Origin of the sequence: Methylobacterium sp. E-005 (assembly GCF_022829725.1) — a bacterium.
GTDB lineage: Bacteria > Pseudomonadota > Alphaproteobacteria > Rhizobiales > Beijerinckiaceae > Methylobacterium.
Window position 1 is genome coordinate 55772 of the sequence record NZ_JAKSYG010000153.1, and the last position, 54911, is coordinate 110682.

General features: G+C 70.7%; 54 protein-coding genes (2 of these 54 running past the window's edge). 29 read left to right on the forward strand and 25 right to left on the reverse strand.

The window, feature by feature from the left end; translation table 11 throughout:
• The 8 genes from MKK88_RS16430 to MKK88_RS16465 all read left to right on the forward strand — a co-directional run.
• Nucleotides 1–538 carry the 3' portion of an amino acid ABC transporter permease gene (locus MKK88_RS16430; protein ID WP_244001491.1) on the forward strand. It extends 212 nt beyond the left edge of the window, so the window shows 538 of its 750 coding nt (coding positions 213–750); its start codon lies beyond the left edge, outside the window; it ends in the stop codon at nt 536–538.
• Complete coding sequence (locus MKK88_RS16435) at nt 535–1380, forward strand: amino acid ABC transporter permease (RefSeq protein WP_244001493.1); 846 nt, start codon at nt 535–537, stop codon at nt 1378–1380. The genes MKK88_RS16430 and MKK88_RS16435 overlap by 4 nt, the downstream gene beginning before the upstream one ends.
• 4 nt (nt 1381–1384) lie before the next feature.
• The gene (locus MKK88_RS16440; protein ID WP_279602339.1) at nt 1385–2164 is read left to right on the forward strand and encodes an amino acid ABC transporter ATP-binding protein; all 780 of its coding nucleotides are present in this window, start codon (nt 1385–1387) and stop codon (nt 2162–2164) included.
• Nucleotides 2165–2397: 233 nt separating this feature from the next.
• Nucleotides 2398–2646: a hypothetical protein gene (locus MKK88_RS16445; protein ID WP_244001495.1), complete on the forward strand. Its 249-nt coding sequence runs from the start codon at nt 2398–2400 to the stop codon at nt 2644–2646.
• Nucleotides 2643–3197 carry a PAS domain-containing protein gene (locus tag MKK88_RS16450; RefSeq protein WP_244001497.1) on the forward strand — a complete coding sequence of 185 codons (555 nt, stop codon included), beginning with the start codon at nt 2643–2645 and terminating at the stop codon, nt 3195–3197. The genes MKK88_RS16445 and MKK88_RS16450 overlap by 4 nt, the downstream gene beginning before the upstream one ends.
• A 528-nt stretch (nt 3198–3725) precedes the next feature.
• On the forward strand, nt 3726–3887 hold the full coding sequence (locus MKK88_RS16455; protein ID WP_244001499.1) for a YqaE/Pmp3 family membrane protein: 162 nt from the start codon (nt 3726–3728) through the stop codon (nt 3885–3887).
• 327 nt (nt 3888–4214) lie between these two features.
• The gene (locus MKK88_RS16460) at nt 4215–4379 is read left to right on the forward strand and encodes a Flp family type IVb pilin (protein WP_244001501.1); all 165 of its coding nucleotides are present in this window, start codon (nt 4215–4217) and stop codon (nt 4377–4379) included.
• 848 nt (nt 4380–5227) lie between these two features.
• A complete protein-coding gene (locus MKK88_RS16465) occupies nt 5228–5386 on the forward strand; it encodes a hypothetical protein (protein WP_244001503.1) in 159 nt (52 codons plus the stop codon).
• A gap of 41 nt (nt 5387–5427) precedes the next feature.
• Here MKK88_RS16465 and MKK88_RS16470 read toward each other — a convergent pair whose 3' ends face one another.
• Complete coding sequence (locus tag MKK88_RS16470) at nt 5428–5745, reverse strand: hypothetical protein (protein WP_244001505.1); 318 nt, start codon at nt 5743–5745, stop codon at nt 5428–5430.
• A 118-nt stretch (nt 5746–5863) separates the two neighbouring features.
• Nucleotides 5864–6223 carry a hypothetical protein gene (locus tag MKK88_RS16475; protein ID WP_244001506.1) on the reverse strand — a complete coding sequence of 120 codons (360 nt, stop codon included), beginning with the start codon at nt 6221–6223 and terminating at the stop codon, nt 5864–5866.
• Between the two features lie 433 nt (nt 6224–6656).
• Between MKK88_RS16475 and gpmI the strand changes: the two genes are divergently transcribed.
• The 3 genes from gpmI to MKK88_RS16490 all read left to right on the forward strand — a co-directional run bounded on the left by gpmI (nt 6657) and on the right by MKK88_RS16490 (nt 11222).
• On the forward strand, nt 6657–8162 hold the full coding sequence (gene gpmI / locus MKK88_RS16480) for a 2,3-bisphosphoglycerate-independent phosphoglycerate mutase (RefSeq protein WP_244001659.1): 1506 nt from the start codon (nt 6657–6659) through the stop codon (nt 8160–8162).
• A 427-nt stretch (nt 8163–8589) separates the two neighbouring features.
• A complete protein-coding gene (locus tag MKK88_RS16485) occupies nt 8590–10005 on the forward strand; it encodes a lipopolysaccharide biosynthesis protein (RefSeq protein WP_244001508.1) in 1416 nt (471 codons plus the stop codon).
• Between the two features lie 8 nt (nt 10006–10013).
• Nucleotides 10014–11222, forward strand: coding sequence for a GNAT family N-acetyltransferase (locus MKK88_RS16490; RefSeq protein ID WP_244001510.1), 1209 nt, complete (start codon nt 10014–10016; stop codon nt 11220–11222).
• On the opposite strand, the gene MKK88_RS16495 is transcribed toward MKK88_RS16490, so the two are convergent.
• The 6 genes from MKK88_RS16495 to MKK88_RS16520 form a co-directional block, all read right to left on the reverse strand.
• A complete protein-coding gene (locus tag MKK88_RS16495) occupies nt 11158–11532 on the reverse strand; it encodes a hypothetical protein (protein ID WP_244001512.1) in 375 nt (124 codons plus the stop codon). The genes MKK88_RS16490 and MKK88_RS16495 overlap by 65 nt on opposite strands.
• Nucleotides 11533–11537: 5 nt before the next feature.
• Complete coding sequence (locus tag MKK88_RS16500) at nt 11538–11765, reverse strand: hypothetical protein (RefSeq protein WP_091718180.1); 228 nt, start codon at nt 11763–11765, stop codon at nt 11538–11540.
• A 162-nt stretch (nt 11766–11927) separates the two neighbouring features.
• Nucleotides 11928–12929 (reverse strand): helix-turn-helix domain-containing protein, encoded by a 1002-nt coding sequence (locus MKK88_RS16505; protein ID WP_244001514.1) that lies wholly within the window; start codon nt 12927–12929, stop codon nt 11928–11930.
• Between the two features lie 712 nt (nt 12930–13641).
• A complete protein-coding gene (locus MKK88_RS16510) occupies nt 13642–15075 on the reverse strand; it encodes a protein adenylyltransferase SelO (RefSeq protein ID WP_244001516.1) in 1434 nt (477 codons plus the stop codon).
• Nucleotides 15076–15216: 141 nt separating this feature from the next.
• Nucleotides 15217–16896, reverse strand: a complete 1680-nt coding sequence (locus tag MKK88_RS16515) for a methyl-accepting chemotaxis protein (protein ID WP_244001518.1) — start codon at nt 16894–16896, stop codon at nt 15217–15219.
• Nucleotides 16897–17171: 275 nt separating this feature from the next.
• Nucleotides 17172–17642, reverse strand: coding sequence for a tRNA (cytidine(34)-2'-O)-methyltransferase (locus MKK88_RS16520; RefSeq protein ID WP_244001520.1), 471 nt, complete (start codon nt 17640–17642; stop codon nt 17172–17174).
• Nucleotides 17643–17820: 178 nt separating this feature from the next.
• Here MKK88_RS16520 and MKK88_RS16525 point away from each other — a divergent pair, with 178 nt between their 5' ends.
• Both MKK88_RS16525 and MKK88_RS16530 read left to right on the forward strand, forming a co-directional pair.
• The gene (locus MKK88_RS16525; RefSeq protein ID WP_244001522.1) at nt 17821–18324 is read left to right on the forward strand and encodes a PRC-barrel domain-containing protein; all 504 of its coding nucleotides are present in this window, start codon (nt 17821–17823) and stop codon (nt 18322–18324) included.
• A gap of 96 nt (nt 18325–18420) precedes the next feature.
• A complete protein-coding gene (locus MKK88_RS16530; protein WP_244001524.1) occupies nt 18421–19002 on the forward strand; it encodes an SCO family protein in 582 nt (193 codons plus the stop codon).
• A gap of 132 nt (nt 19003–19134) precedes the next feature.
• Here MKK88_RS16530 and MKK88_RS16535 read toward each other — a convergent pair whose 3' ends face one another.
• A complete protein-coding gene (locus MKK88_RS16535) occupies nt 19135–19773 on the reverse strand; it encodes a PilZ domain-containing protein (protein ID WP_244001525.1) in 639 nt (212 codons plus the stop codon).
• A 142-nt stretch (nt 19774–19915) separates the two neighbouring features.
• Nucleotides 19916–20515, reverse strand: a complete 600-nt coding sequence (locus tag MKK88_RS16540; protein ID WP_244001527.1) for a PAS domain-containing protein — start codon at nt 20513–20515, stop codon at nt 19916–19918.
• A 395-nt stretch (nt 20516–20910) separates the two neighbouring features.
• On the opposite strand from MKK88_RS16540, the gene MKK88_RS16545 reads away from it, so the two are divergent.
• Both MKK88_RS16545 and MKK88_RS16550 read left to right on the forward strand, forming a co-directional pair.
• Nucleotides 20911–21732, forward strand: coding sequence for a rhomboid family intramembrane serine protease (locus MKK88_RS16545; RefSeq protein WP_244001529.1), 822 nt, complete (start codon nt 20911–20913; stop codon nt 21730–21732).
• A 131-nt stretch (nt 21733–21863) separates the two neighbouring features.
• Nucleotides 21864–22295: a CBS domain-containing protein gene (locus tag MKK88_RS16550; protein WP_244001530.1), complete on the forward strand. Its 432-nt coding sequence runs from the start codon at nt 21864–21866 to the stop codon at nt 22293–22295.
• 211 nt (nt 22296–22506) lie between these two features.
• On the opposite strand, the gene MKK88_RS16555 is transcribed toward MKK88_RS16550, so the two are convergent.
• The 4 genes from MKK88_RS16555 to folE form a co-directional block, all read right to left on the reverse strand.
• The gene (locus MKK88_RS16555) at nt 22507–24075 is read right to left on the reverse strand and encodes an alkaline phosphatase D family protein (protein ID WP_244001532.1); all 1569 of its coding nucleotides are present in this window, start codon (nt 24073–24075) and stop codon (nt 22507–22509) included.
• Nucleotides 24076–24329: 254 nt separating this feature from the next.
• Nucleotides 24330–25316: a patatin-like phospholipase family protein gene (locus MKK88_RS16560; RefSeq protein ID WP_244001534.1), complete on the reverse strand. Its 987-nt coding sequence runs from the start codon at nt 25314–25316 to the stop codon at nt 24330–24332.
• Nucleotides 25313–25735 (reverse strand): phosphoribosyl-AMP cyclohydrolase, encoded by a 423-nt coding sequence (gene hisI / locus MKK88_RS16565; RefSeq protein WP_244001536.1) that lies wholly within the window; start codon nt 25733–25735, stop codon nt 25313–25315. The genes MKK88_RS16560 and hisI overlap by 4 nt, the downstream gene beginning before the upstream one ends.
• 40 nt (nt 25736–25775) lie before the next feature.
• The gene (folE, locus tag MKK88_RS16570; protein WP_244001538.1) at nt 25776–26594 is read right to left on the reverse strand and encodes a GTP cyclohydrolase I FolE; all 819 of its coding nucleotides are present in this window, start codon (nt 26592–26594) and stop codon (nt 25776–25778) included.
• Between the two features lie 238 nt (nt 26595–26832).
• Here folE and MKK88_RS16575 point away from each other — a divergent pair, with 238 nt between their 5' ends.
• Nucleotides 26833–27276 (forward strand): iron-sulfur cluster assembly scaffold protein, encoded by a 444-nt coding sequence (locus tag MKK88_RS16575; RefSeq protein ID WP_244001540.1) that lies wholly within the window; start codon nt 26833–26835, stop codon nt 27274–27276.
• 4 nt (nt 27277–27280) lie between these two features.
• Complete coding sequence (gene yidD / locus MKK88_RS16580; protein ID WP_244001542.1) at nt 27281–27619, forward strand: membrane protein insertion efficiency factor YidD; 339 nt, start codon at nt 27281–27283, stop codon at nt 27617–27619.
• 124 nt (nt 27620–27743) lie between these two features.
• Here yidD and pdxA read toward each other — a convergent pair whose 3' ends face one another.
• Both pdxA and MKK88_RS16590 read right to left on the reverse strand, forming a co-directional pair.
• Nucleotides 27744–28772: a 4-hydroxythreonine-4-phosphate dehydrogenase PdxA gene (pdxA, locus tag MKK88_RS16585; RefSeq protein ID WP_244001545.1), complete on the reverse strand. Its 1029-nt coding sequence runs from the start codon at nt 28770–28772 to the stop codon at nt 27744–27746.
• The gene (locus tag MKK88_RS16590) at nt 28769–29872 is read right to left on the reverse strand and encodes a four-carbon acid sugar kinase family protein (RefSeq protein ID WP_244001661.1); all 1104 of its coding nucleotides are present in this window, start codon (nt 29870–29872) and stop codon (nt 28769–28771) included. The genes pdxA and MKK88_RS16590 overlap by 4 nt, the downstream gene beginning before the upstream one ends.
• Before the next feature lie 203 nt (nt 29873–30075).
• Between MKK88_RS16590 and MKK88_RS16595 the strand changes: the two genes are divergently transcribed.
• The 6 genes from MKK88_RS16595 to uraD all read left to right on the forward strand — a co-directional run bounded on the left by MKK88_RS16595 (nt 30076) and on the right by uraD (nt 33213).
• Nucleotides 30076–31086: a 2-keto-3-deoxygluconate permease gene (locus tag MKK88_RS16595; RefSeq protein ID WP_279602340.1), complete on the forward strand. Its 1011-nt coding sequence runs from the start codon at nt 30076–30078 to the stop codon at nt 31084–31086.
• A gap of 110 nt (nt 31087–31196) precedes the next feature.
• Nucleotides 31197–31367: a DUF3606 domain-containing protein gene (locus MKK88_RS16600; protein WP_244001547.1), complete on the forward strand. Its 171-nt coding sequence runs from the start codon at nt 31197–31199 to the stop codon at nt 31365–31367.
• An 89-nt stretch (nt 31368–31456) separates the two neighbouring features.
• A complete protein-coding gene (locus tag MKK88_RS16605) occupies nt 31457–31681 on the forward strand; it encodes a DUF2934 domain-containing protein (protein ID WP_244001549.1) in 225 nt (74 codons plus the stop codon).
• Nucleotides 31682–31776: 95 nt separating this feature from the next.
• Nucleotides 31777–32295, forward strand: a complete 519-nt coding sequence (uraH, locus tag MKK88_RS16610; protein WP_244001551.1) for a hydroxyisourate hydrolase — start codon at nt 31777–31779, stop codon at nt 32293–32295.
• Nucleotides 32296–32315: 20 nt separating this feature from the next.
• Nucleotides 32316–32699, forward strand: a complete 384-nt coding sequence (uraH, locus tag MKK88_RS16615) for a hydroxyisourate hydrolase (RefSeq protein WP_244001553.1) — start codon at nt 32316–32318, stop codon at nt 32697–32699.
• Between the two features lie 4 nt (nt 32700–32703).
• The gene (gene uraD, locus MKK88_RS16620) at nt 32704–33213 is read left to right on the forward strand and encodes a 2-oxo-4-hydroxy-4-carboxy-5-ureidoimidazoline decarboxylase (protein ID WP_244001555.1); all 510 of its coding nucleotides are present in this window, start codon (nt 32704–32706) and stop codon (nt 33211–33213) included.
• Between the two features lie 16 nt (nt 33214–33229).
• Here the strand turns inward: uraD and MKK88_RS16625 are convergent, their stop codons facing one another.
• The 5 genes from MKK88_RS16625 to MKK88_RS16645 all read right to left on the reverse strand — a co-directional run bounded on the left by MKK88_RS16625 (nt 33230) and on the right by MKK88_RS16645 (nt 42709).
• Complete coding sequence (locus MKK88_RS16625) at nt 33230–34474, reverse strand: methyl-accepting chemotaxis protein (protein WP_244001557.1); 1245 nt, start codon at nt 34472–34474, stop codon at nt 33230–33232.
• A 173-nt stretch (nt 34475–34647) separates the two neighbouring features.
• Nucleotides 34648–37737 (reverse strand): ribonuclease E/G, encoded by a 3090-nt coding sequence (locus MKK88_RS16630; protein ID WP_244001559.1) that lies wholly within the window; start codon nt 37735–37737, stop codon nt 34648–34650.
• Between the two features lie 720 nt (nt 37738–38457).
• The gene (gene glcF, locus MKK88_RS16635; protein WP_244001561.1) at nt 38458–39786 is read right to left on the reverse strand and encodes a glycolate oxidase subunit GlcF; all 1329 of its coding nucleotides are present in this window, start codon (nt 39784–39786) and stop codon (nt 38458–38460) included.
• A 151-nt stretch (nt 39787–39937) separates the two neighbouring features.
• Nucleotides 39938–41125, reverse strand: a complete 1188-nt coding sequence (glcE, locus tag MKK88_RS16640) for a glycolate oxidase subunit GlcE (protein WP_244001563.1) — start codon at nt 41123–41125, stop codon at nt 39938–39940.
• Between the two features lie 141 nt (nt 41126–41266).
• On the reverse strand, nt 41267–42709 hold the full coding sequence (locus MKK88_RS16645; RefSeq protein WP_244001665.1) for a lipopolysaccharide biosynthesis protein: 1443 nt from the start codon (nt 42707–42709) through the stop codon (nt 41267–41269).
• A gap of 422 nt (nt 42710–43131) precedes the next feature.
• On the opposite strand from MKK88_RS16645, the gene MKK88_RS16650 reads away from it, so the two are divergent.
• Nucleotides 43132–44901: a methyl-accepting chemotaxis protein gene (locus MKK88_RS16650; protein WP_244001565.1), complete on the forward strand. Its 1770-nt coding sequence runs from the start codon at nt 43132–43134 to the stop codon at nt 44899–44901.
• Nucleotides 44902–44916: 15 nt separating this feature from the next.
• Here MKK88_RS16650 and MKK88_RS16655 read toward each other — a convergent pair whose 3' ends face one another.
• Nucleotides 44917–45423, reverse strand: coding sequence for a GNAT family N-acetyltransferase (locus MKK88_RS16655; protein WP_244001567.1), 507 nt, complete (start codon nt 45421–45423; stop codon nt 44917–44919).
• Nucleotides 45424–46171: 748 nt separating this feature from the next.
• On the opposite strand from MKK88_RS16655, the gene MKK88_RS16660 reads away from it, so the two are divergent.
• The 5 genes from MKK88_RS16660 to MKK88_RS16680 all read left to right on the forward strand — a co-directional run bounded on the left by MKK88_RS16660 (nt 46172) and on the right by MKK88_RS16680 (nt 51664).
• Nucleotides 46172–47338 (forward strand): type III PLP-dependent enzyme, encoded by a 1167-nt coding sequence (locus MKK88_RS16660; RefSeq protein WP_244001569.1) that lies wholly within the window; start codon nt 46172–46174, stop codon nt 47336–47338.
• A gap of 227 nt (nt 47339–47565) precedes the next feature.
• A complete protein-coding gene (locus tag MKK88_RS16665) occupies nt 47566–48117 on the forward strand; it encodes a GNAT family N-acetyltransferase (RefSeq protein ID WP_244001572.1) in 552 nt (183 codons plus the stop codon).
• Nucleotides 48118–48433: 316 nt separating this feature from the next.
• On the forward strand, nt 48434–49447 hold the full coding sequence (gene dgcN, locus MKK88_RS16670) for an N-acetyltransferase DgcN (RefSeq protein ID WP_244001574.1): 1014 nt from the start codon (nt 48434–48436) through the stop codon (nt 49445–49447).
• Nucleotide 49448: 1 nt separating this feature from the next.
• Nucleotides 49449–50432, forward strand: coding sequence for an N-acetyl-D-Glu racemase DgcA (dgcA, locus tag MKK88_RS16675; RefSeq protein WP_244001575.1), 984 nt, complete (start codon nt 49449–49451; stop codon nt 50430–50432).
• A 182-nt stretch (nt 50433–50614) separates the two neighbouring features.
• Nucleotides 50615–51664 (forward strand): ketopantoate reductase family protein, encoded by a 1050-nt coding sequence (locus tag MKK88_RS16680; protein WP_244001577.1) that lies wholly within the window; start codon nt 50615–50617, stop codon nt 51662–51664.
• A gap of 164 nt (nt 51665–51828) precedes the next feature.
• On the opposite strand, the gene MKK88_RS16685 is transcribed toward MKK88_RS16680, so the two are convergent.
• The 3 genes from MKK88_RS16685 to MKK88_RS16695 form a co-directional block, all read right to left on the reverse strand.
• The gene (locus MKK88_RS16685) at nt 51829–52167 is read right to left on the reverse strand and encodes a DUF1491 family protein (RefSeq protein WP_244001579.1); all 339 of its coding nucleotides are present in this window, start codon (nt 52165–52167) and stop codon (nt 51829–51831) included.
• Between the two features lie 192 nt (nt 52168–52359).
• A complete protein-coding gene (locus MKK88_RS16690; RefSeq protein WP_244001581.1) occupies nt 52360–53100 on the reverse strand; it encodes a peptidoglycan-binding domain-containing protein in 741 nt (246 codons plus the stop codon).
• Nucleotides 53101–53142: 42 nt separating this feature from the next.
• On the reverse strand, nt 53143–54911 hold the 3' portion of the coding sequence (locus MKK88_RS16695) for a PAS domain-containing sensor histidine kinase (RefSeq protein ID WP_244001584.1). The gene runs 121 nt beyond the window's last position; 1769 of the gene's 1890 nt are visible here — the last part of the coding sequence; the start codon falls outside the window, past its right edge — the gene reads right to left on this strand; the stop codon is at nt 53143–53145.

Below are 54911 nucleotides of genomic sequence, written 5' to 3' on the forward strand. Positions count from 1 at the left end.
GGTCAACGGCTTCGTGGTGGTGTTCCGCAACACGCCGCCGCTCGTGCAGATCTTCTTCTTCTATTTCGGCCTCGGGACGCTGCTCCCGGATATCCGCTCGGCGGACGGCCTGCGCGTGCCGATCCTCACCAACGTCCAGTGGGCGATCATCGCGCTGTCGCTGTTCGCGGGCGCGTTCAACGTCGAGATCTTCCGCTCCGGCATCGAGGCGGTGCCTAGGACCACGGTCGAGGCCGCCGAGGCCCTGGGCTACACCCGCTTCAAGGCCTACCGCCACATCGTTCTGCCGCTGGCCCTGCGGGTCTGCCTGCCGGCCCTGAACAACAACCTGATCAACCTCCTGAAGACCACGACGCTGGCCTACGCCATCGCGGTTCCGGAGACCCTGTACGCGGTCAAGCAGATCTGGTCCGAGTCGCAGAACGTCCTGGAGATGATGCTGGTGCTGCTCGCGACCTATGCGGTCCTGGTCGGCCTGCTCGTCTGGATCATGCACCGCTGGGAACGCGCCCTGCGCATCCCGGGATACGGCCGATGAGTGCCCTGGATCCGAACCGCCCGAGCGATCTCCCGGTCCTCCTGCCCTTCACGCTCCCGAAGGACCGCCCGGCGGCGCGCCTGCGCCCGGCCCATCTCTGGATGCTCACCGCGTTCGCCCTCGTCGCCCTCCCGGCCTGGGCGCAGGGCGGGGCCGCGGCGCTGTCGCCGCTGGAGGTCGTGATCAAGTGGGCGCCCCTCCTGCTGACAGGCTTCGCCTTCAACGTCGCGATCTCGTTGATGGCGATGGCGATCGGCACCGTGGCGGGCATCGGGCTCGGGCTGGCCATGCTGGCGGAGGGGCGGATCCTGCCCCGCCTCGCGTGGTGCGTCACGCAGGTCTTCCGCAACGTGCCCTGGCTGGTGCTGCTGTTCTTCGTGATGTTCCTGGTACCGTTCCAGGTCACCGTGTTCGGCCTCCGCGTGCCGCTGCCCGACTGGGTGAAGGCGACCTTCGGCTTCAGCCTGCCGGTCATGGCCAACGTCGCCGAGATCGTCCGGGGCGCGGTGCGCTCGGTGCCCAACACCCAGTGGGAGGCCGCCGAGTCGCTGGCCTTCACCCGGCGGCAGACGCTCTGGCGCATCATCCTGCCCCAATGTGCGAAGCGCATGCTGCCGCCCTGGATGAACGTCTACGCGCTCATCGCGATGGCGACCGTGCAGGCCTCCATCGTCGGCGTCACCGAGATGCTGACGCTGACCGCGCAGGTCCACGCCGCCGAGGGCGGCCGCCCCGAGCTGTTCGCACCGCTCTACGGCTTCGCGCTGCTGTGCTTCTTCCTCTACTGCTACCCGATCGACCGGTTCACCGCCGCCCTGGAACGCCGCTTCGAGACCCGCTGAGCCCATGACGCGCGCGACCCCGGCCGCCACCCCGTCCCCGAGCTGGACCCCCGATCAGCCGATCGTCCGCGTCGTCGACGTGCACAAGTCCTTCGGGACGTTCGAGGTTCTGAACGGGATCAGCTTCGACGTCCGCAAGGGCGAGGTGGTCTGCATCATCGGACCCTCGGGCTCGGGCAAGTCGACCCTGATCCGCTGCATCAACGCGCTGGTGCCGGTGAGTGCCGGCTCGATCGCGGTCGAGGGGATCGCGGTGACCGATCCCCGCCTCGACAAGCTGGCACTGCGCCGCAAGGTCGGCATGGTGTTCCAGCAGTACAATCTGTTCCCGCACAAGACCGCGCTGCAGAACGTGATGATGGCCCCCATCCACGTCCTCGGGCAGGAGAAGCGCGAGGTCGAGGCCCGGGCGCGGGCGCTCCTCGCCAAGGTCCGGCTCGCCGGCAAGGAGAACGCCTATCCGGGCGAGTTGTCCGGCGGCCAGCAGCAGCGCGTGGCCATCGCCCGCTCCCTGGCGATGCGGCCGGACGTGATGCTGTTCGACGAGGTCACCGCCGCCCTCGATCCGGAGACGGTCAAGGAGGTGCTGGTGACGATCCGGGAACTCGCCGAGGAGGGCATGACCTGTATGCTCGTCACGCACGAGATGAATTTCGCCCGCGACGTCGCCGACCACATCTACTTCACCGACCGCGGCGTGATCGTCGAGCACGGGCCGCCCGCGACCTTCTTCGCCTCCGCCGAGGACGAGCGCACGCGCCGGTTTCTGTCGCAGGTGCTTTGACGCTCCTGTCGTGGCGAGCCCGGCGGCGCGGTCTCGATGCCGAACGTCCGCCTGAGCGGAGCGTTCGTGCCTCATCTGCCAATTTCCTGCACGGCGGAGAGACCGCCGGTCGCGTATGACTCAGAGGTATGTGATATAGTTCATGATATTTCGGATCGCGTGTTTGGTATAATATATTTCCTGCACGCGTCCCCGCCGGGGCGTCGAAACCGCGGGACGCGAGGAGGCGCCCCATGCCGGAGAAGTCCACCGAACGGTCCGCTTCGTCTCCCACCCGAGAGCGCATGATCAGACGCATCGCCGACGCCCTCGGTCGGCCGGAGGCGGTGTTCCGCGATCAGGGCGGTCCGGCATGCGGTTCCGCCGATCAGGGGGAGCTGTTGTGGATCTGGAACAGCCTGACGGACCATGCCGATCGTCAAAGAATCTTGATCTATGCGCGCGCCGTTGCCGCGGAACGTTCCGGCATGGTCCGGCCATGATCTTCGTCACGAACGCGCAGGGGCGGGCGACCTTCGTCAGTCCGGAATGGACCGATTACACCGGTCAGTCCCTGGAAGAGGCCGTGGGTTTCGGCTGGGCCCGGGTCGTGCATCCGGACGACCGTGACGTGGCCCGCAGGACCGTCGAGGCCGCCATCCAGGCGCAGAGCGCCTTCAACCTGCGCTATCGGATGCTCGCACCCGATGGCCGCGCCATGTGGGTCGCCGCCGGTGCGGTTCCGTCGTTCGGTCCACCGGAACAGACCTTTCTGGGCTTTCTCGGGTCGATCACGCAGGTCATCGACGATCCGGCCGCGGGCCTGCAGGCCTACGGTTCGCTGGGAAGCTTCGTGCCGCCCCCGCCGCATTCGGCGACGCCACCGAGTTCCATGCTGGAGGCGATGGCGGATCATCTGCTCATGGCCCACGCCCTCATCGAGCCCGCGGCCGCGGCGCGTTTGCGTCCGCTCGTCGAACGCGTGTTGCACGAGGTCGGAATCGAACTCGCGCGCGCCGAGCAGTCCGGCGAGGCGCGGGCCGCCATGCACTGACGCGGTGGACCGCGTCGACACGACGGCCTCGACCGGCGACGATTGCGCCGAACCGGCGTCCGCTCCGACGGAGGGTGCGCGAGCGCCGTTCGATCGGGGAGCCGGGCGAGCGCGCCGGTTCCCTGCCCGTCACCGGGTTTCGATACAGAGGCGGAGACGTGCCGGATCCGGCCGTGGCCGGACCGCAACCAGCGGCGCATGGCGCACCGCACGTGCACGCCCCGGAGCGGGCCCGGGACGAGCGGGCCCGCGCTTCGGCAATGGAGCGGTGTAGACCCCCGCCCGAAACGCCACGCCGGCGAAGACTGCGCCGGCAAGGACGGCGTGGTTGGTCATCGCGGCCAGAAACGGCCGGGGCGGGACCGGGCACCGGTCAAGGGGACGCTCCGCGGCGTGCTCAGCGGATATGGTGGAGTTCGGCCTCAAGGTGCCGAGAGCCCGACACGGTCGGCGCCGCACCTCTCGCCGTCGAGGGCTACCGGATGTGAGCCCGGCACCTATGTCGCTGACAAAGGAGCCGTCCAAACCATGATCATGATCATCATCTGCTTCCTGGCGCCGTGGCTTGCCATGTTCCTGCGCGGCAAGGTGCTTCAGGGCATTCTCTGCATCCTCCTCCACCTGACGATCATCGGCTGGATTCCGGCGACGATCTGGGCGCTCGTCGTCACGCGGCGCGAGACGGCCTAAAGCGTCTCCGCCGACGCCGGCACCGGTTCGGCGGCCCAGGGCGCGTCAAAGCGATCGAGGACGGAGAGCCGGGCGCGATGTGATCGCGTCCGGCTCTCCGCGTCGGGCGCGGCGGGGGAGACGGCGCCTCTTCAAGGCCGACGGGTCCTATGACAGTTCAGGCCCGTCCGGCATGGCCGATCTTCAATTGGTCAATTGGATCGTGAGCGATGTTTTCTCTATTATTGCATTAGCACTTCATTGATAAACCGAGATGAGTATTGCTTAGTGTAAGGGTATCTTAAGATCCGCTCACGTATTTAAAATTCGAATGCGTGGAAAGCGGCGATGAAAAAAGAAATCTTCCGTCTGATCGCAGAAGAAAATGGCGCGACGGCTATTGAGTATGGGATGATCGCTGCCTTGATAGCGGTCGCCATCATAGGGTCGTTGCAACTCGTCGGCACCTCGCTGAGCGCGAAGTTTACTGCGATCGCCGGCAATCTGAATTGATCGCTCTCTGTTGAGCCGTCGGTGCCGCGCGGTCCTGGATTGGGAGCCGTGGTCCATAACCTCGTTTGGACGTCGGCGAGATGCGGCGGCGATCAGCAGCCTGACGCGGTTCCACGCAGGCTCTCCGCCTGGGGCGCGGGTCGGGCAGGGACCGCCCGGCGATTCATCGCCTCGAACCTCTCCCCGCGATCCGGCGTCTTTTTGAGCGGTCGCGAAGCGATCCGGTCGGCGTCCCATCGACCGCCGTCGCACTGGCCCTGGGTCGCTTCGCTGCGCGCGATGACGGAGCGCGCTTCGGCCAGGGTCCCGTCCAAGATCCTTAAAACGCTGAGTCTCGGACCTCAGGAAACCCGGATCCGAGAATGCGGCTCGCTGTCGGACAGGGTCTCAGCGGGGGCTGACCGGCGCCGGCCCCCGGGAAAGGGCCGCGACCGAGATCATGAAGGGGCAATCCGGCTCCATCGTTACGACGCTGGACACGGATCGCGTCGGGATGTTGGAGCCTCGGCCGCGGGACCGGCGGCCAAGGCGCTGGACTGCAACCCGAAGCGTCTCCTCGTATGAGGCTTCGCCCGTATCGCCCGCGGGCATGTCGGCACATAATTTGGCGAAGGCGGCGCGCAGATCGGGTTCAGGCATGAGGCATCCCCTAGGGCTTGGGGCCAGGGGACAGCGGCAAGGTTAACGGAGCGTTAAGGCGCCTCTGATCGTGCGCCGGCGCGCCTTCCGGGTGCGGACGCCCAATCTGCGATCGGTCCCGAAGGGGTTTTTCTTAACGGTGCGTCCGCATCCTCCGCGGCACATTCCCGTCGTCGTGGGCGTCCACCGGGCGCCGGAGCACCCGCCGCATGACCTTGCTCAGCGTCATCTGCTTGTTCTCGGGGGCGACGCTGGCCGGCATGGCCCCGCGGCGCGCGATGCAGCAGGCGACGCTCGAAGGCGCCGGGGGAGGCCTGATCGTGCTCGGCCTCGTCATCCTCGGCGCCGGCCTGCCCCTGTTCCGATAGCGACCTCGATCCGGACCTGCGCGTCCCGCCCGGATGCCGGCTCAGCTGAAACGCTCGTCCGTGCCGATCCGGATGGTCGCCACATCCGCGTGAACATCGTCCAGCGCGCAACGGATGCGCTCCAGGGCGGCGGACACCAGCGCGGCGGCTTGCGGATCGGCGGCTTGCGGATCGGCAGGGACGCGCGTCGAGAGGTCGAAGCCGTCGCGCAGATAGGGCATCATCTGTCCGTGCAGCGCCGTGTAGGCGCCGGGATTGGACAGTTCGTAGATGACCGCGAGAGCGTGATAGGCCCCAATCAGGATTTCCAGCGCGACATCTGCACTGCGTGCGGCCCGCTCACATTCGTCGCTGCCCATATCGCGCTTGTTGTTTTATCGCTGTCCAGTCTTCCGGTAACATGCTCGGTTAAGACTGTCGACATTTTAGGCTATTGTATTCGCTGCGCTTTACAGGACGGGAAATTTTAGAGTCGGATTATGGCTCGACTGCAACACCTGCCGAATTTGGTGTCTGGCATCGCGTCGTCATCTGGCTGCGGGCATGTCGACTCGGCCGAATCATCGTGGCGATCCGGGTTTCCGCCTCGGCCAGGACGCTGTTGACAAGGTGAGTTGCCCCTTCGACCGTTCCCTCCACCAGAGCTCCGCTCCGGCTCGTCTCCTCGACGATGCGGAAATTGTCCTCGACGAATGCGCGGATCTTGCGCTGAGCATCGTCGAACTCGCCCGGATGGGCGGTTTCATACAGAAGTGCCAGGGCCAAGTAAGCGCGGCCGACCATATCGAGTGCCAGATCCGCGCTCGTCTCGGAACGCACGGTGTCGATCGGGGTCACGGCGGGTGAATCCCTGTCAAGTACATCTGCGCAGGCTAGCATAACTTACACCGGTTGCAATCGATCAAGTTGTTCCGCGACCGGTTTTCCTGAGACATCTTGAGCCAGGCGGGCGGGCTCTGATTCCGCCAAGTTGTTCCCCGCCGCAGCACCTGGGCGGATGATGAGCCGGCTGCGGGCCCGTCGTAGCGGGGGCCGTGCCCGGGTGCGATAGTGGCTTTCGGGGCGTAGCGTCCGAGACGTTGTCGCCCCGGTCAGAATCCGTACGCTTTCGCCTCGCCGTGACTGGATCCGGCCCCGTGGCGGTGGTCTCGCGCGGCCAAGCCGACTATCGACACGCGCAAGGGAGCCGGCCCGCCCGGCCCGCAGGACCCGGCCGCGCCGGACGCTCAGGAGATTCAGGATCGTGCCCGCCAGTACCCCGCGCCCCGTGATGCTCGTGATCCTCGACGGCTGGGGCCTCCGGGAGGAGCGCGCCGACAACGCCGTCCTCCAGGCCCGGACGCCCGTCTTCGACGGGCTGATGCGGGAGCGGCCCCGGGCGCGGCTGCGGACCTTCGGCGCCGATGTCGGCCTGCCCGAGGGGCAGATGGGCAATTCAGAGGTCGGGCACCTCAATATCGGCGCGGGTCGCGTCGTCATGCAGGATCTGCCCCGGATCGACGCCGCGATCGCGGACGGTTCGCTGGCCGCGAACCCGGCGCTGCTCCGGTTCATCGAGGCCCTGCGGGCGTCGGGCGGCACCTGCCACCTCATGGGCCTGCTGTCGCCGGGGGGCGTCCACGCCCATCAGGACCACGCGGTGGCGCTGGCGCGCGTTCTGGTCGAGGCCGGCATCCCGGTCCGGCTCCACGGCTTCACCGACGGGCGCGACATGCCGCCCCGCTCCGCCGCCACCTGCGTGGCCGCCGTGGAGAAGGCGCTGCCGGAGGGCGCGCGCCTTGCCACCCTGTGCGGGCGCTATTTCGGGATGGACCGGGACCGCCGCTGGGAGCGCGTCCGGATCGCCTACGAGGCCCTGACCGAGGGGCGCGGCACCCGCTTCGACCGGGCCGCGCAGGCGGTGGCGGCCTCCTACGCGGCGGACGTCTCGGACGAGTTCATGACGCCGGCCATCCTCGGCGACTATGCCGGGATGCGCGACGGCGACGGCCTGCTGAGCTTCAACTTCCGCGCGGACCGGACCCGGCAGATCCTGGAGGCGCTCCTCGATCCGGCGTTTTCCGGGTTCTCCCGCCCGCGCACGATCCGCTACGCCGCGGCGCTCGGCATCGTCCAGTACAGCGTCGAGATCGACGCCTTCGCCGACACCCTGTTCGGAACCCTCGACCTGCCGAACGGGCTCGGCGAGACCGTGGCGCGGGCCGGACGTGCGCAACTGCGCATGGCCGAGACCGAGAAGTATCCCCACGTCACCTATTTCATGAATGGCGGCCGCGAGGCGCCGTTCGAGGGTCAGGACGCCATTCTCGTGCCCTCGCCGAGGGTCGCGACCTACGATCTCCAGCCGGAGATGTCGGCGCCGGAACTCACCGACCGCGCCGTCGCGGCGATCGGCTCGGGGCGCTACGACCTGATCATCCTGAACTTCGCCAACCCCGACATGGTCGGCCATACCGGCAGCCTCGCCGCGGCCGTGACCGCGGTGGAGACCGTCGATGCCTGCCTCGGCCGCGTGGTCGAGGCGGTGACGGCGCAGGGCGGGGCGCTGCTGGTCACCGCCGACCACGGCAATTGCGAGACGATGCGCGACCCGGAGACCGGCGAGCCCCACACGGCGCACACGCTCAACCCGGTCCCGGTGGCGCTGGTCGGCGTCGAGGGGGTGTCGCTGGCCGACGGCCGGCTTGCCGACGTGGCGCCGACGCTCCTCGACCTGATGGGCCTCGACCAGCCGGCCGAGATGACCGGCACGTCCCTGATCCGCCGGGCGGGCTGATGGTCCGGCATGACGGCTGCAACGCTCAGGCCGTCATGCAGCAGGCTTCCGCCATACGTCCCGCCGTGGGACCGGATCGTGCCAGAGCGGGGCGGGGCGCTTCCTGGTCATGCGTTCGTTCGGGCAGGTTCTGGCACGGTCCAGACACGCGCGCGCTCCCTCCCCCTGCAGCGGGGGAGGGTGGCCCCCGCAGGCGGTCGGGAGAGGGGCGCGACGGTGCAGAAGAGAACGCCGCCCTTCATGATAGTCGCGCGTCTTCCGGAACCCGGGTCGCCCTCTCCCGACCCCTGCTGACGCAGGGGCCAGCCTCCCCCGCGGCAGGGGGAGGGCGCGTCGCGCATCCGGCGCTTCTTCCGGTTGAGCGGAAACCTTTGACGCCCCCCGCCTGCGGGGGAGCGAAGGCCGAGTGTTGGACGCGGTCTGAGAGATGATCGCCCGGCACAGCCTGATCTATGTCGGCTCGCGCGGCTTCGCCGCCGCCCTGAACATGGCCTCGGTGGCGGTGTTCACCCGGCTGGCGCCGGCGGCGAGCTACGGCACCTACCTCTACGTCCTGTCCTGGGCGCTGGTGCTCTACGGGGCGACCTGTCAGTGGCCGAAATTCGCGTTCTTCGCCCTCTACGACGAGGCCCGGGAGCCGGCGCAGGTCGGCACCGTGGTGCGCATCCTGGGCGGGACGCTGCTGCTCGCCGGCCTCGGCAGCGTGCTGGCGGCCGAACTCGGCCTCGTCCCGGGCCGGATGGCCGCCGCCATCCTGGCCCTCGCCTGCGGCACCACCCTGTTCGAGGGGGCGACCGAGATCGCGCGCACCCGCCTGCGGGTCGGGGCGGTGGCGGCCTCGGTGATGAGCCGGGCCGTGCTGATCCTCGGCCTCGGCAGCCTCGCGCTGCGCCTCTCGGGCGATCCCCTCGACCTCGCCTTCGCGGTGGCCACCGCCAACGCGGTCGCCTCGCTCCCGGCCGCCGCCACGATCGCGCCGATGATGCCCGGGCGCGGCAGCCGGGCCGAGGCCCTGCGCCTGTTCGCCTACGGCTGGCCCCTGGTGATCTCCTTCGGGACCGCGGCGCTGGCCCAGAGCCTCGACCGGCTGATCATCGCCAAGACCGTGGGGCCGGCGGGCCTCGGCGCCTACGGGGCGCTGGCCGATTTCCTCCGGCAGAGCTTCATCGTGTTCGGCGAGGCGATCGCCCTGTCGCTGATCTCCCTCGCGAAGCGGGAGGCGCGCACCGGCGGCATGCCGGCGGCCGCGGGCGTGCTGAGCGATGCCGCCCGGGCCATGACGCTGATCGCGGCCTTCGGCGCCGTGTTCTTCCTCTGCTTCGACGACCTCGTGGTCACGGTGCTGCTCGGGCCCGATTACCGGGCGGAGGCGCGCCACCTCGCCCCGGTGCTGATCCTGGCCAGCATCCTGATGATGTTCCGCGCCTATTATTTCGGGCAGGTGATCTACTTCACCCGGACCAGCGGCCTGGAGGCGGCCGCCGCCTTCGCGACGCTCGCGACCGTGGCGGCGCTCTCGCTCCTGCTGATCCCGACCTTCGGTGCCCCCGGGGCGGCGCTGGCCTTCGCGGGCGGGCAGAGCGCGGCCTGCCTCGTGCTGGTGTTCGGCGCCCGGCGGGAGGGCACGACGATGCCGCTGCCGCTTGCCGACATGGCCGGCATCGCGGGGATTGCGGCGGCCTGCGGTGCCGTCAATGCCGGGATCGGGCTGATGCCGGGGGGCTTCATGGTGCCGGGGCAGGTGCTGCGTATGGTGCTGCTCGCCGCCGGGGCGGGGGCGGCGGCGTGGCGCTACGACGTCCTCGGCTTCGCCGGGGCGATCCGCCACCGGCTCGCGACCTGAGAGCGCCCATGCCGGAGACCGCCACGCTCCCGCAGGGCCTCGTCGCGGCGGTCCGGCCCCTCGACCCTGACGCGCCCTGGATCCCGGCCTGGCGCGCCCTGGGGCCCGCCTCCGCCATCCGGAACCCGTTCTATGAGGCGGGCTACGCGCTCGCCGCCCGCGAGGCCTTCGGCGCCGGGGTGCGCCTGCTGATCGTGGCCGACCGGCCCCCCGAGGCGCCGGGGGCGCGGTTCCACGCCGTCTGGCCGTTCCGGGTCTCCCGGCGGCGCTGGGGCCTGCCGCTGCCGCTGCTGATGGGCTGGACCCACGGCTACTGTCCCTTCGGCGCCCCGCTGCTCGACGGCGCCGACCCGGCGGCGGCGCTGGCCGGCCTTCTCGCTGCCCCCCGGGCACTCGGCCTGCCGCCGCGTCTCCTCCTGCCGAACGCCCCGGCGGACGGGCTCCTGCCGGATCTCCTGGCGGCGCGGGGAACCGCGTCGGCCACGTACTGGCCGCACGCGCGGGGGCTGCTCGACCTGACCGTCCACGCCCCGGAGGCGCGGGCGGGCTATCTCGGCCATCTCTCCGGCCAGCGGCGGCGCAAGCTGCGCCGCGACCACGGTCGCCTCAATGCGGTGGCCCCCGTGGCGTTCGAGATGCTCGATGCGCCGGCCGATCTCGACCGGGCGCTCACCGAGCACGCCGCCCTCGAAGCGGCCGGCTGGAAGGGGCGGGCTGGCACGGGCCTGGGCCAGCGGCCGGCCGAGGTCGCCTTCCTGCGCGCCGCCCTGGCCGATCTGGGGAGAGCGGGCGGCGTGCGGATCGCGCGCCTGCGTCGGGCGGACCGGACGCTCGCCTCCCTGATCCTGCCGGTCACCGGCTCCGAGGCCTGGGTTCTGAAGATCGCCCATGACGAGGCGGAGCCGGAGGCCGCCCCCGGGATCCAGCTGGTCCATCGCCTGACCGAGGCGGTGGTCTCCGGCACCGGGGCGATCGCCCGGATCGATTCCTGCGCGCCGCCGGATTTCGCCCTGGGCTCGCTGTTCTGGATCGAGCGGCGCGAGATCGCCCACCTCCTGGTCGCGGCGGGCCACGATTCCCTGTTCCCGCTCGCCCGTACCCTGGAGCGCGCCCGGGAGCATGTCGCCCGGGCCCGGCTCGCGGGCGGGCGCCTCACCAGCCGAAGCGGGCGATCTGCGCCAGCCGCGCCTGCGTCTGCGCCGGGTCGCGGCCCGTGACGCCCTGGACCATCACGGCGACGCGTCCCGACAGGTCGTAGCAGGTCGCGCAGAAGGGCAGTTGCGCCAGGATGATCCCGTCGTCGCGGGCGCGGGCGACCGAGGCGATCAGGCAGGGCAGGACCGGGGCGTCGGCGGGGCCGGCGAGGCAATCGGCCCGGGGGCTGCCGAAGAGCGGGCGGTTCGGCCAAGTCAGCAGCAGCGTGGTGCCGCCCCGGCGGTCGGGGGCCGGCGGCAGGGTGTAGCTGCGCAGGAGCAGGGCGCAGGCCAGCAGCACCAGCCCCGGCAGGATCAGCACCCGCAGCCGCATCCGCCTCAATCCCCCTCGTCGAACCGCGTGCGGTAGAAGACCTCGCGGCCGGCGCCGTCGATCACCCGGACGGCCTGGGCCGGCTCGCCCGACCGCTGCGGCACCCGGGCCCGGGCGAAAAGGCGCAGCGCCCGCTCCTGCGCGGTCTCCAGGCTGCCGACGCGCACCGAGATCCGGGTCTGGATCTCGTCCGGCTCGGGGCCGAGGACTTCGATGTGGAAGGTCTCGCGCAAAAGTATCCGCCTGATCGAGGGTCATCCGGTCGCCGGTCCGCAGGCGCCGGTCGCGGGCGCCATAGCACGATCCGGTCCCGGTCGCGGTGGCGGCCGGCCCCTTTGAACACCGTCTCCGGATTGAGTGCGAAGCGACCGAGGGACGCGCCGGCGCTGCGGCCCTCAGCGCACCCCTTGCAGGCGTGCCGGTTTGCCCCTGTGGGGCGCATCGTGCCGGCTCTGCTGGTCCGCCTGTCGGAACTCCGTCGGCGTCAGGCCGTGGCGCTCCTTGAAGCGGCGGGCGAAATGGGCTTGGCTGGTGAAGCCGCTGGCATAGGCCAGCAGGCCGATCGACAGGTGGGCGCAGGCCGGATCGATCAGCCGCTTGCCCGCCTCCTCCAGCCGGCGGTCCCAGATGTAGTCGGAAATGTGCCGGCCGCGCTCGTGGAACAGTTCCTGAAGGCGGCGCAGGGAGACGCCGACCGCGGCGGCGAGCTGGGGCGGGTCGAGGGTTTGGTCGCTCAGGTGCGCCTCGATATAGGCCTTGGCGCGCTGGACCGTGACGGAGCCGTGGGTGGAGCGCGGCACCTCTTGCGCGAGCCGCTCCGCGAGGCTCGCCACGATCAGATCGACCCCGATCGACGCCATGCGGGCGGCCGCGTCGGGGCCGAGCCGATTGGCGACCGCGACCAGTTCCCGGATGTACGTCCGCGCCAGGATCGTCGAGGCGCGATCCCCGCCGACCCTGAGGCTGCTGAACAGCCGGGACGGGCCCAGCGTGGCTTCGAGACGATCGCGCGGCAGATCCAGGATCAGGGTACTGCCCGTCTCCGTCTGGACCACGGCCGGGCGTGCGTCGAGGACGACAAGGTCGCCCATCCGACAATCCGCTTCCTGGTCGCCCTGGTGGGCGATAGCCCGGCCGGAGAGAATCAGGACCGCGTGGACCCGGTCGTGCCGGCCGTCGCGCCGGACCGTCTCGGCCGTCTTTTCGCTGCGCATGGCCGTGTGTGCGAAGCTTGAAATCGGCATGGAGCCGATCTTCGTAGCGGCTATGCTGCCCTTGAACTGGGTCTCGTCCACGGTCTTCATCTCCACCGGAACGAGCTGTTCACAGATCATTTCGCACCACTGGTGGAATGCGTTCCGGGGGTGCAGTTTTTCTGTCGAGAAGACGGGTCGCATCGAGCTGCTGGTTTCGCGGCGTGCGCGCTGATGGGAGGCTTGCCAGATTGCAAATCATATACAATTTTTAAAATGTGCATTCAATCGCGTTCAATTTTAAGATACGGGCATCAATAAATATTGAGTCTGCAGCATTGTCAATCCGGCTTGGGCTTTGCGGAATATTGACTTAGGATTTATTATTGCGGTATTCGGCTCATATTCGGATCGATGATGCTATTTTGTTTCGAATATGATTGCGTTCGAGCGATCGTTCCAAGATTGATCCTTCGGATCCAAGCCGAAAGCCTGCGTGAGCCGTCAGCGCCCCGATCGCGTATCGCCTTGGGAGCAACCCTTGTTATGCCGTGCGCAAGGCTGCTGATCGCAGGGGGGCGGTCTCGTGATATCCCATCTCGGCGCCAAATCCCGTCTTGGCGCCAAATCCTATCTTGGCGCCAAATCCTATCTTGGCGCCAAATCCCATCTTGGCGCCAAATCCCATCTTGGCGCCAAGTCCAATTGCCCCCCGGGTGGCCCGGGCTTTAAGAGAACCGCTCCACCCGAGGAGACGCCACCGGAGGAGCCCCGTGGACCCGCTCAAGGCCGCCGCCGCGACGCTGCTCTGCCTCGCCCTGTTCTGGCTGGCCTTCCGGCTGACCCGGCGGCTGGTCGATCTCGCCATCGCGGGGGGCTACGCCGAGGAACGCCGTCGGCTGGCCGAGGAGGCGGCTCAGGCCGAGGCTGAAGCTGGGGCCGTGCCGCAGGCCTCCGCCATCCGGGCGACCCCGGTGAGCTTGGCCGTGAACAGGGACCAGTCGTCGGCATCCGCGATCGGCGCCCATAAGGCCTCGACCTCGTCGATCAGCAGCGTGCAGGGCGCCGCCGCGAAATAAGGGTGGTCGAGCCGCGCGCCGGCCACGGGGGCGAGGGGTGCGAGCGCGGCCCGCACCGGCGCGAAGGCTTCGCTCGCGTAAAAGGCCGCGGAGGGGCTCGCCTGCGCCCGCTCGGCGCTTGCGGGGCCGCCATACCAGTCGAAGAAGAACCGCTCGAAGGGCGCGCGGCTCTCCCCCAGGAAGCGCCAAACGGCGGCGACCAGCCGGTCGGTCTCGGGCCGCGGCGCCTCCGCGAGGCCCAGCCTGCGGAACAGGGCCTGCGCAAATCCCTCCTGCAGGGCCGGTCCGAAGCCCGAGAGCGCCGTCTCCAGGCGTCCCTGAGGGGCGAGGGTCAGCAGGCAATCGGCCAGCCGGGTGAGGTTCCAGAACAGCGCCTCCGGCTGGCGGCCGAAGCTGTAGAGCCCGGTTTCGTCGAAATACGCGGCGGTGAAGTCCGGGTCGAAATGCGGCAGGAAGCGCCAGGGCCCATAATCGAAGCTCTCGCCGGTGACGTTGATGTTGTCGCTGTTGAGCACCCCGTGGACGAAGCCGGCGGCCGCCCATTGCGCGCCCATCCGGGCAACGCGATCGACCACGTCCGCCAGGAAGGCGACGCCCCGGTCCTCCAGGCTGTCGCGCCAGAGCTCCGGCCGATGGGTCTCGATCGTGTGGTCGAGGAGCCGGGCGATGTTGTCGGGCTCGCCCAGCGCGAGGAAGCGCTGGAAGCTGCCGATCCGGATATGGCCGTGGGACAGGCGCACCAGCACCGACGAACGGGCCGGGGAGGGCTCGTCGCCGCGCAGGAGATCCTCACCGGTCTCGATCAGGCTGAAGCTCTTGGAGGTCGTGACGCCCTGTGCCTCCAGCATCGCAGTCGCCAGCACCTCGCGCACGCCGCCCTTCAGGGTCAGTCGCCCGTCGGCGCCCCGGGACCAGGGGGTGGTGCCGCTGCCCTTGGTGCCGAGATCGAGGAGGCGCCCGTCCACGCGGTCGTGGAGCTGCGCGAACAGGAAGCCCCGGCCATCGCCCAGTTCCGGGTTGTAGGAGCGGAACTGGTGGCCATGGTAGCGCAGGGCCAGCGGGGTCTCGAAGCTGCCGGGCAGGGGCTCGAACCGGCCGAAACGGGCGATCCACGCCGCCTCCGAGAGCCCGCCCAGGCCGACGCGCTCCGCCCAGGCCTGGTTGCGGTAGCGCAGGATCGTCTGCGGGAAGCGGGCCGGCGTGACGGGATCGAAGAAGGCCGGCCCGAGATCGGCGTGGCGCCGGGAGGGCCTGTAGGCGGGATCGTCCATGCGGCGCGTCTCTCGGGGCGGGGATGAGCCCCCGTCCTACCAAGCGGGCGGGACGGGATCCGTTGCCTCGTTCCCGCCCTTGCGCACGGGCGGACGCCGGGGGCGTGGCAGAACCGCCCCCGGCCTGGCGATGCAGGAAGATCAGGCGGCGCGCACCGTGGCCAGAAAGCGCGCGATCTCCGCTGTGAGATGCTCGGATTGGCGCGACAGCTCGGACGCTGCGCCGAGCACTTGGCTCGCCGCCGCCCCTGTCTCCTCGGCGGCCCCGGCCACGCCTGCGATGTTGCCCGTCACCTCGCTCGTGCCGGTCGCCGCCTGGGCGACGTTGCGGACGATCTCCTGCGTGGCCGCCCCCTGTTCCTCGACCGCCGCCGCGATGGAGGTCGCCGTCGCGCTGATCTCGCGGATGCGCCCCGTGATCCCGCCGATCGAGGCGACGGCCCGCCCGGTCGAGCCCTGGATCTGGAGGATCTGCCCGGCGATCTCGTTCGTCGCCTTGGCGGTCTGTTCGGCCAAGGCCTTCACTTCCGACGCGACGACCGCGAAGCCCTTGCCGGCCGCCCCGGCCCGCGCGGCCTCGATGGTGGCGTTGAGCGCCAGGAGGTTCGTCTGCCCGGCGATGGTCGAGATCAGGCCCGCCACGTCGCCGATCCGCGAGACGGCGGCGCTCAATTCCTGCACCAGGGCGCCGGCCTGATCGGCCTCCGAGACGGCCTGCCGGGCGAGGTCGGCGGAGCCGCCCACCTGACGGCTGATCTCCTGCACGGACGAGCCGAGTTCCTCGGCCGCCGCCGCGACGGTGTTGACGTTGGAGGCGGCCTCCTCGGCGGCGGCGGCCACGGCCGTGGACTGGCTGGCGGTCTGGCTTGCCGTCGACGTCATCTGCTGCGCCGTCGCCTGCAATTCGGTGGCCGAGGACGACACCATGCCGATCACGCCGCCGACCGTCGCCTCGAACCCGTCGGCCATTTCCCGCACGACGCGCTTGCGCTGCTCCTCCGCCGAGGCCCGGGCCTGGGCGGTCTCCTCCTCGAGCCTGCGGGTGCGGACAAGGTTGTCCTGGAACACCTGAACGGCGGCGGCCATCTCGCCGATCTCGCTGCGTTCGCCGGCATTCGGCACCGCGAGATCCGTCTCACCCCCGGCCACCCGTTTCATGATGCCCGCCATGCGGCGGACCGGGACCGAGATCGTGAAGACCGACATCCAGCCGATCGCCAGGGTGATCGCGACGACGACGGCGAGCACCACGGCGATGCCGGAGCGGGCGCTCTCACCCAGCGCGTTGGCGGCGGCGACGCTCTGCTTGCCGTGCGCATCGTTGAAGGCGATATCGGCCTTCAGGGCCGCGCGGGCCGCGTTGAGGGCCGGCAGCATCCCGTCCAGCAGGTGATCGCTCGCCGCCTTGGTGTCGCCCGCGTGGATCCGGCGCAGGAATTCCTCACCCATCTGGGAATAGGCGGGGACCGTCGTCGTGATCGCCTTCCACAGGGCCTCCTCGCCATCGCTGACGTAGGGCACGTATTCCGTCAGGTCCGCCTCGATGTCGGCCATGCTCGCCCGCAGGCGTGGGAGGGATTGAGGTCTCCGCTCCTCGCTGGAGACGAGGTAGGCCAGCTGCCGGCTGCGCAGGGCTTCGAAATTCGTGGCGAGGCGGCTGATGATCCGGGTGGACGGCAGGGCATTGCCGCCGAGTTCGTTGACGGACACGCTCAAGGCGGTCAGCCGGGCGTAGCAGAAGCCACCCAGGCCGAGCGTCAGAGCCAGCAGGACCAGGAGGGACGCGATTAAGCGGGTCCGCACGGAGAAGTTGAACTGCATGTTTACACACATCGGTCGCAAGACCAGCGGAGATTAACATGCGCGTATTAAAATTATGTGTAACGGAGTATTTTGCCAGTAAACTGTAATCCAATCAATCAATGAAAGCATATGGCAGTAGGCTGTTAGCTTTCGCTCGAAATGATTAAACAATTGCGGCTCCCGGCGCACGAATCGCAATATCGGATCCCCCTTTTGGGCGCCGGGTCGAGGCGCGCTGTCGCCGGCCTCCGTGGGGAGCCGCCCTTGCCGGAACCGCCGCCCCGGAGGCAGGGCTAAACCTCCAGCGCCACCGATCCCGGGATCTGCCGCAGCGCCTCGCTGGCGATCATCGCGGCCGCCACCGCGACGTTGAGGGACCGTAGACCCGGCCGGATCGGCACCACGATCCGGGCATCCGCCGCCGCGTGAACCGCCTCCGGCACGCCCGCGGATTCGCGCCCGACCATGACGCAATCGTCCGGGCGGAAGGCGAACGTTGTGTAGGGCCGGGCGCCCGCCGTGGTGGCGAGCACGAGCCGGATGCCGGCCTCGATCCGCCACGCCGTGAAGGCCGCGAAGGAGCGGTGCCGGGTGATCGCCACATGGTCGAGATAGTCGAGGCCGGAGCGGCGCAGATGCCGGTCCGACACGTCGAAGCCCGCCGGCTCGATGATCTCCACGGCGAGCCCGAGGCAGGCCGCCATGCGCAGCATCGTGCCGGTGTTCTGGGGTATGTCGGGCTGGTAGAGGGCGAGGCGGAGCATGGCCTGCGCGTTGTGGGCGCCGGGCGCCCCGCCGTCAAAGGGGCGGTGCTGGGACCCTCAGCCGGCAAACCGCCGCGCTTTCGCCGGCGCTTGGCAGGCGGGACGGAACTTAAGCTCCGCCAGAGCCTTATGGCGGCGCCACCCTCGTCCGCGACCCCCGACCGAAAGACCTGATCCGATGCGCATTCCGCTCCTCGCCTCGGCCCTCCTGCTGGCCGGCCTCGCCACCGCCTCGGCCCAGAATGCCAGCCCGAACGCAAGCGGGGCCAGCCCGGCTTCTCCGGTCCCCGGCCAGCCCGCCACCATGGCCGACAACCTGCGGCCGACTTTCGTGGCCCAGACCCCCGACGACAGGGTCGCCAGCAAACTCATCGGCACGAGCGTCGTGAACGGCGCCAACGAGACGATCGGGCAGATCGCCGACATCGTGCTCGACGAGAAGAACACCGTGAAGTCCTGGGTGATCGGGGTCGGCGGCTTCCTGGGGCTCGGCTCCAAATACGTCGCCGTCGATCCCTCCGTGCTCAAGATCGATCGGACCGACGACAAGACCCTCCAGGTTCGGATCGACACCACCAAGGACCAGCTCCGCGCGGCGCCGGAATACATCTACCTCGGCAAGGAGCCGCCGAAGGGGGCAGCCCCGGCCAGCCCCGCGGGCGAGCCGGCGCAGAAGCCCTGACGGGCCGGCAGGCGGGCCGGCGACACCGGGCCCGCTTGCCTCCGCGCGCCGTTCCGTGCTGTGCCAGCCTCCGTCCTGAGGTCGGAGTCCGACACGATGCGCCGCGCCCTCATCCCGCTCCTCGCCTTCTGCCTGGGCCTCGTCGGCATCACCGGGGCGGCGGTGTTCGCCGTGATGCCCGAGAAGGCGCCGGTGGGCGTGCCCGGCGTCGGCGGCCCGTTCACGCTGGTCGATCAGGACGGCCGCACCGTCACCGAGCGCGACTTCGCGGGGGCGACGCACCTCGTCTTCTTCGGCTTCACCCATTGCCCGGACGTCTGCCCCACGACCCTGCAGCAGATCTCGGACGTGCTTGCCGCCCTCGGGCCCAGGGCCGCCCATCTGCGGGTGGCCTTCGTCACGGTCGACCCCGAGCGCGACGACCCGGCGAGCCTGAAGACCTACCTGTCGAGCTTCGACCCGCGGATCACGGGGCTGACCGGCACGCCAGAGCAGGTCACCGCCACCGAGAAGGCGTACCGTGCCTATGCCCGCAAGGTGCCGGCCAAGGACGGCGACTACACGATGGAGCACACCGCCATCGTCTACGTGATGGACGCGCAGAACCGCTTCCTCGGCGCCCTGGACCTGTCGCGGCCCGCCGCCGACACCGCGGCGCAGCTCGCCAAGAAGATCTGAGGCTCGGGGCTGTTCGTCGCCTGTCGCGGGTCGATGGAAGCGCCCTGGCGAACGTCGCAGGGCCAAGCACCGCAGGGCTCCATCCGGAGAACCCGCCAAAGGGCTCGAGCCCTTTGGAAACGCGGAATCGCGCTACAGGGTCATCCCGGCGTGGAAGCGGTCCGCGGAGAGCGGCAGCAGGAATTGCACGCCGAACCCGCCCTCGAAGTAGCGCACCAGCCGCCCCGGCGTGCTGCCCACGGTCACGGGGGTCCCGAGCGGCAGTGACAGCGGGCAGGCGATCGCGGCACCCGACATGGAGATGTCGATCAGCCGCGCCTTGATCTCGTGTCCGCCGTCGATGCGCAGCGTGACCGCCGGCTGCGTCGGTACGAGGCGCTCGTGGGACCGCCCCTCCGGCAGGCCCAGCATCTCCCGGCTGGCGAGCCACGTCAGCTGGGAGGCGAGCTTGTCGCGCTTGCGCGGGGTGGCGTTGAGCTGGACCGCGAACCCGTCCACGCAATGGCGGGCGATCAGTCCTTCGATCCGGCCGATATGCTCCAGATAGAGCACCACCCGCTCGCCGACTTCGCCCCGGACCGCGCAGCTCAGGCGGACGCCGCCCGGCGACATGTCCACGGTCTGGCAGGGATATTCGCGCCGGTCCGCCAGCATGTAGCGGCCGAGGACGGAGACCCGCACGCGCTGGTGCCGACGCTCGTCCGTGGCCTTCCGCGCCGGGCCGGGCGCCATGGGTGGCTCCATGCCGGCGGTGGTCTCGACCGCGATCATCCCGGGATTGATCCTCCGCCGCGATCTACTGAATCGGAGACTAGACCGGGACCGTTACGAAACTCTTTTTTTCCTCTCAGCGTTGTATAGCTCTTCTATTATCCCGCATAGGACGAGTCAGGCGCCCCGGAGGCCGGCGGCCTCATCCCCGCCCGCCGGCATGGACGAGGAGATGGCCGCGGCGCACGGGCCCCGGATAGCCGGCACTCGACCGGACGGCCGGGCGGGGCGGCGGCATGGCCTCCGCCCGGCGGCTCGGCAGGATGCGCAACGAGGTCGTCTCGGCCGCCACGAGCGGCCGCAGCCCGATCCAGGGGGGCGTGCCGTCGAGGCTCAGGGCGCCGAGCGCCCGCACCTGGGTGCGGCCGCGGTGGCGCAGGGGCAGGAGCAGCAATTCGAGGTCGGCCGCCTCGCCGGCCGCGTTCAGGCCCCGCAGGCCCGCCACGACGCCCAGGGTATCGCTGGCGACGATCTCCACGATCCGCCACGGGTCGGCCCCCCGGTCGCCCCACAATGCGGCGAAGGATTGCCCCTTCAACTCCCGGCCGTACAGGGCGCAGACCCGCGTCCCTGCGAGCCGGACGGTGGCCGCGCAGGCCGCCATGTCGATTTCCAGGATCAGGCTGTCGGCCAGCAGGTGGCGGATCTCGCCGGGCTCGATCTCGCCCCGCTCCGGCGCGGCGCGCTCGCCGCGCAGGCGCTCCCAGTAGGCGTGGAGCATACGGCTGGTGGGATGCTTCATCGGTGTCCCGACTCTAAACGCCTGTGGTTCATCCCTGGATCGTTCTGGTACATCCGCGAGGCTGTAGCCGGCCGGTCCGGGCACTCACGGCCTTCGAGCGCACGCCCCGTGCCGACGCGGCGCCCGGCGGTACCGCGTCGGCGCCGGCGAGACAATCGCGGCTGTTGCATCCCTGAGACCGGTCCCTCGACCCGCCGGCCCGTCCGGCCAAGCTTGCCGTTCGCCGCGGCCGGCCGGGACTTCGCGGGCGGGCCAAATGGGCGTGTTCGATCAGGTCTTTCCGCGTCACGATCAGTCGTCGTGGGGATTTCGGCCGATCGGACGATCCGTCTTAACCAAATTCAAAACGTCGCCGGGGCTTGCCCACCCGCCCCGAGCCCCGACATGGTGCCGGGATGGATGCCTCTCCCGAATTTCCGCGGCAGAGCCGCGTCCCGGTGTTCAACATGCCGGGGGTCGTCACGCTCTCGATCGGGCTGCTGCTGGCGATCCAGGGGGTGCGCGAGTTCCTGCTGCCCGACACCTGGGATATCCGGCTCGTCCTCGATCTCGCCCTGGTGCCAGCCCGCTGGACCCTGTGGTTCGATCCCGGCCAGGCCGCCGAGGTGGTCCGCGCGGCGGGTGATTCGGGCGATCCCGGCCTGCAGGCGGCGCGCGAGGCCTTCGCCCGCTACATCGTGGGCGAGCACGCGTTCCAGCCCTGGACGCTCGCCACCTACGCGCTGCTCCACGGATCGTGGATGCACGTGATCTTCAACAGCGTGTGGCTCGCGGCCTTCGGCTCGCCGGTGGCCCGCCGCTGCGGCCCCTGGCGCTATGGCGTGCTCGCGCTCGCCGGCACCGCGGCGGGCGGCTTGCTGCACGTGCTGGTCGATCCCCTCAGTGCCGGACCGCTGGTCGGCGCCTCGGCGGGGATCTCGGCCCTGATGGCGGCCGCCGCCCGGTTCGTGTTCCAGCCCCCGGTCTCGGGCTACGGCGGTCAGCCCTGGCAATTGCCGCCGCGCCGGCCGGTCGAGACCATCCCCGAACTCCTGCGCAACCGGACGGCGGTCTCGTTCCTGGCGATCTGGCTGGTGACCAACCTGCTGTTCGGCCTCGTCAGCGTGCCGTTGGTGGGCGAGAGCGCCGCCATCGCGTGGGACGCGCATCTCGGTGGGTTCATCGTGGGCTTCCTGCTGTTCCCGTTCCTTGACCCGCGGGAGACGGGGAAGGCCTGACCACCTTGCCAACCGGGCGAAACGGCCACACACTCGCCGCATTGTGAAGGAGCCGGGGCCAACCCGGCCGACAGCGGAATCCGGGCGCCGCAGGCTGACGGCGCACCGGACGCGTCACAAGGGAGAGAGCCATGACTGTCGCACGCATCCTCGCCGAGAAGGGGAGCTCCGTCGTCACCGTGAGCCCCGACAAGACCCTGGAGGAGGTCATCCAGATCCTGGCCGATCGGCGCATCGGCGCCCTGGTGGTCGCCCATGACGACGGATCGGTGGCCGGCATCATCTCCGAGCGGGACATCATGCGGGCGCTGGCCGGGCATGGGGGCTCGGCCTTCGACGCGCCGGTCTCGGCGCACATGACCGCGGATGTCACCACCTGCGGGCGAAGCGCGACGATCGAGGAGGTCATGACGCTGATGACCGAGGGCCGCTTCCGCCACGTGCCGGTCTGCGAGGACGGGCGGCTGATCGGCTTGGTCTCGATCGGCGACGTGGTGGCGCGCAAGATCGCCACCGTGGAGGCCGAGCATCAGGCCCTGCGGGATTACATCACGATGGCGTAGGGGCGAGCTCTCCCTCCGCCGCGAAGGCTATTATGTCCACAGGTCCGGGTCGGACACCGAGGCCCGCAGTACAGCGCGACGCGCCCCCTCTCCCGCACGGGAGAGGGGAGCCGCGGTCTGTTCGGCCGCCGCAGCACCACACCCGATGCGTGAATCCGCAGTCCCGCACAGGGGAATGCGCTGCGAACGACGTCCCCCAAAAGGCGCCACCTCACGCCTTCGCGGGATCGAGGGTGACGTGCCACAGATCCGCATCCGTCGCGTCCTTGAGCGTCACCGTCATCTGCTCGGTCCGGCCGTCGACCGCCACATGGCCGAAGAACTGGTAGCCGGAGGCCGGTGACAGGTTCACCTGACCCTTCTCGGGGGCCTTCACGAAGCGCAGCTGCGGCCCGAAGGTGTTGTCGAGCGCGTTCGGCCCGAAGGTGCCGGCGTGCAGCGGCCCGGAGACGAACTCCCAGAAGGGCTCGAAATCCTGGAACTGCGCCTTGTTGGGGTCGTAGTAATGCGCCGCCGTGTAGTGCACGTCGGCCGTGAACCACACCGTGTTCCGGATGCCCGCGTTCTTGATGAAGCGCAGCAGGTCGGCGATCTCCAGCTCGCGCCCGAGGGGCGGGCCGTCGCCCTGCGCCACCGCCTCCGAGCCGAAGTTCTTGTCGACGTCGTACGTCACCACGAGGCCGAGCGGCATGTCGGCGGCGATCACCTTCCAGGTGGCGCGGGATTCGAGGAGCGCCCGCTTCAGCCATGCGATCTGCTGTGGGCCGAGGAAGTAGGAATCCGGCCCGTAGGCCGTCTGCGTGTTCGCGCCGTTCGGGCCGCGGTAGGAGCGCATGTCGAGCATGAACACGTCGACCAGCGGGCCGTAGCCGATCTTGCGGTAGACCCGGCCGGGCTCGGACGGCTCGAACCGCATCGGCATGTATTCGTGGAAGGCGCGTGCCGCGCGCAGCTGGAGGGCCAGCGCATTCGGATCGGCGTATTTCTTCTTGAGGTGCTCGGCCCGGGTCAGCGGCTCACCCGGCCACCAGTTGTTGGTGACCTCGTGATCGTCCCACTGCGCCAGGATCGGCACGACGGCGTTCATGGCCAACACGTTCCGGTCGGTGAGGTTGTACTTGTGACGGCCGCGGAACTCGTCGAGGGTTTCGGCGGCCTTGGAGACCGCCTCGGTCACGCGGTTGCGCCAGAGGCTGCCATCGGGGAGCTTCACCTCGGCCTGGATCGGCCCGTCGGCATAGATCGTGTCGCCGGAATGGATGAAGAAGTCCGGCCGGTTCTTCAGGATGGCGGAATAGATCGTCATGCCGCCGCGGGCCTCGTCGATGCCCCAGCCCTGGCCGGCCGTGTCGCCCGACCAGCAGAACGAGACCGAGCGCCGATCCGCCGGCGCGGTGCGGAACCGCCCGACCTGGGCCGGTCCGACGATGGTCGGCGCGGCGATGTCCTGGAGGCGGACGCGGTAAAAGATATCCTGGCCCGCCGGCAGGCCGGTCAGCGCCACCTTCACGGTGCCGTCGGTCTCCGGCAGCGCGTCGGCGAAGACGCCCTGGAGGTTGGAAAAGCTCTCGGTGGTCGCCCACTCGATGATCGCCCGGGCCGGCCGGTCGGACCGTGCCCAGACCACCGCCGAGTCGGTGCCGACATCGCCGGACTGGAGCCCGTGGGTCAGGAGCGGCCGGTCGGTGGCCCGGCTCAGGCCGGGGCGGGCGAGGCCGGAGGCCAGCCCGACGAGGCCGGCGCCTCCGGTGAGCAGGATCTGACGGCGACTCGCGGACATTGGAACCCCTCCAAATGGTGGGGTGGCCATCGCAGGCGGGGGCGACAGGGAGATGACGGGCGGGGGATATACGAAGGAGCGGGGGGCCTCTCGGGTTCTCCAACCCATCACCCTCATCCCGAGGTGCCGGAGCGCGGCGGAGGCCTCGAAGGAGGGTTCCAACCAGCCGCGCGATTCCTGGTGGGCTCCTTCGAGGCTCGCTGTGCTCGCACCTCAGGATGAGGGGGGTTGGGTCGGATCGACCCTGTGGGGTTTCAGGCCCGCGCCTCGGCGCCCGCCACCACGGCCCGGATCCGCGGCAGCGCCGCCCGCGCGGCCCGATACCCGAGCGCGATCCCCTCGTCCGCCCGGTGGAAATCGAACAGCCCCATCCCGGCCACGTCGGGCCCGATCGCGACGTCCGGCGGGTCGCGCTCCAGGCGTGAGCGGGAGATCCGGTCCTGCGTGATGTTGAACGCGTCGAGCACCACCCGGGCGAGGCCCGGCACGGCGAGGTCCGGCTCCGGGCGCCTGAAGCCGAACAGGCGGCCGCGCATCGCGTCCAGGACGCCGACGCGGGCCCGGCGCACCGGCACCTCGCGCACCACCGGGCCGCCGGTATCGCCGTTGAGGTTCACGCAGATCACCAGATCGGCGCCCAGAGCCCGGGCCAGGGCCACCGGCACCGGGTTGACCAGCGTGCCGTCCATCAGCACCCGGCCCTCATGGGTCACCGGCGGGAACAGGCCGGGGATCGCGTAGGAGGCGCGCACCGCATCCACCGCCGGCCCCTCGGTCAGGCACACCTCCTGGCCGGTGCCGTACTCGGTGGCGACGCAGCCGAACCGGATCGGCAGGCGCTCGATCCGGCGCTCGCCGAGATCCGCGTGGAGCCGCTGGCGCAGGCGGTTGCCGGCGATCAGGCCGGAGCCCGGCAGCCGCGGATCGATCAGCCCGACCACCCGGCGCCGGGTCAGGGCCCGGGCAAAGGCCTCCAGCCGGTCGAGGCGCCCGGCCGCGTAGCAGGCGCCGACCACCGCGCCGATCGAGCAGCCCGCCACCACGGTCGGGTGGATGCCGGCCTCCTCCAGGGCGCGCAGCACGCCGATATGGGCCCAGCCCCGGGCCGAGCCGCCGCCGAGCGCCAGCCCGATCCGCGGACCCGCCTTCGGCAGGGGCCGGATCGGCTCGACGGCGCCGGGCAGGAAATACGGAACGGCGGGACAATCTTGCCACCCGGTCGCGGCAAGGGTCGCGCTCATGCCCCGGCGAAGTCCAGGGTGACGCGGCCGTCGGGTTGCCGGGTGACGGTGCGGTAGAAGCAATCCCGCCGGCCGGTGTGGCAGCAGCCGCCATCGCCGCCGACCTCGACGCGGATCAGCAGGGCGTCCTGATCGCAATCGACCCGCATCTCGACGATGCGCTGGATCTGCCCGCTGGTGGCGCCCTTGTGCCAGAGCTCGGCCCGCGAGCGCGACCAGTACCACGCCTCCCCGGTCTCGAGGGTGCGCGCCAGCGATTCGGCGTTCATATGGGCGAGCATCAGGACTTGGCCGTCCCGGGCATCGACCGCAATGCAGGTGATCAGCCCGTCCCGGTCGAAGCGGGGCGTGAAGGCTTGGCCCTCCTCGACCGCGGCGCGGGGGCCGGGGGGATCGAAGGCGATGTCGCGCGCGGTCATGGCGTGATGAAGCGGTCCCTGACTCGGCGCGTGCTGTAGACTACTTGGCGCCGCCGCGCACCAGGGTCAGGAAGCGGACCTGCTCGTTGGCGTTGTCCTTGAACACGCCGCGGAACTGGCTGGTGATGGTCGAGACCCCGGATTTCTGGACGCCGCGCATCGCCATGCAGAGGTGCTCGGCCTCCACCATCACGGCGACGCCCCGGGGCTTGAGGATGCTCTCGATCACGTCGGCGATCTGAGCCGTCATGGTCTCCTGCGTCTGCAGGCGGCGGGCGAAGGTGTCGACCACCCGGGCGAGCTTCGACAGGCCGACCACGCCCCGGGTCGGGTAATAGGCGATGTGGGCGAGCCCCATGAACGGCACCATGTGGTGCTCGCAATGGGAGTGGAACGGGATGTCGCGCACCAGCACGATGTCCGAATAGCCCTCGACCTCCTCGAACACCCGCTCCAGCAGCTTCTCGGCATCGACGCCGTAGCCGCCGAACAGCTGCTCGTAGGCCTTGGTGACCCGGGCGGGGGTGTCGAGCAGGCCCTCGCGGGCCGGGTCGTCGCCGGCCCAGCGGAGCAGGGTGCGCACGGCGGCCTCGGCCTCGGCGCGGCTCGGGCGGCCGGTCTCGATCCCCTCGGGGACCCGGGTGGCGGAGGCCGGCTCCGGTGCGACCTCGACGGGACGCACCTCATCCACCGGCCGATTGTCATTGCGCATGCCGTCTAGACCTTGCCCGTCGATGCCGTTCCGGTGAATGACCTGGCCGTCGCTCGGATACGACAGGGACTTGAGCGCGGCATCCATGGCATCTCCGGCCCGGGCGATGCGGGACTTCATCGGGGTGCTGTCGGGCTTGGCGTACATCGTCGGAATCGCGTCGGGCGTGTGAGGGAAGATCCCGGGCCTGAAAAGGTTTCAGGCCGGCGCCCGGGATGGCCAGAGCCGAGGATGCCACCGTGGCCGTGGGCGCGACCCTGGTCGACGGCCTGCCTCCTCGCGAAGCGGCCGTCAGGCGCCTATATCATCGTTCGCGGGGCAACGCGCAATGCGCGAACCGCGCGGCAGTGTCCCGACGGGACCTGTACCCACGGCCGAGGACCCGATGCTCGACGATATCTACAACCGCCGCATCCTCGAACTGGCCGCCGATATCCCCCGGCTCGGCCGGCTGGAGAACCCGGATGCCAGCGCCACCGCGCATTCCCGCCTGTGCGGCTCGACCGTGACGGTGGATCTCGTGCTGGGTGAGGACGGAAGGGTGGCCGACTTCGCCCAGGAGGTCCGGGCCTGCGCGCTCGGACAGGCCTCCTCGTCGCTGATGGGCCGCCACGTGGTCGGCGCCAGTGCCGAGGAGCTGCGCGGCGTCCGGGAGACCATGCGGGCGATGCTCAAGGAGAACGGCCCGGCCCCCGGGGGGCCTTGGGCGGATCTCGCCGTGCTGGAGCCGGTACGGGAGTTCAAGGCGCGCCATGCCTCGACGCTCCTGACCTTCGACGCGGTGGTGGACGCCCTCGACCAGATCGCCGCCAAGCGGCAGGCCGCCTGACGGCATGGTCCGGCGGGCGGCGCATTGGGGGATCCGCGCCTATCAGCTCACCCTGTCCGGACTGATCGGACGCCAGTGCCGCCACTGGCCGAGCTGCTCCGACTACACCGACACCGCCATCACCCGGCACGGGCTGTGGCCGGGGGGCTGGATGGGCTTCGCCCGGATCTGCCGGTGCGGGCCGTTCGGCACCCACGGGATCGACCTCGTGCCGGAGCGGCTGCCCGAGGGGACGGCGTGGTATCGCCCCTGGGCCTATGCCCGCTGGCGCGGCGTCGAGGCACCGCCTTCGCCGTTCGCCTGCGAGGCCGTGGGGGAGGGGGCTGCCGCGGACGAGCGTTGAGGGGCTGTGTTCTTGGTTTGTTTCACGTGAAACATGTGTGAAGGCGCTGGGGATCTCGGTTCAGACCTGGCACGGGCTCTCCCTCCCCCGCAGAGGGGGGAGGGAAGGGTGCGGATCCGCTTGCTCACGCAGCCTGACGATTGGCCGCCAGCCGTTCCGCGAACTCGATCGCCTCGATCAGGCTGCGCTCGTTGGCGATGCCCGTGCCGGCGATGTCGAAGGCGGTGCCGTGGTCGACCGATGTGCGGATGATCGGCAGGCCCAGGGTGATGTTCACCCCCGACAGGTCCATCCACTTCCCCGTCGCCGGGTCGATCTCGAACCCCAGCAGCTTCACCGGGATGTGTCCCTGGTCGTGATACATCGCCACCACGGCGTCGTACTGGCCGGCGCGCAGCTTCACGAACACCGTGTCGCCCGGCACCGGCCCGTGCACGTCGAGCCCGTCGGCATTGGCCTGCGCGATCACCGGGGTGCTGACGTCGATGTCCTGGCGCCCGAACAGGCCGCCCTCGCCGGCATGGGGGTTGAGGGCCGCCACGGCGATCTTCGGCTTCGCGAGCCCCAGGCCCTTCAGCGCCTTGTCGGTCAGGTCGATGACGAGGCGCAGCCGCTCCGGGGTCACGCGCTTGGGCACATCCTCCAGGGCGACGTGGGTGGTGACGTGCGAGACCCGCATGTTGCCGTGGGCCAGCATCATCACCGAGCCGCGCACCCCGGTCAGCTCCGCCAGCATCTCGGTATGGCCGGCATAGTGGTAGCCGGCCTTGTTGAGCGCCTCCTTGTTGAGCGGCGCCGTGACGATCCCGCCGATCCTGTCCGCCAGGGCGAGGCGTACCCCGGCCTCGATCGCCTTGTAGGCGAAGCGCCCGCCATCGGCCGAGAGCCGGCCCGGCGTGATCGGCGCGCCCTCCGCATCAGCCTGGAGGCAGCACAGCGCCGGCCAGTCGCCGTCCTCGGCAACCTCGGGGATTTGTTCGGGCAGGAGGCCGAGCGCGGCCTCCGCCCGGTGCAGAGCCGGGGCGCTGCCGATCACCATGAGCTTCAGGTCGCCTGCGTCGATCCGGTCCTTCAGGCGGGCGGCGGCCTTCACGATGATCTCCGGGCCGATGCCGGCCGGATCGCCCATGGTGATGGCGAGATGCTGCGTCATGGGTCGCTCCTGTCGGGCGTGAGACCGTTTCGATGGAGTAGATCGCGCCAGACGCCGACTGTTCCGAAGGCGCCGGATTTCGAGATCACCGCGAGCCCGTCCCAGCGCCCGCCCCGCAGCGTCGAGCGGGGCAGGCCGGGGGCGATCTGGCCGGTGACGTCGAGGCGCTCGACCCGGAGCGCGAGGCAGAGCGCCTTCAGGGTCTCGCCGCCGGCGACCAGCAGGGTACCGGGCTTCGGGATCCGCGCGACCACGTCCGCGAAGGTCGCGGCGATCCGGTCAGCGGCGGCCTCCCGGGCGGTGCCTTCGGGCAGGGCGAGGCTTGCCAGCACGACGCCGTCCCGGGTGAGGCGTTCGCCGATCGGTCCGACATGGTCCGCTGCCTCCGGCGAGAGGACGAGGCGATGGGACCCGCAGGCGTCGAGCTGGGCCGCGGTCTCCGGCCGGTCGGACCCGAACAGGCCGAGCACGGGGCCGGTGAGGCGATCGTCCCTGGGCGCCGCCACGCCCCGCGCCAGGGCCGCCGCCAGGCCGCCGCTGCCGCACCAGAGCACAGGGCCGTCCCGGCCAAGCTCGGCGATGCGGGCGAGGTCGTCGTCATCCGCCGCGTCGTAGACCGCCACCCCCGGCATGGGGCCGTCGGCGAGAGCGGCCCGACGCGCCGGAAGGCCCGCCGCCCGCAGGGCCTCGGCGATGTCGCCGGAGACCGGCGCCCAGCTGCCGTCCCGGCGGGCGAATTGCTGTCCATCGCTGGTGCGGCGGCCCTGATACGGGAAGGCCGGCGCCACGATGCAGCGTGCCCAGGCGCCCAGCCGCATCACGGCGGCGAGTTCCGCCGCCCAGGGGCCGCGCAGCAGGCTGTCGACCTTCTTGAAGGCGATGTCGGCATCCTGAAGCCGCGGCGCGAGCGCCCCGACGATCCGGTCGGCCTCCGCGGACGGGACTTCCCGGGTGCCGGAATCGATCGCGAGGCACCCGGATCCACCCGCCGGCAGGATCTCCGGCCATGCCACCGGGATCGGCCCGCACAGGCCGGTGAAGCCGGCGGCGGTGTCGAGGGTGCCGGTCAGGTCGTCGGCGATGAGGCGCAGGCGGGTCATGGCGGGGACATCGGTGTTCATCGGTGATCTGCGCCGCCCGCCCCGTGCGAGGTCGGCCTCATCGGCAATGGGTGGGCTCCGAGTCAATAGAGGGCGGTTCTACCGCCAAGTTGCACCCGCTTGTCGAAAGGTTGTAGCAGCGCCCCGGGGGGAACGGTTTCAGGTGACAGGCCCGGGACAGCGGCCGCACCGGAGGACGACCCATGCAGATTCCGATCAAGCGCTCGCTGGAGCGCGTCCCGGGCGGCCTGATGGTGGTGCCGCTGTTCCTCGGCGCGATCCTCCACACGCTGTTCCCGAACACCGCGACCTTCTTCGGCTCGTTCACCGGGGCGCTGTTCAACGGGGCGCTCCCGATCCTGGCGGTGTTCTTCGTCTGCATGGGCGCGGGCATCGATTTCCGCGCCACCCCGGCGATCGCCCGCAAGGGCGGCGTCCTGCTGGCCACCAAGGTCGGCGTCGCGGCGATCCTGGGCGTCGTGTTCGGCCACCTCCTGGGCGAGGCGCCCATCACGGCCGGGGCCTTCGCGGGGCTCTCGACCCTCGCGATCGTCGCCGCCATGAACGACACCAATGGCGGGCTCTACCTCGCCCTGATGGGCCAGTTCGGCCGCCCGAAGGATGCGGGCGCCTACGCGATCATGAGCCTCGAATCCGGCCCGTTCCTCACCATGGTGACGCTCGGGCTCGCGGGCCTCTCCGCCTTTCCGTGGCCGACGCTGGTGGGCAGCATCCTGCCCCTCGTGATCGGCATGGTGCTGGGCAATCTCGACCGCGACATGCGCGCCTTCCTGTCGGGGGCCGCGCCGGTGATGATCCCGTTCTTCGCCTTCGCGCTGGGTTTCGGGCTCGACCTCGCCAAGATCTGGCAGGCGGGCCTCCTCGGGATCGGGCTCGGGGCCGCGGTGGTGGCGGTGACGGGGGCAGCCCTGTTCGTGGCCGACCGGCTGACCGGGGGCAACGGGGTCGCGGGCGTTGCGGCCGCCTCGACGGCGGGCAACGCCGCCGCCGTCCCGGCGATCATCGCGGCTGCCAACCCCGCCTACGCGGAGGCCGCCGGCCCCGCCACGGTGCTGGTGGCGGCGAGCGTCGTGGTGAGCGCCCTGCTGGTTCCGCTGCTCACCGCCTTCGTGGCGGCCCGGGTGCGGCGGGATGCGGAGCCGTCCGAGCCGCGGCTCGACCCTGCGGTGCGGCCCGCGACACCCCGGCCCTGATCCCTCCGCAGGCGCGCACCGGTCCGGCAACTTAAGACGGGGACGCCCGGTTGTCCCGGCAGACAGCGCGGCACCGCCGCGGCACAGCCAGAGACCGGAGCGGGCACACCATGTCCACCGAATCCAGAGGCAAGACGCATATCGATATCTACGACCGCGCCACCCGGGAGGCCTGGGCCCAGCGCTTCGGCGTGAGCGAGGAGCGTCTGCGCAAGGCGGTCACGATGGTGGGGAGCCGGATCACCAGCGTGGCGGCCTATCTCGACAGGCCTGCCTCCTGAGGGGGGCCGCCGCCATGAAATCCGACACCTACTCGCCTCCGGGATCGACCGCTCCGGGGCACCCGCCCCCCGCCTTGGAACCCTCGGCCGTGTCCGACGACAAGACCGTGCTGTCCCCTGCCTCTCCCCCGGCGCCGGACGCCATCACGTTCGAGCAGATCCGCGAGCGCGCCTACGAATTGTGGGAGCGCAACCACCGGCCGGAGGGCTTCGAGATCGAGTTCTGGCTCCTGGCCGAGCGGGAGCTGCGCAAGGAGCGTGAGCGGCGGAAGGCCCATGACGGGCCGGCCGCGTCCGAATCACCGTCGCAATAGCGACTCCCATATCTGGCGTGTACCTTGCGACGCGGCGTGAATGATCGCCGACGCCGTCCGCGATCCGATGACCGGTCGCGTGACGGGAGCCCGCCGTGGAGACATCCGCTCTGACCCGCCGCAGCTTCACCGGACTCGGTCTCGGCGGTGCCGCGGCTGCCGCGTCCGGCGGCGTCTTGGCACAGGCAGGCCCGACACCGTCCGCGGCCTCGGACAAGCCCGCGCCCCTGACCACCGCCCCAGCCTCGCAGGCCGGCCTCGGCCCCCGCCTGACGCTGCACGCCATCGACAATTTTCACGGTACCCCGGCCGCCGGCATGGTCTGCGAACTCGCTTGGCGCGAGGGGGACACCCTGACACCGATCAAGACCGTCACCACTGCGGCCAACGGCCGGCCGGCCGAGCCGCTGCTGATGGATGCCGCCCTGCAGCCAAGCCATTACGAGCTGCTGATGCATCTTGGGGCCTATTTCGCCGCCCGCGGCGTGAGCCTGCCGACTCCGAACTTCCTCGATCGCGTGCCGATCCGCTTCCGCATCCGCGACGCGGGCCAGCGCCACCATCTGCCGGTGCTGTTCACGCCCTGGGGCTATTCCTACTATCGCGGCAGCTGACCTCGTCAGGACACGATTCCATGGCCGGCATCTCGACCCACGTCCTCGATACCGATCGCGGACGCCCCGCCGCGGGGATCCGCATCGATTTCTCCGTCCTGGAGGGCGGGACATCGGAGGGCGGGACATCCCACGTCGGGACTTGGCGGCTCGTGAAGAGCGTGGTCACGAACGCGGACGGGCGGACCGACCAGCCGATCCTGGCGCCGAACGAGGCGCGGGTCGGCCAGTATCAGCTGGTCTTCCACGTCGATGATTATTTCCGGGAGCGCCCCGGCACCGCGGAAGCCGACATCTTCATCGACAACCCTGTGGTGCGCTTCGCGATCTTCGATCCGGCGCAGCACTATCACGTGCCGATGCTCTGCGCCCCCGGCAGCTTCACCACCTATCGCGGCAGTTGAGGCCGTGCCCGACCTCGCCGCCGTCAACCGGATGGAGGCGGGCGCCTTCGTGGCCCTGCTCGGTGGCGTGTTCGAGCACGCCCCCTGGGTGGCCGAGGCCGTCGCGCCGCAGCGCCCCTTCGCCAAAATCGCCGACCTGCACGCGGCGATGATGCGGGCCCTGCGCTCCGCACCCGCGGCTGTGCAATTGACCTTTCTCAACGGCCATCCGGAACTCGCCGGGCCTGAAGCCCGGGCGCGGGCCCTGACGGCGGACTCCGCGAGCGAGCAGGGCAGCGCCGGGCTCGACCGCATGGCCGAGGCCGAGGCGGCGGCCTTCGCGCGGCTGAACGCCGCCTACCGCGCCCGGTTCGGTTTCCCGTTCCTCATCGCGGTGCGGGGGCGTGGCCGGGCCGAGATCCTCTCGGTGTTCGAGGCCCGGCTCGGCCGGGATCCGGCGCTCGAGCGGGAGACCGCGCTGGAGGAGGTCGCGCAGATCACCCGCATGCGGCTGGATCGTTTGGTCGACGCCTGATCGCGCCTGCCCCCGCTCAGGCGATCGCCGACCGCGTGTCCTTGATGGCCGCCTCGAAGGCCACGAAGGCGGTGGTCGCCTCGTCCCAGGCCTGGGCGCGGACATGGCGGAGCATCGCCGCCGCATGCTCGCGCGCCTGCGCAAGGGGGGTCTCCACTGCGGCCGGTCGCGCCGGATTGGCAGCCACCGCCACGGGCGGGTTGTCCGCCGGGCGCATGCCGACCAGGGTCGCCGCGATGGCGCGCCGCCAGGCGGCGAGGTCGGCCGGGAGGCGCGCCGTATGCGCCTCCGCCGCCTGCCCGCCATCCTGCCGGTCGAGCAGGTTGCGGCCGAGAGTCTCGATCCGCTCGAGTTCGGCCATGGCGTCTCCGATTTCCCGGCGTGCCTTGTCGGTGCCCTCCGCGATCCGGCCGACGTTGTTGGCGATGTCGCCGGTGGCCTGGATCTGCTGGTTCAGGATCTCGGAGGCCTCGCGCATCTGCGACGCGACATTCGCGACCGCGCCGCTCTCGGCCTCGACGCGGGCATTGGCGCGCACCATGGCGGCGGCCCCGGTCTCGACCGCGCCACGGCTGCGGGTGACCGCAGCCTGCATGGCCGCCATCTCCTCGCGGAGCCCCGCCACGCGGGCACGGATCTCGTCGGTCGCCTTGGCGGTCTGCGCCGAGAGCGTCTTCACCTCGGCGGCCACCACGGCGAAGCCGCGGCCCGCCTCGCCGGCGCGGGCCGCCTCGATGGTGGCGTTCAGCGCCAGCAGGTTGGTCTGAGCGGAGATCGCCGCGATGGTGCCGGCCATCTCCTCGATCCGCAGGGCCGCGGTCGAGAAGCTGTCGAGCCGGCTTCCGATCTCCTCGGTGCCCTCCTCGATGCCACGCATACCCTCGGTGGCGCGATGGAGGTCGCCGACGCAGGTGGCGATCCCGGCGCGGGCGGTCTCGGCCGTCTCGGCGGCCGAGGCGGAGCGGGCCGCGATCTCCCCCGTGGTGGCGGCGAGCTCTTCGCTTGCAGCCGCGATCAGCCGGGCCTGCTCGGCGGTGCCCGAGGCGTCATGGGTCATCCAGCCGATCGAGGTGCCGGCATCCGAGGCCGCGGCCGACATGCGCGCCAGGAGCGACTGCCATTCGCGATCAAAGGTCGGGACGGCGGCCGGCTGCGGATCCAGGGCGGTCGCGACGATGACCGGCGCCTGCACCGGTGCGGCGGCCCTTTCCAGGGAGCCGGGAGCGCCCTTCTCCGGGCGCTTGCGGTTCAGGCCGAACATGCGGGGTCCTCCGAGTGACGAATCGGAGGCGATCTTCGCACGGATCCTTCAACCAATGATGAAGGCTAATCTTATCTGATTCTAATCGATCGGAGCATTCGCTCCCCGGTCGCAGTCGATTTACCCTTCGTGGTTCGGCGCCACCGGCCGCAGGGGGCCGGTGGCGCACCGTCTCACTCGCCGGTCAGCGCGGCCTTGGTGCGGGACCACCAGCCGGCACGCTTGGGCCGGTCCGGATCGGACGGCGGCGTCAGCACCACCGCTACAGGCTCAGGCGCCGGCTCCGCGTTCGACGCGGGGGCCGGCTCGGCGGCCCCGTTCGCCGGACGGGACTCCGCGGCCTCCATGGACGGCTCGGCGACCGGCAGATCCACCGCCGTCTCGCCACGCTCGGCTTCGGGTGCGGCCTCGATGATCTCCGCCACGGCCTCGACGCTCACCGGCTCCTCCGCCGGCAGCGCGATCGCCTCGTCGGAGGCCGCAGCCTCCTCCCCCTCGGCCCCCTCGCGGGTGCGGCCCTCGCCGCGCCCCCGTCCACCCCGGCGTCCCCGGCGCCGGCGGCGTCCGCCCTCATCCTCGGCCTGGACGGCCTCGTCCGGGCCTGCAACGGCTGCGTCGGACGCGCCGCTCTCGGCTGCGACGGCCGGCTCAACCGGCTCGCCGGTCGCGGCCTCGCTGCCCGACTCGTTGGCGTTCGCCGGCTCGTCGCCGTCCCACTCCTCGTCCCGGCCCTCCTCGTCGGATTGCGGCGCGCCCTGGCGCTCCTCTTCGGAGCGCCCCTCCGCGCGGCCACCCCGACGGCGGCGGCGACGGCGGCGGCGGCGGCCGTCGCCCTCGTCGCGCGTGCCGTCCTCCCGGGCCTCGGCGCGGGTCTCGTCGGCCTCGCCCTCGGCATCCGCCTCGACCTCGACCTCGGTCTCCTCGATCTCCTCGTCCTCGTCGTCGAACTCCGTGGTCGGCGAGATCGCTTGGGCGCGCACGCCCGTCACCGGGCCCTCGGCCCGCTGGGCCGGCTCGCCGCGGTCCAGCTGGAACGGGGTTGTGGCCGCCAGCCGCTCGTCGGCCGCGATCGTGATGGTCACGCCGAAGCGCACCTCAAGCTCGTGCAGGTGCCCACGCTTCTGGTTGAGGATGTAGAGCGCGATCTCGGTGCGGGTGCGCAGGATGATGTTGTGGCTCGCCGACTTGAGCAGCACCTCCTCGATCGAGCGCAGGATGTGCAGCGCCACCGACGCGGTGGCGCGCACGAAGCCCGAGCCGCCGCAATGGGCGCAGGGGATCGAGGAGGATTCGAGCACGCCCGTGCGGATGCGCTGGCGGCTCATCTCCAGGAGGCCGAAGGGCGAGATCCGGCCGACCTGGATGCGGGCGCGGTCGTTCTTCAGGCACTCGTTGAGCTTCTTCTCGACGGCGCGGTTGTTGCGCTTCTCCTCCATGTCGATGAAGTCGATGACGATCAGGCCCGCGAGGTCGCGCAGGCGCAGCTGGCGGGCGACCTCCTCGGCGGCCTCCATGTTGGTCTTGAGGGCGGTGTCCTCGATATCGTGCTCGCGGGTGGCGCGGCCCGAGTTCACGTCGATCGAGACCAGGGCCTCGGTCGGGTTGATCACGAGGTAGCCGCCGGATTTCAGCGAGACGTGGGTCGAGAACATCGCGTCGAGCTGCTGCTCGACCCCGAAGCGGGCGAAGATCGGCGTCGGGTCGCGGTAGGGCTTCACGACCTTGGACTGGCCGGGCATCAGCATCCGCATGAAGTCCTTGGCCTCGCGGTAGGCGTCCTCGCCCGCGACCAGAACCTCGTCCAGATCCTTGTTGTAGAGGTCACGGATGGCGCGCTTGATCAGCGAGCCCTCCTCGTAGACCAGAGCCGGGGCCATCGAGGTCAGCGTCAGCTCGCGGACCGATTCCCACAGGCGCATCAGGTACTCGAAGTCCCGGGCGATCTCCGGCTTGGAGCGCGAGGCGCCGGCGGTGCGCAGGATGACGCCCATCCCCTCGGGCACCTCCAGATCCTGCACAACCTCCTTGAGCCGCTTGCGGTCGGCCGCCGAGGTGATCTTTCGCGAGATGCCGCCACCGCGGCCGGTGTTGGGCATCAGCACCGAGTAGCGGCCGGCGAGCGACAGGTAGGTGGTGAGCGCCGCGCCCTTCGTGCCGCGCTCCTCCTTGACCACCTGCACCAGGATGATCTGGCGGCGCTTGATCACCTCCTGGATCTTGTACTGGCGGCGGTAGTGGCGGGGCCGCTCGGGGATCTCGGCCAGGGCGTCGCCGTTGCCGCCGACCTGGGCGATCTTGGGCTCGGCGTCGGGATCGTCGGATTCGTCGTCCGAATCGTCATTCTCGTCGGACTCGTCCTCGTCGTCCTCCGATTCGTCCTCATCCTCCTCGTCATCGTCGGAGTCGTCCTCCTCGGACTCGTCCTCGTCCGACAGCTCGTCGAGCTCGCCGACGGCCGGGCCGCTGCGGCCAGACGCCTCCGCGACATCCTCCGCGACGGTCTCGGCCGGCTCCTCGGCCACGGTCAGGGCCTCGGCCACGGCGATCCGTGCCTCGGGCTCGGCCGGGTCATCCTGGTCGGTCGCGGCCTCCTCGGCCCGCACCGCGACCGGCGCGGGCTCGGCGGGTTCGGTGGCCGGCTCAGCGTGCGTCTCGGCCTGCGTCTCGGCGGCCTGCGGCTCGGCAATCTCCCCGGCCGCGGTCTCGGAGGCGAGGGCCTCCTGCACCGCCTCGGGGTTCTCGGCGAGCGTGTCGGGCATGCCGGCCGGCGCGATCCCGGCCTCCGGGGGCGTCCCGGCGTAATCGGCGACCTGACCCTCTTCGCCCTCGACCTGACCCTCGATCTGCGCAGCCTCGTGCGCGTCGTCCACGCTCACGGTCTCGTCGGCGCCGCGGGCGCGGGCCTCGGCGCGGCGGCCTCGGGAGCGGCGGGGCGAGCGGCGGCGGCGCTCCTCGCGCTCGCGGTGTTCCTCGGCGTCGCGGGCCTCCTCCTCCAGGAGGGCCTGCCGGTCGGCGAGCGGAATCTGGTAGTAGTCGGGGTGGATCTCGTTGAAGGCCAGGAAGCCGTGGCGGTTGCCGCCATACTCCACGAAGGCCGCCTGGAGCGAGGGCTCCACGCGGGTGACCTTGGCGAGATAGATGTTGCCGCGCAGCTGGCGCCGGTTGGCGGCTTCGAAGTCGAACTCCTCGACCCTAGACCCTTGGACCGTGACGACCCGGGTCTCCTCCGGGTGCATCGCGTCGATCAGCATTTTGTTGGCCATGTCGGACTCTCGGCATGGCGGCCGACGTCGTTCTCCGTGCCCGTGGTCCCGGCGGCGCCTCGCCCGACGTCAATGCTGTCGGGCGCAGTGCCGGCCTCGTCGCCGAGGCAGATGGGTTCGAGGGGAAATTGCCGTCAACCGCCGGTCGGCGCAAAGGGCGCCTGGGGTTGAACATGGCCGGGTCGACGAACGGACCGGCGTGACGCACCTTCTGCGCCGCCGGGGCACGCGCAGCGCTATGCTGGGCCGTGCGTCCGTCCATCGTGGTCCCGACCTCGCGAAATGCTCTCGGCCGGATCGGACCGGCCGTGAATTCCTGGGTGCGGCGGAGGATCCACCGCGACGTGCGACACCTGTCCGATCGGGGACGACACCCGTCGCCGCCAGACGCGCCGACAGGGCCCGCCGCGACACCGCCGCCGCTTTCGCAAGGAATTCGGCTGCGTCCGCGGGCCGTTGCGGCGACCGGCGGGACCGGAAAGGGGTCCATATCATTACAGACCGCTGCGCGGATTTGGCAAGGGTCAACCGTGAATAGATGTCACGGGGGTGTCACGGGATGCGATCGCGCTCGGATGGGTCATCCCACCCTTTCCCTCATCCAGAGGTGCCGGAGCGCAGCGCAGGCCTCGAAGGAGCCCTCCAGGGATCGCGCGGCCGGCTGGAGCCCTCCTTCGAGGCTCGCGGCGCTCGCACCTCAGGATGAGGTGGAGGATGGGATCACTCCGCCGCCTCCAGCCGCGGAGCCACTCCGGCGAGCGCTGCCGGCTTCGGGCCGCCGGTCGCCCAGTCCAGAAGCTCCACCGTGTGGACGATCGGGATGCCGGTGCCCTTCCCGATCTGCGTGGCGCAGCCGATGTTGCCGGTGGCGATCACGTCGGGGCGCACGCGCTCGATATTGGCGACCTTCCGCGCGCGCAGCTTCGCGGCCAGTTCCGGCTGCAGGATGTTGTAGGTCCCCGCCGAGCCGCAGCAGATATGGCCCTCGGGCACGTCCTTCACGGTGAAGCCCGCGCGCTTGAGCAGGGTCTTGGGCTCCAGGCGGATGCCCTGGCCGTGCTGCATCGAGCAGGCCGAATGGTACGCCACCACGAGGTCGGTCTCGGCCACGGGGGCGAGATCGAGCAGCGCCAGATACTCGGTGACGTCCTTGGCGAGCGCCGAGACCCGCTTCGCCTTCTCGGCATAGGCCGGGTCGTCGCGGAACATGAAGCCGTAATCCTTGATGGTCGTGCCGCAGCCCGAGGCCGTGACCAGGATCGCGTCGAGGCCCTTGAAGATCTCGGCGTCCCAGGCGTCGATCGCCTGCTTGGCGAGCGCGTGGGCCGACTCCGCCTTGCCCATGTGGTGGGTCAGCGCCCCGCAGCAGCCCTCCTCGGCGTGGACGACCTCGACCCCGTGCCGGTTGAGCAGGCGGATCGCCGCCGCGTTGAAGTCCGGCCGCAGCACGCTCTGGGCGCAGCCGCGCAGCAGGGCGACGCGCTTGGAGGCTGTCCCGGTCGCCGCCGGGAACCGGCCGGGCCGGTTGGTCGGCTCCTTGGGGGGCATCCCGGCCGGTGCGAGGTCGAGCATGGCGGCAAGCCGGTTGCCGACCCGCGGCAGCCGGGCCACCAGCCCGCGGAACGGGGCGCCGATCTTGGCGGCGGCGAGCGCGAGGCGGAAGCGGTTCGGATAGGGCAGGACCTGCGCGAGCAGCGCCCGCAGGAAGCGATCCCCGACCGGGCGCGCGTAGGTCTCCTCAATATGCGTCCGGGCATGATCGACGAGGTGCATGTAATGCACGCCCGAGGGGCAGGTGGTCATGCAGGACAGGCAGGAGAGGCAGCGATCGACGTGCTTGACCACCTCCGGTGAGGCTGGCTTGCCGCCCTCCAGCATGTCCTTGATCAGGTAGATGCGGCCCCGCGGGGAATCGAGCTCGTCGCCCAGCAGCAGGTAGGTCGGGCAGGTCGCCGTACAGAATCCGCAATGCACGCAGGTCCGCAGGATCTTTTCCGAGGCCGCCATGGCGGGATCGGCGAGCTGGGCGGGGGCGAAGTTGGTCTGCACGGTCTCTTCCTGCCTGCTCTCTCGTCCTGCCCGCTCTCCTCCTCCTTGCGGGGAGGAGTTGGAGGTGAGGGTGGTGCAGGGTGGGGCGACGCGGTGCCTTCTGCACCACCCCCACCCCTGACCCCTCCCCGCAACGGGGAGGGGATGAACCTCAAACCTGCGCGTACATCCGGCCCGGGTTCAGCACCCCGGCCGGATCATGCGCCGCCTTGATGCCCGCGGTGAGCCGCATCAGCGGCTCGGCCAGGGGCTCGAACACCGGAACGGCGGCGCGCACGGCGTCGGGCGCGCGCACCAGGGTCGCGTGGCCGCCCTGCGCCCGCACGGCCCGGCGGACCGCATCCGCGCCGGCATCGCCCTCGGCACCGGTGGCGAGCCAGATCAATCCGCCGCCCCAGTCGAAGAACCAGCGCGCGTCCCGCTCGGCCGCCACCGCGGCCGCCAGCGCCGGCCCGTGGCCCGGCGCCGTCGAGATCCGCCAGAGCGCCGCGTTCCGGGGCTCGGCGAGGGGCGTGGCGTCCCGGACCGACCGCCAGAGGGCCGCGCCGGCTTCGCCGTCGACGATCTCCGGCTGGCCGTAACGCTTCAGCAGGCGGCGCAGCTCGCCCGTACGGTAGTCGATCGACTCCGAAAACCCTTCGCAGCGCATGAGCGTGCGCGCCTCCGGCGCCCCGATCCCGGCCGGCAGGTGCGCCGCCCCGGTCAGCTCGAAGGGCGAGCCCAGGGCCTCCGACAGGGCGGTCACCGCCCGGGCATCGTCGAGGCCGGAGAAGACCAGGGTGGCGACGCGCTCGCTCGCCGGCAGGACCTTGAAGGTCACCTCGGTGAGGAGCCCGAGGGTGCCATGCGCGCCGGCCATCAGCTTCACCAGGTCGAGCCCGGTAACGTTCTTCATCACCCGCCCGCCCGACTTGATCGCTTCGCCCCGCCCGTTGACGAAGCGCACGCCGATCAGGCTGTCCCGGGCCGCGCCGGCATTGATCCGCCGGGGGCCGGCATTGTTGATCGCCGCGACCGCCCCGAGGGTCGGCGCGCCGGTGGTGCCGTAGAGGCCGCGCAGATCCATCGGCTCGAAGGGCAGCATCTGGCCCTTCGTGGCGAGCAGCGCCTCGACCTCGGCGAGGGGCGTCCCGGCCCGGGCCGCCACCACCATCTCGGCGGGTTCGTAGAGCGTGATGCCGGTGAGCTTCCTGGCCGAGAGTGTTGCGCTGTCCTGCGCCGGACGTCCGAGCCCCGCAGCCGTTCCGCCGCCTGCGAGGCGCAGCCGCTCGCCGTGCCCGGCCGCCGCCCGCACGATCTCCGCGGCCTCGGCCTCGGTGCCGGGCTCGTAGACGCCCATCGTTTCCGCCCCGGTCTTGTTTGAAACCATTCCACGACGGGTGTCGCCGGAACGGCCGCAGGATTCAAGCGCAGGTGGAGTCGCGGGGTTTCAGTGCTCGGATTTCCTCTGCGCCGCCGCATTGCGCCCCGCTGGCACGTCCTACTCCGCCGCCGCCACCCGCGGCGGGCGCAGCCGCGCACCGACCTGCCGGCGCAGCCCGGCGATGTCGAAGATCCAGACCCAGGCCCCGTAGAACATCATCCCGGCCGGGACCAGCACCGCCAGGGCGGTAGCCGGGGGCAGGTGGCGGAACGGTGCCAGCACCAGACCCATGGCGACGCAGGCGAGCGTTGCCGCCCCGATCGCCTGCCACGGCAGACGGATCCGCTCCGGGCCGGTCAGGGCGCGCCAGCCGAGCCACAGCCCGGCCGCGGCGAGCCCGGCGCTCTGCGCCAGCGCGACCCCGATCCCGCCCAGCCGGTCCGGCAGGACCAGCAGGCCCGCCCCGTTGACCGCAAGCCCGACCAAGGCGGCGGCGATCACCGGCAGGGTCCGGCGGCGGATCTGGAAGACCGGGTTGAGGGCGTAGAACATCATGGTCAGGCAGAACAGGCCCGGCATCAGCGCGACGCTGTAAGTCTCGAACGGGCCGCGATAAGCATCGGGCACCACCAGGGCCTGGAGGGCCGGCAGCACGGCCCAGAAGCCGACCGCGCAGGGGGCCAGCAGCGCGAACACCATCCCGGCATTGTCGGCGACCTGCGCCTCGGCGGCGGCGCGGCCCTGCTGCTCCTCGGCCTGGACGGCGAGCTGGAACAGCAGCAGGTCGAGGGCCGTGCCGAGCGTCATCAGGGCGCGCGCCGTGACGTCGGCGGCGAGCGCGAAATAGCCGGCCTCCGCGAAGCCCGCATGGCCCGCGATCGCGCCCCGGTTGACGAAGGCGAGGCATTGATAGGCGGTGTTGGCGGCAATGAGCGGAAGGCCGTAGCGGGCGAAGACCCGCCAGGTCGACGAGAGGCGCGGCCGCTCGAACGGGGCGTCCGGGTCGCGCAGGGGCCGGCGCAGCAGGACGACCGCCAGGAACTGGCTCAAGCCCGCCGCCGCCAGCACCCAGGCCGGCTGCGGCAGCCACCACGCGGCCGCCGCCATCAGCCCGAAGGCGAGGACGTTCTTCACCGCCACGAGGCCGAGATAGAGCTTTCCGTCGAACCGGGCGCGGGCCAAGGCCGCGTGGTAGTCGAACACGCCGATCCCAAGGGCGGCGAGCCCCGTGCCGCAGAGGACCGCCTCGCGCCCGTCCGGCCCGTCGGCGAAGCCGAAGGCACCGCACAGGGCGGCGGCGGCCAACAGCAGCAGGCCGATGCGCAGGTAGGCCCGGTCGAGCCCGTGCCGGATCCAGGGCTCGTCCCTCCGCACCCGCCCCGAATAGAAGCGCGTCGCCGAGAGCCGCAGCCACTCGAACAGCACCGTGTTAAGCACGGTCGCCCCGGTGGTCGCCAGCGCGAATCGCCCGAAATCGGCCGGGCCGAGCAGCTTGGCGATCAGCAGGCCCAGGACGAAGTTGAGCCCCGCATTGATGATGAAGGCGGCGATCACGGCCATGAGCGGCACGACATGGTCTGCGGGGTCCCTCGGGCGGTGCGCGTGACGTAGCGCGGTGGCCGTAAAACTCCTTTAACGGGGCAACAGCGCGGCAGAGACCAATATCGGGGGCTGGCCTTGGGCAGCTCGTCAGATCCGCCGGCCTGCGGCAGATCCGGGCCGCCGCCGCCCGGCCCCGCAGCGCTCCGGCCCGCCCGCGATGCACGCAGGCGGATTTGTAGGGGCCGCGTCAGCCCTGGACGGCGCGTCTTGTCAGTGTCCCACGGCGATGAACATTCAAATCCTATCGAGCAATTAATATTCATTCCGTTCTATGAAAGATTATCAAAAATAATCATCGCAAATTAATCGCCGATCGAAGGCATTTGTTGATTCCGTTTTCTGAAGCTATGCGTTGGCGGCATCGTCAGAGGACCATCTGCATGAGCCTGAAACGCTGGATGCGATTCACGGAAACGTTGTCGTTCCGGATCGGCATATTGGTCACCGTTCTGCTGGTCGTCTCGATGGGGATCGTGACCGGCCTGCTCTACGTGGAGATCCGTGCGGAGATCATGCGGCGCGCCGGTCTGGCGCTCGATGCCAACCTCCGCCTGCTGGAGCAGAAGCTCGGCGACGAGGGCGGTCCCGGCGCGTTCTTCTCGGTTCAGAACGGCAAGCTCTATCTCGGCACGCACGCGATCGGCGCCGACGATCCGGCGGTGGACCGCGTGAAGGACGTGCTCGGCGGCACCGCGACCGTGTTCCTCGGCGACACGCGGGTCGCCACCAACGTGATGACGGCGACCGGAAGCCGGGCGATCGGAACCAAGCTCGGCCAGGGTCCGGCCTACGAGGCCGTCATCGGGAAGGGGAAGGGCTATCGCGGCGAGGCCGATATCCTCGGGACGACTTACATGACGCGCTACGAGCCGATCCGGGACATCGACGGCCAGGCAATCAGGATCCTGTATGTCGGCGTGAAGAAGGCGGATTTCCTCGCCTCGCTCGACACGCTGTTCGAGCGTGTCCTGGTCATCGCGGCCGTCGCCATGGTCCTGAGCGTGGCGTTCTGCTGGATCGCCCTGCGGCGCGCGACGGGGCCGGCCGCCACCCTGACCAGCGTGCTGATCGACCTCGGGCAGCGCCGGCTCGATCGCGAGGTTCCGGCCCTCGACCGGCGCGACGAGATCGGCGCCATGGCGCGCGCCGTCCAGTCCCTGCGGGAGGAGGCCCTGGCCCGCCAGCGTCTGGAGGAGGAGGCGAAGGCCGCGGCCGCCGAGAAGGCACAGAATACGTCGCATATCGAGGCCGCGTTGGCCGATTTCCAGGAGAACATCCGGGAGGTGGTGGCGATGGTGTCGCGTGATACCGCGCAGCTCGACGAGATGGCCGAGGCGCTGGCGGCCGTCTCGACCCGGACGGCGGGCGAAGCCGACGTCGCCTCGATGGTCTCGGCCGAGACCTCGGAGCACGTGTCGGCCGTGTCGACCGCCACCGACGAGCTCTCGGGATCGATCCAGGAGATCGGGCGCGAGATCGAGGGGATGTCGCAGACCGTCCGCGAGGGCAGCACGACCTCCCAGGAGACCGCCGCCCAGGTGCGCGAACTCGCGGTCACGGGTGAGCGGATCGGGACCGTGGTGGCCGCCGTGCAGGCGATCGCCGCGCAGACCAACCTCCTCGCCCTCAACGCGACCATCGAGGCGGCCCGGGCCGGGGAGGCCGGCAAGGGGTTCGCCGTGGTGGCGGGCGAGGTGAAGGCGTTGGCCGAGCAGACCGCCAAGGCCACCCAGGACATCGCCGCGCGGGTCGCCGAGATCCAGGAGGGGACGCGCCGCGCCGTGATCGCCAACGAGGCGGTGTCCGGCCTGATGGAGGCGATTCTGAAAGCGGCGGCGAGCGTGGCGGCGGCGGTCGACCGGCAGGAGGTGGCGACAAGCGCGATCGCCCGCTCCGTCCAGATGGCCGCCGACGGAACGAATCAGCTGGCCGCGACCGTCATCGGCGTCCGCACCGTGGCCGCCCAGACGGAGTCCACGGCCGGCAGCGTGCTGACGGTTGCCCGGACCCTGCGCACCCAATCGACGGAGATCGACGCGCAGGTCCGCGACTTCGTCTCCACGCTGCGGCAGGGCCCGATGGACCGGCGCCGGCAGCAGGACCCGAACCATCCGGGGCCGGAGCGGCGCCGCACCCGGGCACCGGCCTGAGGCGGAGGCGACGCGTTACAGCGCGCGCTCGTAGCGCCACGCCTCCATGCCGTCTTCGTAGTAGTCGGGCCGGACCGCGAAGCGGGTGTAGCCCCGGCGCTCATAGAGGCGGATGCCGGCGCCGTTGTCGGCCCGGACCTCGAGTCGCAGACGGTCGCAACCGTGCGCGTGCGCGCGGGCCTCGGCCGCGTCGAGGAGCTTGCCGCCGAGGCCGAGGCCGCCGCGGTTCGGTGCCACCGCGATCGAGGCCAGCCGTGCGATCCGGCTGCTGCGCCGCCGCTCCAGCACCGCCGCGCCGACCAGCACCGGGGTCGGGTCCCGGTCGGGCGGGTCGATCAGCGCGGCCAGCACGTCCATGGTGGGCGACAGGATCGCGTGCCGGATGGCCCGGCGCTCGGCCCGGTCGGTGGCGAAGGCGGCGTGTTCCAGGGCCACGAGGGCGTCGAGATCGGCGAGTGTCGCGCTGCGGATTTCCGGCTCGGGGAGCCCGTCGCCGACCGGGTTGCGCAAGGGGGCACTCACAAGGGGGCACTCACAGGAGGGCGCTCACGCCCGTGCCGTCGGGATGGATCTGCCCCGCCTGCCCATCGATCGACCACTCGTCCGAATACGCTGCCCCGCCGTCAGATGCCCGCTTCCGCCGGTCTTGGGAAGCCCGTAAAGCCCGCCCGGGCGCCCGGCATGCGCTGTTTTTGCAACGGCTGGCGCCGGGTGTGGATGACGGGCGAAAAACCCAGTCCTCCAGGTTGTATCGCCCTTGCCCGGCCGGGGCGTTCCCCATATATGCGCCTTGCCCAATTTCGCACGTGCCTGTGGCCGCGTGTCGGTTGGTGGGCATCCGGTCAACTGCCGGACAGCCGCCAGGGGTCTTAAAGGATCGATGGTCGCAAGGGTGGATCCCTACGGCCGGCATCCAGGTGGCAACACCGGACCCCGACAACAACCGGCAGCCGGAGGCGAAACCGGCGAACCCCGCTCTCCACGGGGGACGCAGCTTAAAGCAACGACGAACGGGCTTTTTTGGTCTCGTCGGCCCTCCACAGGCCGGCACCGAAGAGGCTTGTTTCTCTTTGCCCGGCGTGCGGTGGGGGTTCTCCCTTCCAATCCACGGCAGCTTCCGGGTGCTCTGCGCCCGCTCGAACGCACGCGTCTCCAACACGCGTGGGTCCGCGCGACGCACCGCCCCCTGACGCCGGCGGCCAGTCCTGGCCGTCATCTTCGACAGCGCGCCCCGCGTAGGGCGCCCGCGAACCCGTGCCGGGAGACGACTATGACCGACCGCATCCGTGACTACCTGCGCGTGCGCCGCGACCTCGGTCAGGACGAGGGCCCCGTGATGGTCCTCGATCTCGATGTCGTGCGCGACAACTACACCGCCTTCGCGCGGTCCCTGCCGGATACCCGCGTGTTCTACGCCGTGAAGGCGAACCCGGCGCCGGAGATCCTGCGCCTGCTCGCCGAGATGGGCTCGTGCTTCGACACCGCCTCCGTCGCCGAGATGGAGATGGTGCTGGCCGCCGGCGCCACCGCCGACCGGATCTCCTTTGGCAACACCATCAAGAAGGAGCGCTGCATCGGCCGCGCCCTGAAGCTCGGCATCCGCCTGTTCGCGGTCGATTGCCAGGCGGAGGTGGAGAAGATCGCCCGGGCCGCCGAGGTCATGGGCGTGCCGACCGGCGAGATCCGGGTGTTCTGCCGCATCCTGTGCGACGGCGCGGGCGCCGACTGGCCGCTCTCGCGCAAGTTCGGCTGCGTGCCCGAGATGGCCGCGGACGTGCTGGAGCACGCCCATCGCCAGGGGCTGGAGGCCTACGGCATCTCGTTCCATGTCGGCTCGCAGCAGGGCAACACCGAGGCCTGGGACGGGGCGCTCGGCTCCGCGGCGGCGGTCTTCCACGAGTGCGCGGAGCGCGGCATCGGCCTGTCGATGGTCAATCTCGGCGGCGGCTTCCCGACCCAGTACCTCAAGGCGGTGCCGGGCGTGGAGAGCTACGGCGAGGCGATCTTCCGCGGGCTGACCAAGCATTTCGGCAACCGGATCCCCGAGACGATCATCGAGCCGGGCCGGGGCATGGTCGGCAATGCCGGCCTGATCGAGGCTGAAGTTGTTCTCGTGTCGCGCAAGTCCGCCGAGGCCGACGAGGTCCGATGGGTCTACCTCGACATCGGCAAGTTCGGCGGACTGGCCGAGACCATGGACGAGGCGATCCGCTACCCGATTCGCACCGCGCGGGACGGGGAGGCGACCGAGCCCTGCGTCATCGCCGGCCCGACCTGCGACTCGGTCGACGTGCTCTACGAGCGGCAGCTGTACCCGCTGCCGGTCTCGCTCTCCATCGGCGACAAGGTGCTGATCGAGGGCGCGGGGGCCTACACCACCACCTACGCGGCGGTGGCGTTCAACGGCTTCCCGCCCCTTCAGCAGATCGTGATCTGATCGCGCGCGCCGCCCGGGATGCTCCGGGCGGCTCCTGTCCGAAACCGCTCCCGGTGGGTCGCTGGCGGCATGATGGGGACACACGGACGTCGTTCGTCCGGAACCCTCCTGCGGTCATGCGGCGTTAAGGGCCGCTGTCGTTTCTGCGGAAGCGCTGGCCAGCCCTGATCGTCCACCGGGACGATCCTTCGCTTCTCCCGCATGTCGGCCCCGGGGAGGACCCTGTCATGATCGAGATCCGCGCGGAGCACCTGCACGATGTCCCGGCGCGCGAGCGCCTGCTCGACGCGTGCTTTCCCGGTCATCGACGCGCCAAGACCTCGGAGCGCCTGCGCGAGGGGCGTCTGCCCGCCCGCGGCCTTGCCTTCGCGGCGACCCGGCGCGGCCGCCTCGTCGGCACCCTGCGGCTGTGGCACGTCGAGACCGGCGACGCCCGCCCGGCTCTGCTCCTCGGTCCGCTGGCGGTCGATCCAGCGATCCAGGGGCAGGGGCTCGGTTCGGTGATGATGCAGGCGGCCCTGGGCCGGGCCGAAGCGCTCGGCCACGGCGCCGTGCTGCTGGTCGGCGATGCGCCCTATTACGCACGGTTCGGCTTCGACCGGGCGCTCGCGGAGGGCCTGACTTTGCCGGGTCCGTTCGAGCGCGCGCGCTTCCTCGGGCTGGAACTGCGTGCCGGGGCTCTTGCGGGTGCCGAGGGCCTCGTCCGGGCGACCGGCGTGCTGTCGCCGGTCGAGGCGGTGGCGAACGAGGCGCAGGTCGCGCGACGACGCGCCGCCTGAGCCGACCTGCCGTCTGCTTGACGGTTAGGAACGTCTTTCCCAAACGCAACTTCATTCTGAGGGGCGGCGCAAGCCGCCTCGCAGGAGCCCTCCAGGGATTACGCGTTCCCGGGAGCCCTCCTTCGAGGCCTCCGCTGCGCTCAGGCACCTCACGATGAGGGAGAGGTCGGGAGAGGCGCCCATTCCGGATGGCGCATCCCCGGCATGCAACCGATGGCGGCCGCGTCCACCGTCCTGGCCGGCCTCATGCATTGCGCCGAACGGTCGCGATCCCGCATAGACGGTCCGCCGGCCTCCGGAGAAGGTTGCTCGACCGATGCAGATCGCCACGCCCTACCTGATGTTCCTGGGCGACGTGCCCGACACGCTGGCGGCCAAGACCGCCTACGGGATCAAGGACTGGCGCCCGGAATGGTGCGTCGGCCAGATGCGCCTGCCCGGCTGCGCCGCCGATCTCGGCATTCCCGACATGACCCTGCCCGAGGCCCTGGCGAAGGGCTGCCGCACCCTGGTGATCGGCGTCGTGAACGCCGGCGGCGTCCTGCCCGATCACTGGGTGAAGGAGATCGTGGCGGCGATCGAGGCCGGGCTCGACGTGGCGAGCGGCCTGCACGTCAAGCTCGGCGCGGTGCCGGCCATCGCGGAGGCCGCCGCCCGGCGGGGCCGCCAACTCCACGACGTGCGCCACACTGACGAGCGCTTTCCCACCGGCAAGGGTACCAAGCGGACGGGGCGGCGCCTGCTCACCGTCGGCACCGATTGCTCCGTCGGCAAGAAGTACACCGTGCTCGCTCTGGAGCGCGGCATGCGCGAGCGCGGCCTCGATGCCGATTTCTGCGCCACCGGCCAGACCGGCGTGTTCATCTCCGGCAAGGGCGTCGCGATCGACGCCGTGGTGGCCGACTTCATCTCCGGCGCCGTCGAGACGATCTCGCCCGACGCAGCCCCGAACCACTGGGACCTGATCGAGGGCCAGGGCTCGCTCTATCACCCGTCCTTCGCGGGGGTGAGCCTCGGCCTGCTGCACGGGGCCCAGGCCGACGCCTTCGTGGTCTGCCACGAGCCGACACGCACCACTATGCGCGGCGTGAAGCATCCGCTGCCGAGCATCCGGCAGGTCATCGACCTCACCGTGAAACTCGGCAGCCTGACCAATCCCGGCATCAAGCCCGTCGGCATCGCGATCAACACGCAGGCGCTCGGTGAACCTGAAGCCCGGGCGTTCCTCGAGAAGGTCGGGTCCGAGCACGGCCTGCCCGCCACCGACCCGGTGCGCTTCGGCGTGGACGGGCTGGTGGACCGGATCGTCGCCGACTTCCCGGGAGCCTGACATGGCCCGCCGCCTGACGCTGACCGTCGAGCGCTTCCCCATCGCGGGCGCCTTCACGATCTCCCGCGGCAGCCGCACGGAGATCGCCGTGGTGGTGGCCACCATCACGGACGCGAACGGGGTCGGGCGCGGCGAGTGCGTACCGTATCCGCGCTACGGCGAGAGCGTCGAGAGCGTCAGCGCCCTGATCGAGGGGCAGGCGGAGGCGATCGCGGGCGGGATCGGCCGGGAGGAACTGATGGCGCGCCTGGAGGCGGGCGCCGCGCGCAACGCCCTGGATTGCGCGCTGTTCGATTTGGAAGCCAAGCTCCAGGGCCGCCCCGCCTGGGCGATCGCCGGGCTGCCCGAGCCCCGGCCGGCGATCACCGCCTATACGCTGAGCCTCGGCACCCCGGAGAGCATGGGAGAGGCCGCCCGCAAGGCCGCCCACCGACCACTCCTGAAGGTCAAGCTCGGCGGGGACGGGGACCCGGAGCGTATCGCCGCCGTGCGAGCCGGCGCACCGGACGTGCGGCTGATCGTCGATGCCAACGAGGCCTGGCGGCCGGAGAACCTGGAAGCCAATCTCGCCGCCTGCCTGAGGGCCGGCGTCGCGCTAATCGAGCAGCCGCTGCCGGCCGCTGCCGACGCGCTGCTGGCCGAGATCCCGCATCCGGTTCCGGTCTGCGCCGACGAGAGCCTGCACGACCGCGCCGGCCTCGACGCGCTGGCCGGGCGCTACGACGCGATCAACATCAAGCTCGACAAGACCGGCGGCCTGACCGAGGCGGTGCTCCTCGCCCGGGAGGCGAAGGCGCGGGGGCTCTCGATCATGGTCGGCTGCATGCTGGGCACCTCGCTCGGCATGGCGCCCGCGGCCCTGCTGGCGAACGACGCCGATTTCGTCGATCTCGACGGGCCGCTGCTGCTCGCTCGCGACCGCGACACGCCGCTCCGCTACGAGGGAAGCCTCATGTATCCGCCCACGCCGGATCTGTGGGGATAGGATTCGCCGTGCCTGTCACTTGCAGGGCGTCACAACGCCTTTGGGATTAGGTATACCAGAAGACTTGCCTTCCTCTCGTCCGGCTGCCATCCATCGCGTGTGCGATTGGGGTCATGGCGTCGATGCGCTGTTCCCAGCAGCCAGACAACACACAGCAAGTCTCAATGCTGGGGAGGAACGACGTGGCCAAGAATATCCTGATCCTGGGGGCCTCCTATGGCTCGCTCCTGGGCACCAAGCTCCTGATGGCCGGTCACAACGTGACCCTGGTCTGCCGGCGCAAGACCGCCGACCTGATCAACCGCGAAGGCACCGAAGTCCGGATCAAGCTCCGCGACGAGAAGGAGCACCGGGCGATCTTCTCCCGCGACCTGCCCGGCAAGGTCGACGCGATGCCGCCCGAGGATGTCGACGTCTCGCGCTACGACCTCGTCGGCCTCGCCATGCAGGAGCCGCAGTACAACAACCACACGATCCGCGTGCTGATGATCAAGATCGCGGCGGCGAAGCTGCCGTGCCTGTCGATCATGAACATGCCGCCGCTGCCCTACCTCAAGCGGATCCCGGCGCTGGCCGCCATGGATCTCGAGGACGCCTACACCAATGCCGGCGTGTGGGACCGGTTCGAGCCGGGCCTCGTGTCGCTGTGCTCCCCCGATCCCCAGGCCTTCCGGCCGCCGGAGGAGGAGGCCAACGTCCTGCATGTCGGGCTGCCGACGAACTTCAAGGCCGCGACCTTCGCGGATGAGGCCCATAACCGCCTGCTGCGGGCGCTGGAGGCCGATATCGACGCCGTACGCCTCGACGGGCACGACGTGCCGGTGAAGCTCAAGGTGTTCGACTCGCTGTTCGTGCCGCTGGCCAAGTGGTCGATGCTGCTCACCGGCAATTACCGCTGCATCACGCCCGGCGAGCCCCAATCGATCCACGACGCCGTGCATGGGGATCTGGCCCGCTCGCGGGCGATCTACGACCATGTCGACGGGATTGCCCGGAAGCTCGGCGCCGATCCGGCCGATCAGGTGCCGTTCGAGAAATACGCCAAGGCGGCCGAGAGCCTGCTCAAGCCCTCCTCGGCGGCGCGGGCGGTGGCGAACGGGGCCCCCTATATCGAACGGGTCGACCTGCTGGTGAAGCTGATCTCGCACCAGCTCGGCGAGCCCAGCGCCGAGATCGACCGCACGGTCGAGACCGTCGACCGGAAGCTCGACGAGCGCATCATCGAGGGGTGAGCGACCCTGTTACGCGCGCGCCGAGCGGAGCGCCGCGCGGCGTTGTGCTGCGCACATCGTCATCACGGGCGTAGCGAAGTGACCCAGGGCGGCGCGACATAGGTCGGCGTGGCGTTTCTGGATCGCTTCGCTCTCGTTCGCAAAGCCGGTCGGCCAACCTGACATCACTCCGCCAGGTCCAGAAAATGCCGGCCCTGGCGGTCGTCGATCTCGATGATCCAGAGGTCGGAATCGAATCGGATCTCCTTGGTCAGGCGCTCCTCCACGTCGAGCGGGCTGCCGCCGGTGACCTGGGCGACGAAGCGGCGGTCGCCGCTGTCCTCGGCCTCGAACAGGGCCTGTGGTGCCGGTCCGTAGAGGTCGGCGCTGCCGTCGAGGCGGTCGACCTTCACGAAGATCGCGCCCGCCTCCGCGGCCCCGCGTCGGCGCTGCACAGCCGGAATGCCCGCCACGTCGAGGCGGCGCAGATGGGCCGAGACCCAGAAATCGGAACGCAGGCGCATGCGGTAGAGCCTCTCGGGAACGCACCCGGTATACGCGCTGAGACCAAGGAGACTAATGGCCGGTGTCCGACCCACCCCCCTGATCCAGAGCTGCCCCCGTCAGCGGGCCTCGAAGGAGGGCTCCGGGGATCGCCCGATCATGCCGCTCGGGAAGGCTGTCTCGGATCCCGGGCAACACGATGGGAAACGGTGTCAGCCATGGCCCGCCTTGGCGACGAGCTCGCGCAGGGTCCGGCCCGTGGCCTCGCCGGTTACCGGGAGCTTGGCGCTGCGCTCGAACTTCTCGATCGCCGCGCGGGTGCCCGGGCCCATCGCGCCGTCGGGCTTGACCGGATAGCCGAGCTTGGTCAGGGCCTTCTGGGCCCGCAGGACCGGATCGGACTCCGCCTCGGCCTTCTTGGCAGGCTCCTTGGCGGGCTCCTTCGCAGCTCCCTTGGCGGTCTCCTTGGCGGCCGGTTTCGCGGCGAGCCGGGCCGGGGCGGCCTTCGGGGTCACCGAGGCGGTGGTCTCGTCGGCGCGGATCAGCTCGCCGATCGTGTCCCGGGTCGCCGGCTTGGCGGGAATCTTCTCCGGTTCGGGGCGGGCCGAGACCGGGTCCCGGGCGATCTCCCGCACCGGCTCCCGGGCCGCCTCGCGCGCGACCGGGACGGCCTCGCGCGCGGGGGGCGCCTTCTGGGCGAGCTTCGGCAGGATCGGGGCCGGATGGCGGTGGGCTTGGTAGCCGAGGGCGTTGACGCAGATGAAACCGGCCGCACCCAGGCCCACGAGGCTGCTGAGGACGGTACCGGGGCTGTTGCGGCAGGTGGTGCCCGTGGCCTTCAGCGCGCCGACGAGGACGGAACGCCAGTCCCCCTGGACGGCTTTGCGCCGCGCGGCCGGGCGGCGCGCCCGGCCGGCTTCGCCCGGGATGGTGATCTCGCGGTAGCCTGACATCGTGTCTCCTTCCGGGGATCGTGTTCCGGGGGGAACTTGGGCTCAGCCGGTGCGGCGCAGGGCCGAACCCGATCGGGTGCCCGGCTCGGCGCTCGGCTCCGCGTCGAACAGGCCGAGCGGCAGGCGCACGACCCGGCGCGGCGCGGCGGCGCCCCGTACGGCGGTCCGGATCGGGGCGGGACCGCAGGCAGCCTCCGGCGCCCGGCACCGATGGGGCAGCGTCACGGTCACGACCGTACCGGCCTGCGGCGCGCTCTCGATCCGCATCGCGCCGCCATGCAGGCCGACCAGCCCCTGGACCACCGAGAGGCCGAGACCGGTCCCCTCGTGCTGGCGCTTGTAGTCGCCGGCTCCGGCCTGGAAGAACGGCGTGCCGAGCTTCGACAGATCCTCCGCGCCGATCCCGCAACCGGTATCGGACACGACGATGTCGAGGCCCTCGACGCTGCGGCGCAGGGACAGGTCGACCCGGCCGCCGCGCGGGGTGAACTTCACGGCGTTCGAGACGAGGTTGATCAGGATCTGCCGGCAGGCGCCGGGATCGGCGGTGATCTCGACCGGGCCCGAGGCGGAAACCGCCAGGGTGACGCCGGCGGCCTCAGCCCGCAGGCGCATCAGGTCGCAGCAGGACTGGAGCAGGCCCGCGACGTCGAAGGCCTCCGGCGCGTAGTCGAAATTGCCGCTCTGGATCCGGCTCATGTCGAGGAGCGTGTTGACGACGCCGAGCAGATGATGCCCGGAGGCGCCGATGATCCCGGCATAATCTCGCGCCTGATCCGCACTGAGGCTCGGGGCACCTTCGCCCGCCAGCACCTCGGAGAAGCCGATGATCGCGTTGAGCGGCGTGCGCAGCTCGTGGGTGACGTTGGCCAGGAACCGGCCCTTGATGGCGTCGGCCCGCTCGGCCTCGGCGCGGGCGCGCTCCAGTTCCTCGGCGTGGCGGTAATGCTCGGTCATGTCGCGGGTCACCGCCACCACCGCGGTCGCGGCGTCGTACGAGCCGTGCGCGATCCGGTGGGCGCGCATCTCGGCATGGATCAGGCGCGCGCCGTCGGCCCGCCCGGCTTCGACATGAAGGCGCAGCGGCAGGGTGGCGGGACGCCCGGTCGCCGCGACGTCGCTCACCGCCTTGAGGAAGGCCGGTCGGTCGGCCACGTGGACCCGCTCCAGGAGGCCGTGGCCGTGCAGGCGCGCCGGGTCGCTGCCCAGCAGCCGGGTCGCCGATACGGAGGCGTCCACGACGCGGCCGTTGCGATCGTGCCAGGTCACGAGGTCGTCGATCGCCGAGAGCAGCAACTGATCCCGGGCCTCGTTGTCGCGCAGCTGCGCGCGCCACGCACCCTCGTTGCGCTTGTGCTCCAGGGCCTGGGCGGCGACGTGGCCGATCGCCGTCAGCGCGAAGGCCGGCAGGGCGAGGCCGGCGGAGATATCCATCACCGGCAGGGTCGCCCCGAACGCGTCGAGGCTGGCCACCGCCAGCACGCCGAGGACTGCCATGGCGGCCGCCGCCAGCGTCGCGCGCAGCGAGCCGGAGATCAGCGCCTCCACGGGGATCGCCACAAGCCAGACCGCGGCCGGGGACGCGACGCCCCCCGTGACGCTCGACAGCGCTACAACGATCCCGGTCAGGCCCGCGGCCGACACCGCGTGGGCGAGCCAGAGGGATCCGGTGCGGACGAGCAGCACGGCGGCGAAGACCGGCAGCAGCAGGCTCACGATCGCCAGGACCTCGATGCCGGACGGCACGCCGCGCCAGAGCAGGTAGGGCGGCAGCCCGACCATCATCACGGCGCCCGTGGCAAGCCGCGACA

Excerpts from the sequence above, each read along its gene's own strand:
- MKK88_RS16435 (WP_244001493.1), top strand. The coding sequence starts at position 535 with ATGAGTGCCCTGGATCCGAACCGCCCGAGCGATCTCCCGGTCCTCCTG.
- MKK88_RS16440 (WP_279602339.1), top strand. The coding sequence starts at position 1,385 with ATGACGCGCGCGACCCCGGCCGCCACCCCGTCCCCGAGCTGGACCCCC.
- MKK88_RS16445 (WP_244001495.1), top strand. The coding sequence starts at position 2,398 with ATGCCGGAGAAGTCCACCGAACGGTCCGCTTCGTCTCCCACCCGAGAG.
- MKK88_RS16450 (WP_244001497.1), top strand. The coding sequence starts at position 2,643 with ATGATCTTCGTCACGAACGCGCAGGGGCGGGCGACCTTCGTCAGTCCG.
- MKK88_RS16455 (WP_244001499.1), top strand. The coding sequence starts at position 3,726 with ATGATCATGATCATCATCTGCTTCCTGGCGCCGTGGCTTGCCATGTTC.
- MKK88_RS16460 (WP_244001501.1), top strand. The coding sequence starts at position 4,215 with ATGAAAAAAGAAATCTTCCGTCTGATCGCAGAAGAAAATGGCGCGACG.
- MKK88_RS16465 (WP_244001503.1), top strand. The coding sequence starts at position 5,228 with ATGACCTTGCTCAGCGTCATCTGCTTGTTCTCGGGGGCGACGCTGGCC.
- MKK88_RS16470 (WP_244001505.1), bottom strand. The coding sequence starts at position 5,745 with ATGGGCAGCGACGAATGTGAGCGGGCCGCACGCAGTGCAGATGTCGCG.
- gpmI (WP_244001659.1), top strand. The coding sequence starts at position 6,657 with ATGCTCGTGATCCTCGACGGCTGGGGCCTCCGGGAGGAGCGCGCCGAC.
- MKK88_RS16485 (WP_244001508.1), top strand. The coding sequence starts at position 8,590 with ATGATCGCCCGGCACAGCCTGATCTATGTCGGCTCGCGCGGCTTCGCC.
- MKK88_RS16490 (WP_244001510.1), top strand. The coding sequence starts at position 10,014 with ATGCCGGAGACCGCCACGCTCCCGCAGGGCCTCGTCGCGGCGGTCCGG.
- MKK88_RS16495 (WP_244001512.1), bottom strand. The coding sequence starts at position 11,532 with ATGCGGCTGCGGGTGCTGATCCTGCCGGGGCTGGTGCTGCTGGCCTGC.
- MKK88_RS16505 (WP_244001514.1), bottom strand. The coding sequence starts at position 12,929 with ATGCGACCCGTCTTCTCGACAGAAAAACTGCACCCCCGGAACGCATTC.
- MKK88_RS16510 (WP_244001516.1), bottom strand. The coding sequence starts at position 15,075 with ATGGACGATCCCGCCTACAGGCCCTCCCGGCGCCACGCCGATCTCGGG.
- MKK88_RS16515 (WP_244001518.1), bottom strand. The coding sequence starts at position 16,896 with ATGCAGTTCAACTTCTCCGTGCGGACCCGCTTAATCGCGTCCCTCCTG.
- MKK88_RS16520 (WP_244001520.1), bottom strand. The coding sequence starts at position 17,642 with ATGCTCCGCCTCGCCCTCTACCAGCCCGACATACCCCAGAACACCGGC.
- MKK88_RS16525 (WP_244001522.1), top strand. The coding sequence starts at position 17,821 with ATGCGCATTCCGCTCCTCGCCTCGGCCCTCCTGCTGGCCGGCCTCGCC.
- MKK88_RS16530 (WP_244001524.1), top strand. The coding sequence starts at position 18,421 with ATGCGCCGCGCCCTCATCCCGCTCCTCGCCTTCTGCCTGGGCCTCGTC.
- MKK88_RS16535 (WP_244001525.1), bottom strand. The coding sequence starts at position 19,773 with ATGATCGCGGTCGAGACCACCGCCGGCATGGAGCCACCCATGGCGCCC.
- MKK88_RS16540 (WP_244001527.1), bottom strand. The coding sequence starts at position 20,515 with ATGAAGCATCCCACCAGCCGTATGCTCCACGCCTACTGGGAGCGCCTG.
- MKK88_RS16545 (WP_244001529.1), top strand. The coding sequence starts at position 20,911 with ATGGATGCCTCTCCCGAATTTCCGCGGCAGAGCCGCGTCCCGGTGTTC.
- MKK88_RS16550 (WP_244001530.1), top strand. The coding sequence starts at position 21,864 with ATGACTGTCGCACGCATCCTCGCCGAGAAGGGGAGCTCCGTCGTCACC.
- MKK88_RS16555 (WP_244001532.1), bottom strand. The coding sequence starts at position 24,075 with ATGTCCGCGAGTCGCCGTCAGATCCTGCTCACCGGAGGCGCCGGCCTC.
- MKK88_RS16560 (WP_244001534.1), bottom strand. The coding sequence starts at position 25,316 with ATGAGCGCGACCCTTGCCGCGACCGGGTGGCAAGATTGTCCCGCCGTT.
- hisI (WP_244001536.1), bottom strand. The coding sequence starts at position 25,735 with ATGACCGCGCGCGACATCGCCTTCGATCCCCCCGGCCCCCGCGCCGCG.
- folE (WP_244001538.1), bottom strand. The coding sequence starts at position 26,594 with ATGTACGCCAAGCCCGACAGCACCCCGATGAAGTCCCGCATCGCCCGG.
- MKK88_RS16575 (WP_244001540.1), top strand. The coding sequence starts at position 26,833 with ATGCTCGACGATATCTACAACCGCCGCATCCTCGAACTGGCCGCCGAT.
- yidD (WP_244001542.1), top strand. The coding sequence starts at position 27,281 with ATGGTCCGGCGGGCGGCGCATTGGGGGATCCGCGCCTATCAGCTCACC.
- pdxA (WP_244001545.1), bottom strand. The coding sequence starts at position 28,772 with ATGACGCAGCATCTCGCCATCACCATGGGCGATCCGGCCGGCATCGGC.
- MKK88_RS16590 (WP_244001661.1), bottom strand. The coding sequence starts at position 29,872 with ATGACCCGCCTGCGCCTCATCGCCGACGACCTGACCGGCACCCTCGAC.
- MKK88_RS16595 (WP_279602340.1), top strand. The coding sequence starts at position 30,076 with ATGCAGATTCCGATCAAGCGCTCGCTGGAGCGCGTCCCGGGCGGCCTG.
- MKK88_RS16600 (WP_244001547.1), top strand. The coding sequence starts at position 31,197 with ATGTCCACCGAATCCAGAGGCAAGACGCATATCGATATCTACGACCGC.
- uraH (WP_244001553.1), top strand. The coding sequence starts at position 32,316 with ATGGCCGGCATCTCGACCCACGTCCTCGATACCGATCGCGGACGCCCC.
- MKK88_RS16625 (WP_244001557.1), bottom strand. The coding sequence starts at position 34,474 with ATGTTCGGCCTGAACCGCAAGCGCCCGGAGAAGGGCGCTCCCGGCTCC.
- MKK88_RS16630 (WP_244001559.1), bottom strand. The coding sequence starts at position 37,737 with ATGGCCAACAAAATGCTGATCGACGCGATGCACCCGGAGGAGACCCGG.
- glcE (WP_244001563.1), bottom strand. The coding sequence starts at position 41,125 with ATGGGCGTCTACGAGCCCGGCACCGAGGCCGAGGCCGCGGAGATCGTG.
- MKK88_RS16645 (WP_244001665.1), bottom strand. The coding sequence starts at position 42,709 with ATGGCCGTGATCGCCGCCTTCATCATCAATGCGGGGCTCAACTTCGTC.
- MKK88_RS16650 (WP_244001565.1), top strand. The coding sequence starts at position 43,132 with ATGAGCCTGAAACGCTGGATGCGATTCACGGAAACGTTGTCGTTCCGG.
- MKK88_RS16660 (WP_244001569.1), top strand. The coding sequence starts at position 46,172 with ATGACCGACCGCATCCGTGACTACCTGCGCGTGCGCCGCGACCTCGGT.
- MKK88_RS16665 (WP_244001572.1), top strand. The coding sequence starts at position 47,566 with ATGATCGAGATCCGCGCGGAGCACCTGCACGATGTCCCGGCGCGCGAG.
- dgcN (WP_244001574.1), top strand. The coding sequence starts at position 48,434 with ATGCAGATCGCCACGCCCTACCTGATGTTCCTGGGCGACGTGCCCGAC.
- dgcA (WP_244001575.1), top strand. The coding sequence starts at position 49,449 with ATGGCCCGCCGCCTGACGCTGACCGTCGAGCGCTTCCCCATCGCGGGC.
- MKK88_RS16685 (WP_244001579.1), bottom strand. The coding sequence starts at position 52,167 with ATGCGCCTGCGTTCCGATTTCTGGGTCTCGGCCCATCTGCGCCGCCTC.
- MKK88_RS16690 (WP_244001581.1), bottom strand. The coding sequence starts at position 53,100 with ATGTCAGGCTACCGCGAGATCACCATCCCGGGCGAAGCCGGCCGGGCG.